A 55592-nucleotide genomic window follows, 5' to 3' on the forward strand; every position below is an offset into this window, starting at 1 on the left:
ACCCGGGAGTCGTCTTCAGAATCCGTCTTGCCTTACAATGCAATAGCTAGCGAAAACCCATATGCGATTCCCCTGCCCTGGAGGGGGAGGGTAAGAACGGCGCCGCTGCGTGTCGCATCCCGCAGGGTTAATGCAACCTGAATCGCTGCGAAGAATCCCTAAAATGCGCATGCTGCGGTTAGGGGCGCTGGAATGACCTCCGTACCATTATTTCCCGCACGTGCCTTAAGCGAAGCGGAGGAGACGCGACAATGTTTCAGCGCAGGTTTGCCCGGGTGAAGCCGGCCGGACTGGTGTCGCGCCAGGCCAAGATCATCCTTGATGCGAAGAAGCCGGCGATCAACTGCACGCTGATCGACTATTCGCCGGGCGGCGCCTGCGTCGATCTCGGCGGCCAGGTCGCGCTGCCCGACCGCTTCGAGCTGCTGCACGTCAACACCCGAAAACGCTGCCGCATCGCGTGGAAGCGGGGGTCGAGGATCGGGGTGGTGTTTTAGGGTGGCTGTTTGAGGGGATGCCGGCGCCACTTTGTCCGCCATCGTCCCGGCCTAGTGCTACTTCTTCCGCCACCTTGCCTTGGTGCCGGCGGTGATCTGCATCGCGACGCCGGCGATCCAGCCGGCGAGCACCAGCCAGGTCCACACCGCGTGTGGATCGAGCCGCAGCACGATGACGGCGACGGAGGCAAACGCCGTGAGCGTGGCGCAGAAGGTGCCGACCGCACTCAGGAACTCCGCGGCGTCGACCTCCTCGTCGCCGGGATCGAAATGCAGCTGCGGCGCGTCGATGCCGAGATAGAAGCCGACCGCGCCCAGCATCATCATCAGCAGCAAAAATCCCTGCGTGGTGAGATGCGCGATCGACGAGCCGACATAGGCGCCGACGAACAGGCCGCACGCAGCACCCGCGAGCGCGAGCCCGACGCGCTCCAGAACGTGGGCCGCCTTCCTGACGCGGAACCGCATGGCAAGTCTCCGGCGTTTTGACCGAGGGCGAGGTTAGGCCTTTTCGGGAGAGGGTGGAAGGTAAGGAGAGTCACGGAGGGGTGAGACGGGGTGGCGCGGTGTTATGGGCGGCGAAATCTTGCACCACATTCCACCGTCGTCCGGGCGAACGCCAGGACGACGTGGAGGTTGGCGCCGCCGTCGCGCCTCGCGAACAGTACTACCTCGCCCCAAACGTCGTCTGCCCGAACAGCGCCTTCTGCGTCGAAGGCTGCGAGCGCCAGTATTGCGGGGGTGCGTCGACGGTGCCGCCGAGCTCGGCGGCGGCGTGCCAGCCCCAGCGGGGGTCGTAGAGCATGCCGCGCGCGAGGGCGACCATGTCGGCCTTGCCGCTCGCGACGATCTCCTCGGCGTGCCTGGCTTCGGTGATCAGGCCGACCGCCACTGTGGTGACGCCGACCTCACGCTTGATGACCTCCGCAAACTGCACCTGGTAGCCGGGGCCGAGCGGTATCTTCTGCTTCGGCGACACGCCGCCGGAGGAGGCATCGATCCAGTCGACGCCGCGCGCTTTCAGCGCCTTGCAAAACTCAATGGTCTGCGCCAGATCCCAGCCGCCCTCGACCCAGTCGGTGGAGGAGACGCGGATGCCGATCGGCTTGTCGTGCGGGAACGCCGCGCGCACCGCGTCGAAGATCTCGAGCGGATAGCGCATGCGGTTTTGCAAGCTACCGCCATACTCGTCGGTGCGGTGGTTCGAGATCGGCGACAAAAACTGATGCATGAGATAGCCGTGCGCGCCGTGCAGCTCGATGGCGTCGATGCCGAGCCGCGTCGCGCGTTTTGTGCAATCGACGAAGGCGTCGCGGATGCGCTTCAACCCCGCGGCATCAAGCGCGATCGGCGCGGCCTCCTCCTCCTTGTGCGGCACGGCGCTCGGCGCCACCGGCCGCCAGCCGCCTTTATCGGCCGGCATGAGCTGCCCGCCGTCCCAGGGCCGCGCGCTGGAGGCTTTGCGGCCGGCATGGGCGAGCTGCATCGCGACCGCCGTGGTGGAACGCTTGCGCACCGAGGCGAGGATGGGAACGAGCGCGGCTTCGCAGGCGTCGTCGTAAAGGCCGAGGCAGCCCGGCGTGATGCGGCCGATCGCCTCGACATGGGTGGCCTCGATGCAAAACATCGAAGCGCCCGACAGCGCCAGCGAGTTGATGTGGGTAAAATGCCAGTCATTGGCGACGCCGTCCTCGGCCGAGTACTGGCACATCGGCGACACCATGATGCGGTTCTTCAACTTCAAACCGCGCAGCTCGATCGGGGCAAACAGGGCGCTCATGCGGAAAGTTCCGGAAATGGGGGCGATGAGCGGAGGAGTGTAGCGGGCGCGCGAAGATTGACCAGCGGCGCGGCAGGAATAGCCGCCCGCGGCGCCGCGCATTCCAGGCCGGAACGCACGGACACGGCTACTCCCGGAACGCCCCCTGCCGCAGCGGGCCCAGGCGATAGCGGTCGCCGCGCCCCAGCGTGACGTTGGCCTTGACGGCGAAATGGATCTTGTAGCGGCCGTCCTTCATCCTGGTCAGCAAGCTGAAATCGCTGAACTTGTCGGCCAGCGCGGTGTCGTCCCGGATGAATGTGCGGGGGTCGTTGAGACGGAAGCGGCGCGGCGAGCGCCATTCCACCGTGGGGAAGTTGCTCTTCATGTCGCCGCCGGCCTTGAATTCGACGGTACGGCCCGTCAGCTCGCGAAACAGATCGGGCACGTCGATGCGGCGCGCGCGGCCAGCTTCGACGACATAGAGGTACAGCGACCAGATCTCGGTTCCGATCTCGCGCGCGTTGCGGAAGGAAACCGCGACGTAATGCGAGTCCGGCGACCAGGCTGCGTAAAAGACGTCGGGATCGGTGTCGAAATTATTGTCCGGGCCGATGCCGTCGAGCGTGGCGAGCGGGCGACGGCCCGGCTCGGCCAGCAGGTAGAGGTGGAGGTTGTCGTGACGACCCTGGCCCACGCCATGGGTGGCAATCGTCAACCTCTTGTTCGGCGCCCACCCGCCGATGATGATGGCGTATCCATCCTTCGGATAGGTGTGCTCCGCCGCTGCGCGGGCCTGCGGCAGCGCGGCGAGCACGGCGACGAGCGCGGCAAGGATGACGCAACGAAGCCGCACGAGGATCATTCCAGCTCCGGAAAGGTCCCCGGCCGCGGCTTGCCGACGCGGAGGCGGTCGCCGCGCACCAGCGTGACATCGGCGTCCGCCGAGAACTGGATGGTGTAGCGGCCGTCTTTCATCGTGGTGGTCTTGCCGAGCGCGCCGAGCTTGTCGGCGAGTTTGGTGTCCTCCAGGACGAAGAGGCGGTAGTCGTTGAAGCGGAAGCGGCGCGGCGCCCGCCATTCGACCGATGGCCCGTAGGTGCGCATGTCACCGTCGGTCTTGCGATCAATCGTCCGGCCGGTGATGTCGCGGAACAGGTCCGGCGTACCGATCAGCCGGGCGCGGCCACCCTCGACCCGGTAGATGTTCATCGTCATGATGTGGCGCTCGCTGCGGAAAGAGACCGCGACGTAGCGCGAATCCGGCGACCAGCGGGCGTAGTAGGCGTCGGGCTTGGTATCGAGATTGTTGTTCTCGGAGATGTCGTCCAGCACGGCCAATCGGCGGTGGCCGGGCTCGGCCATCAGGTAGGCGTGGAATTTGTTGCGACCGCCCTCCCCCTCGCCGTGAACGGCTATCGACAGCCTGCCGCTCGGCGCCCGCCCGCCGTCGACGATGCCGTATTCGCCCTTGGCAAAGGTGTACTCGGCCGTGGCATGCGCCGGCGACAGCGCCGATACGGCGAGGACGAGAGCGAGGATGGCCGAGCGAAGCTGCATGCCACTTTGTCGCAGCGGCGGGTGAGTGCGTTCAAGTCCGATGTCGTGCTGCCGGAAGGAGAGCTACTCCACCAGCGTGAACTGCAGCAGGATCGTGCGCTGGAGCATGGAAAAATTGTCGTCGGAGACCAGCGTCAGCACGGTCTCGCCGTCCGCCGTGACGTGGGCGTCGATGCCTTCCATGTTGTCGATCTCGTGGCCGAGATCGGCTGCGAACAGCGCGGGACCGTCGACCAGCGCGTTCGGCGCGATCGATTTCAGGGGGATCGCGCGGATCCGGATGTTGACGCCGGTGAACCAGGAGAATTTTCGCTCGAGCACCAACAGCTCGCCCGAAGGCAGCAGCACGGCGTCGCTGACGTCAAAATTCTCGGTGCGGCGGATCGAGAACTGGCCGGGCGACGGACCGCCGATCAGGAAGGCGATCAGGTTGCCGGCAGGGTCCAGCCCGCGCTCGGACAGCGCGATCAGCGTGCCCGCCAGCGGCTGTCCCTTCGGCACCACGACGAGCGCCTCGAGGCCCTTGTTGGAGGGCAGCTTCCTCGCGGCAGGTGGCAGCGGCAGCACCTCGCCGCGCGACCGCGTAAACCCTTTTGAGAAATCGTAGCGCAACAGCTGGTTGACGCGCTCGAGCCCGACATAGACGAACGTGCCGTCGAGCGCGAGCGATTCCGAATCGTACCAGTAGCGCTTTTCGGTGATGGGACGGCCGTCGGCATTGAGCATTGGCGAGGCCTCGACATCGTCGAGCCCGACCATCTCGCGGCCGGCATAGCGGATGCGGCCGGTGAACCAGGTGGCCTGATCGGAGATCGCGATGAAGCGCTCGCCCTTGGCATCGAGCCGGATGCCGGAGAGGCCGCCAAAGCCGCGATGCGGCGAGGTCAGCACCAGGCCGCTGCGATAGTCGAGCGAGCCGAAGCGCGTGCGCGTGCGGTCACGCGGCTCGAAGGCAGGGATCGGCCGCGCGTTGACCTCGATGGCGACGGGCTCGGTGACGGCATGCTCGGCGATGCCGGCCGCCGATTTCGGCGGCGCAGATTTGGGCGGCGACTCGGTTGCGAGCTGGGCCTGCGCAAAGTTCGGCAGGGAAAGAACGGAAACTCCCGCCGCCGCGCGGCTGAGGAACTGGCGGCGGGAGGTGCGTGTGCTCACGAATGCAGTTTGCGGCGCGGGCGGCTCGTCGTGGTCGGCTGCGGCGCGGTGTTGGTCTCGCTGAAGAGCTCGGCGAGCTTGTCGGTGATGGCGCCGCCGAGTTCTTCCGCGTCCACGATCGTCACCGCGCGGCGATAATAGCGGGTGACGTCATGGCCGATGCCGATCGCGATCAGCTCCACCGGCGAGCGCGTCTCGATCTCCTCGATGATGTGACGCAGATGCCGCTCGAGATAATTGCCGGGATTGACCGACAGCGTGGAGTCATCGACCGGCGCGCCGTCCGAGATCATCATCAGGATCTTGCGCTGTTCGGTGCGGCCCAACAGGCGCTTGTGCGCCCAGTCCAGCGCCTCGCCGTCGATGTTCTCCTTCAACAGCCCCTCGCGCATCATCAGGCCGAGATTCTTTCGCGCCCGGCGCCAGGGGGCGTCGGCGGACTTGTAGATGATGTGGCGGAGGTCGTTGAGGCGGCCGGGATTGGCCGGCTTACCCGCGGCAAGCCAGGCTTCGCGGGACTGCCCGCCCTTCCAGGCGCGCGTGGTGAAGCCGAGGATCTCGACCTTGACGCCGCAACGCTCGAGCGTGCGCGCCAAAATGTCGGCGCAGGTTGCCGCGACCGTGATGGGACGGCCGCGCATCGAACCGGAATTGTCCAGAAGCAGCGTCACCACGGTGTCGCGGAAGGTCGCCTCCTTCTCGCGCATGAAGGACAGCGGATGATAGGGATCGGTGACGACGCGCGACAGGCGCGCGGGATCCAGAATGCCCTCTTCGAGGTCGAATTCCCAGGCACGGTTCTGCTGCGCCATCAGCCGGCGCTGCAGCCGGTTGGCGAGACGTGCGACGATGCCCTGCAAATGCGCGAGCTGCTTGTCGAGATAGGAGCGCAGGCGTTCGAGCTCGTCATGGTCGCAGAGGTCTTCGGCGGCGATCACCTCGTCGAACTTTGGCGCGAAGGCGTGGTATTCGGGACCGCGCGGCTCGTTGCTGCCGCGCGCATTCGGCCGCGTCGCCTCGCCCGGCGTCTCGTCGTCGCCGAGCTCGCCATCGTCAAACGTGTCAGAGGTCGAGGCCTGCGCGCTTTCCATCGCGCTGTCGCTCATCTCCTCGGTCGTCGCCTGCGCCTGGTCGGCGCTCATCTCCTGCGCGGCGTCGGAATCGGGTGAGCCTTCGGCGCCGGACTGATCGTTCTCGCCCTCGCCGTTGTCGTCCTGATCTTCGTCATCGTCGGAATCGGCGTTGCGTTCGTCGCCGATGTCGAGCGCCGTCAAGAGATCATGCACGGCATCGCCGAAGCGGGTCTGGTCCTCGACCAGCCGATCAAGGCGGTCGAGCCGCGCACCGATCTTGTCCTCGAGAATGGGACGCCAGAGATCGACCATCTTCTTGGCGGCCGCCGGCGGCGCCATGCCGGTCAGGCGTTCGCGCACCAGCATCGCCAGCGCATCCGACAGCGGCGCATCGGCGCGATCGGTGATCTCGTCGAACTTGCCGCGATGGAAATGGTCGTCGAGCATCGCAGTGAGGTTTTTCGCAACACCCGCCATGCGGCGCGCGCCGATCGCCTCGACGCGAGCCTGCTCGACCGCCTCGAACACGCCGCGCGCCTGCGGATTGCCCGGCATCAGCTTGCGGTGCACTTTTGGATCGTGGCAGGCGAGCTTCAGCGCGATGGAATCGGCGTGACCGCGGACGATCGCGGCATCGCGCTTGGTCATTTTCCGCGCGGGCTCCGGCAGCCGCGCCTTGCCGGGCGCAAGCCCCGGACGCTCGGCGGCGAAGCTGACGTCGAGCTCGGGCGCCTTCGCGATCGCCTTCAGGCAGGACGTCACCGCCCGCTTGAACGGCTCGGTCGGCGCTTCCTTGGTTCCACCGCGGAATTTGGAATTGGATGTGCTGCTCATAGCGACTTCGTAAACCAATGGCGCGTGACGCCGGCAGGATAGCCGTCGATGGCGCCGAACTCCTCGTAGCCGCAACCGCGGTAGAAGCCCGGCGCCTGGAAACTCATCGTGTCGAGATAGGAGCGGGTCGCCCCGATCCGTCTCGCCTCGTCCTCGATCGCCGCGATCAGCTTCGTGCCGTGATCCTTGCCGCGGTATTTCTGCTCGATCCAGAACAGCTGGATGAACAGCACCGTGGTCCAGACCTCACCGACGATCCCGCCGACGATCTTGCCGCGCTCTTTCAGGGAAATCGCGAGGCGCTTGTATTTCTGCTTCCCCATCTTCTCGGTGTTGTAACCGATGAGCCCGCCGAGCACGGCTTTCTTGGTTTTTCCAATGCTGCGCTCGACGGTGATGGAGGCCATGGGATCAGCTGAGCGCCACGTTGACTGCCGATTCCGGCAGCTCCGCGTTGAAGCAGCGCTGGTAGAACTCGGCGACCAGCGGACGCTCGAGCTCGTCGCACTTGTTGAGGAAGGTGACGCGGAAGGCGAAACCGATATCGCTGAAGATGTCGGCGTTCTCCGCCCAGGTGATCACCGTGCGCGGGCTCATCACCGTCGACAGATCGCCATTGGCGAAGGCGTTGCGGGTGAGATCAGCAAGGCGCACCATCTTGTTGACGATGTCGCGGCCTTCCTGGGTGCGATAGTGCCTGGCCTTCGCCAGCACGATCTCCACTTCCTCGTCATGGCCGAGATAGTTGAGCGTGGTGACGATCGACCAGCGGTCCATCTGGCCCTGGTTGATCTGCTGGGTGCCGTGATAGAGGCCCGAGGTGTCGCCGAGGCCGACCGTGTTGGCGGTCGAGAACAGGCGGAACGCCGGGTGCGGCTTGATCACCTTGTTCTGGTCGAGCAGCGTCAGGCGGCCGGAGACCTCGAGCACGCGCTGGATCACGAACATCACGTCGGGGCGGCCCGCGTCATATTCGTCGAACACCAGCGCGACGTTGTGCTGAAGCGCCCAGGGCAAAATGCCGTCGCGGAATTCGGTGACCTGCTTGCCGTCCTTGACCACGATCGAATCCTTGCCGACGAGGTCGATACGGCTGATGTGGCTGTCGAGGTTGACACGCACGCAGGGCCAGTTCAGCCGCGCGGCGACCTGCTCGATGTGGGTCGATTTACCGGTGCCGTGATAGCCGGTGACCATGACGCGGCGGTTCTTGGCAAAGCCTGCGAGAATGGCGAGCGTGGTAGCGCGGTCGAAGCGGTAATCGGCATCGACTTCGGGCACGTGAGGATCGACTTCGGAATAGGCCGGCACTTCGAGATCGCTGTCGATCCCGAACACCTGGCGCACCGACACCTTCATGTCGGGCAATCCGTTGACTTCCTCAACTTTGGACAGGGCGGCGGTCGTCATTCATCCTCCGAGGTCCCGGGCGGTCCCGAAACCGGTTATTCGCACGTTGGCTGCGGCTGGGTGCTGATGGTGAACCTATCAGAGACCACGGGCGGGCAGAAGCCCGCGCGCAAATCAAAGTTCCATTGTCTTATCATTGAGATAGGTAAGGAACGCGATTTTGGGAAGGTTGCCCTGCGAATCACGCCCAAATTTTGCCTCCGTCAGGCGCCCGGCCATCAGCGCCGGCACTTTTGCCCCCTCGCCCGACTTATGTAAGGTCCGGCGACCGTCATTCCGGGGCGATGCGAAGCATCGAACCCGGAATCTCGAGATTCCGGGTTCGCGCTGCGCGCGCCCCGGAATGACAGTGCATGTGGAGACAACGTGTCCTTCCTTGATCCCTTCATCGCGTTCGTCTCGGCCCATGCCTGGCTCGCCTACCTGACCCTGTTCCTGGCGGCCCTTTTGGAGGCCGTTCCGGTGGTCGGCTCGGTCGTTCCCGGCTCGACCATCATTCTGGCGCTGAGCGCGCTGGTTCCCGGTGGCGAGCTGAAGCTGCAATGGGTGCTGCTGGCGGCCGCGCTCGGCGCCGTGCTCGGCGACGGCTCGGCCTATTGGGTCGGGCACCGCCGGCAGCGCGAGATCCTCAACACCTGGCCTCTGACCAATTATCCGCGCGTGGTCGAGGAGAGCGAGACGTTCTTCCAGCGCTTTGGCACCTGGGCAGTGTTCTTCGCCCGCTTCGTGCCGCCGATCCGCGCCTTCGTGCCGGTGACCGCGGGCGCGCTCGGCATGCAGCCCACGCGCTTCTACGCGGTCAATATCCCCGCGATCCTGGTCTGGGCGCCCGCCCATGTGCTGCCAGGCGTGCTGGCGGTCTCGGCGCTGCACGAATATGCAGGGATGCCGCACCATGAGCATGTCGGCAAACATCTCTGGATGTACGCAGTGGTCGGCTGCGCCATCATCCTGGGCCTCGCGATCTGGACCATCCGCCGGCGGCACGGCAGCGGCAAGGCACCTGCGAAGACGACGGCTTAGGACAAGCTGACATCTGAAAGGGCGATGCGCTTTCTTACCCTCCCCTGGAGGGGGAGGGTCGCTACGCATGTAGCGCAGCGAAATGCGTAGCGGGGTGGGGTGACGGTCTCTCCGCACCGAACACTGCCCGAGGGGAGAGATCACCCCACCCCGCTCGCGCTGCGCGCGATCGACCCTCGAGCGAGCTACGCTCGTCTCGGACCCCTCCAGGGGAGGGTGCGCACCTTCGCAGCGGTTCTGATCTACTTAGTGTCTAGCTTTTCGAATCCGCAATCACCGTCCTCCGCCCCGGCGCCGGCCCCACATAGCGCGCGCGCGGGCGGATCAGCTTGCCGAGGGCCAGCTGCTCGCTGGCATGCGCGATCCAGCCGACGCTGCGTGACATCGCAAACAGCGCGAGCTCGCTGCCGGGCGGAAAGCGCAGCGCGTGCACGAGGACTGCGAGCGCGTAGTCGATATTGACGAGCTCGCCGGTCGCTTCCGCGATCCTTTCCGGCACTTCGCGGGTGAATTTGCGCGGCGCCCCAGTGCGGGCAAGCGCATTCAGCAGCGACTGCGCGCGCGGATCGCCGCGCTTGTAGACGCCGTGCCCAAAACCGGCAAAGCGCTCGCCGAGCGCGACGCGCTCGCGCACCATCGGCTCGACGTCGCGGTCCACCAGCGTCTTGACGAGCTGCGAGGCCAGCACGCCGGCGCCGCCATGCTTTGGTCCCTTCAGCGCGGCAAGGCCGGCAATCACCGCGTCGTACAGATTGAGGCCGGTCGAGGCCGCGCAGCGCGCGGTGAAGGTGGATGCGTTCAACTCGTGATCGGCGAGCAGCACCAGCGCGCGGCGGACGAGATCGGCGGCGTGCTTGTTGTCGGGCGCCCAGGCGCGCGCGACCAGCTGATGCAGCGGCTCAGCCGAGGGCTCGGCATTGAGCATGGTGGCGACCAGGAGGCGGACGATACGCGCGCCGACCAGCGCGCGGCCATCGGGCGCGCGGGTGAAGGCGCGGGGATCGGCGCTGGACGCGAGCGCGAGGACGGCGATGGCGCGGTCGATCGGCGCGGCACGGCGCGCGGCTTGCGCGATCGCGCGCATCTCGTCGGAGACGTGCGGGCAGTTGTCCGGCGCGAAGGGATCGACGCCGGAGACGTCCCAGAGCAGCGTTGCCGTGTGCTCCAGCGTGTCGCGTTCGGAGAGATCGACGCAGTTCACGCCGCGATAGATCGGGCCGTCCTCGGTGATGGTCGCGATCTCCGTGTCCAGCACAGGCAGATCGGCATCAAAGCTGCGCAATCCCCGCGGCTCCGGCGAGGGGCTGCGGCGATCCTTCAGGCTGCGGACGTCCTCGGCCCGGTAGCGGTTCTTGCGCGAATCGGCTGTCGGCTCGGAGCGGATCAGGCCGCGGCTGACATAGGCGTAGAGGGTCGCCGGCGAGATCGCGAGCTCGGCGGCGGCTTCCCGGGCGGAGAGGTAGAGTTCCTCGGAATTTTTCATGTTGATTTATGTAATCAAGATTGATCAATCTGTCGAGAGGCCCGACCTTTCCTGCATTGCGAAAGGAGAATGGGCCATGAACATCCACCTCACCAAAAGCCAAATCGGACTGGACGGCATTCCCGCGGCCGAAACCGTGCTGAGCCATGTCGACGGCGAGCGCGGCGAATTGATCATCGCGGGCGAGCATGTCGGCGCCCTCGCCGCCAAATCGAGCTTCGAGGGCGTGACCGCGCGCCTCTGGAACGGCGCGATGGGGAGCAAGCTCAGCGAAGCCAATGTGCGGGCAAGCCTGGGGGCTGCGCGCGAACGCGCTTTCGCCCGGCTGCCCGACCTGCTGCCGGCCACGCGCGGCATGGGGATCGTCGACGGGTTTCGCGCCGCGGTCGCCGGCCTGCGCGCCGAGCACGGGCTCGACCACGAAGCGACCGTCGTCGGCGCCTTCCCGGTGATCGCCGGCGCGCTGGTGCGCCGGGCCAAGGGCCTCGATCCCGTCGCGCCCGATCCGAGCGTCAGCCATGCCGCCGATACGCTGCGCATGCTGCACGGCCGCAGCCCCGCGACACGCGAGGTCACCGCACTCGACGCCTATCTGGTCACCGTCTGCGACCACGGCATGAACGCCTCGACCTTCGCCACGCGCGTCGTGGCATCGACCCATGCCGACCTGTTCGCGGCCGTGACCGCCGGCTATTGCGCACTGACCGGGCCGCTGCATGGCGGTGCACCGGAGCCGGTGCTGGAGATGCTCGATGCGATCGGGACGCGCGAGCGCATCAAGCCCTGGGTGGATGCGGCGCTCGCCCGCGGCGAACGGATGATGGGCTTTGGTCACCGCGTCTATCGCGTGCGCGACCCGCGCGCCGACGTGCTGAAGACCGCGATCGAGGCGCTCGCCTCCAACGGCGCCGACCTGCCCTTTGCCGGCGAGGTCGAGGCCTATATCCGCGACGCCTTGCGGAAGAAGAATCCGGAGCGGCCGCTGGAGACCAATGTCGAGTTCTTCACCGCGATCCTGCTCGACGCGCTCGCGATTCCCAGGCAGGCCTTTACGCCGATCTTCGCCGTCGCCCGCGTCGCCGGCTGGACCGCGCACGCGCTGGAGCATCGGCGCACCGGACGGCTGATCCGGCCGAGCTCGTCGTATGTCGGGGCGATGCCGAAGGCGTGACGGATGGATTTCGTAGGGTGGGTAAGCCCCGCGGATTGCGCGAAGCGCAAACCGCTCGGCGTAACCCACCACTTCTGTCACCGCGGAGATTAAAGAGGTGGGTTACGCCCGGCGAACTGCGCTTCGCGCAGTCGCAAGGCTAACCCACCCTACGAGGCTGTGACGCGAGGCCTACGCCTCCCGCACCACCGTCTTCAAATAATTATACGCCTTGATGATCTCGATCAGGCGGTCTTCCGTCGAGCGGTCGCCGCCATTGGCGTCGGGGTGGTGCTGCTTGACCAGCGCCTTGTACTTGGTCTTGACGTCGGCGAGCGTGACGTCGGGGCCGAGGCCCATCACCTGGAGCGCCTTGCGCTCGGCGTTCATCACCTTGCGCGTCTCGGCCTTCGGCGCCTCCGGGCCGCGGCGCCAGTTGGCGCGGCCATTGATCTCCGAGAACATGCTGAACGGGTCGAAGGCGCCGTCGATCTCGGCCTCCGTTCCCTTCTTGACGCCGCCATTGGCGCCCATCTTCCAGGTCGGACGATGGCCGGTGAGCGCGTCCTTCTGGTAGCGCGCCACGGCCTCCGCATTCATGCCGGAGAAGAAATTGTAGGACTGATTGTACTCGCGCACATGGTCGAGACAGAAATGCCAGTACTCGCGCGAATTCTCGCGCCCCTTCGGCGCACGGTGCGCGCCCTTGTTCTGACAGCCGGCCCACTCGCAATTGACCACGGTCTCGCGCGGCTTCGCGTCCTGCTTCGCCTTGGTCGGCTTGACGCGGATGGAGTCGAAGAACTTTGATGAATCGATCGGCATGGCTGACTTTGACTACGCAATGCGAAAACCTTCAAGTCTTGACATTGCGATTAGCTGTTTGGCGATTAGCTGATTGACGGATCTCTCACCCGCGCATTAATGGCTCTCATGGCTATGACCGATACTATCACCAACAAGTTGCGCGAAGCTTTCTCGCCGGAAAGCCTGCGGGTGGTCGACGAGTCACATTTGCATGAAGGCCATGCCGGCCACCGGCCGAGCGGCGAGACGCATTTCCGGGTTTATGTTGTGTCTGACGCCTTCAAAGGGAAGGGCCGGGTCGAGCGCCACCGCATGATAAATGCGGCGCTGGCTGCGGAACTCTTGGGCAGCGTGCACGCGCTGGCGATCCACGCGCAGGCGCCGGGCGAAGGGTGATCTTCGCTGACCCTCCCCTGGAGGTCAGAAAATCAAAACGCCGTCCCGGCCCGCCTCGGCTTGGCTTCCTCGACCTCGGCCTCGCGCGGCACCGGTGAAATACGGAGCGCGGTGATGCGGTTGCGCTCGCGGCGGAGCACGCGGAAACGGAAGCCGTGGAAGGTAAAGCTCTGGCCGCGGTCGGGGATCGAACGCGCCTCGTGAATGACGAGGCCCGCGACCGTCGTTGCCTCTTCGTCAGGCAGATTCCAGTCCATGGCGCGGTTGAGGTCGCGGATCGGCACCGAGCCGTCGACCACGACGGAGCCGTCGGGCTGGGCGCGGACGCCCGCGACCACCACGTCGTGCTCGTCGGAGATGTCGCCGACGATCTCCTCCAAGATGTCTTCCAGCGTCACAAGACCTTCAACTTCGCCATACTCGTCGACGACGAGCGCAAAGTGGGTCTTGCGGCGGCGGAACGCCTTGAGCTGCTCGGAGACGGGCCGCATCTCCGGCACGAACCAGGGCGGCAGCGCGATGGTCGAGGCATCGATGCGCGAGGTGTCGCCGTCGGAGGCGCGAATCGCGCGCAAAAGATCCTTGGCGTGCAGCACGCCGATGATGTTCTCCGGCTTCTCGCGCCACAGCGGAATGCGGGTGTATTCGGTGGCGAGCACCTCGCGCACCAGATCTTCCGCAGGCAAATCGGCATTGATCATGACCATCTCGGTGCGATGGATCATCACGTCGGAGACCTGGAGCTCGCGCAGGTCCAACAGACCGCCGAGCATGTCGCGGTCGTGCTTCTCGACCTTGCCCTCGTGGTGCAAGAGGTCGACCGCACCGCGCAGGCGCTCGGTCGGCGACAGGATCGCCTGGTGCTCGCCGGCGAAGCCGAACAGCCGCATCAAGAGCCGCACGACGACTTCGACCACATGCAGCAGCGGTCCGAGCACGTACATCGTGAGCCGCATCGGACGCGCCACGGCGAGCGCCATGCGGTCGGGTGCGTTGATCGCGATGGTCTTGGGCAGGACCTCGGCGAAGATCACCACGAGCGCGGTCATCACGCCGGTGGCGTAGAGCACGCCGACGTCGCCGAACCAGGCGGTGAAGATGGCGGTCGCGAGCGCGGAGGCGCCGATATTGGCGATGTTGTTACCGAGCAGCAGCGCGCCGATCAGGCGCTCGCGCATGTCGAGCAATTGCGAGACCACGTCGGCGTCGTGATTGCCCTGCTTGGAGAGCCGCAGCATGCTGGCGCGCGAGGCGCCGGTCAGCGCGGTCTCGCTCGCGGCGAAGAACGCCGAGACCAGGAGGCAGAAAACGACGATGGAAAGTCCGAGCCAGTCCATGCACCACTCTAGAGCCAGTTCCGTTCCGATGGGATCAGAACGGATCTTCTTGTTTTGACGCGTTTTCCTTACGCGAACCGGTACCCACTTCGCTCGAAAACGCTTTTGCGCCGGCTCAGCCGCGCATCACGCCTTGCGCGCAAGTTTCTCTTGCAGGAAATCGCGCACCAGCGCCGGCTCGACATCCTTGGCGATGACGGCGCGTCCGACCGCCTCGAGCAGGATGAAGGTGAGCTTGCCGCGCTTGACCTTCTTGTCCTGCGCCATCAGCGCCATCAGGCCGTCGGCGTCGCTGAGCCCCTCCTGCGCAAATCCCGCGATGTCCTGCAGGCGCGTGGGCAGGCCGACCTCGGCCAGATGCCGCTCGACTCGTGCCGCATCGGCGGCACCAATCATGCCGAGCTTTGCCGAAAACTCAGCCGCCAGCACCATGCCGATCGACACGCCCTCGCCGTGGAACAGGCGGTCGGAGAAGCCGGTGGCGGCTTCCAGCGCGTGGCCGAAGGTGTGGCCGAGATTGAGCAGCGCCCGCTCGCTGGTCTCGCGTTCGTCGCGCGAGACGACGCCGGCCTTGGCGCGGCAGGAGGTGGCGATCGCGTGCTCGCGCGCCGAGCTTCCCTTGAAAATGTCGGCCTGGTTCTTCTCGAGCCAGGCGAAGAAGGCCTCATCGCCAAGAACGCCATATTTCGCGACCTCGGCATAGCCGGCGCGGAACTGGCGCGGCGACAGCGTGTCGAGCACGGCGGTGTCGGCGATGACCAGCACCGGCTGGTGGAAGGCGCCGAGCAGATTCTTGCCCTGCGGCGAGTTGATGCCGGTCTTGCCGCCGACGCTCGAATCGACCTGCGCCAGCAGCGAGGTCGGCACCTGCACGAAATCGACGCCGCGGCGCAGGATCGCGGCCGCAAAGCCGGCGAGATCGCCGACCACGCCGCCGCCGAGCGCGATCACCAGATCGTTGCGCTCGATTTTTGCCGCGATCAGGGCTTCGCTGACCTTTTCCAGGCCGGCATAGGTCTTGGAGATCTCGCCTTCCTCGACGATGACACGCGAGGTCGGGATGCCGGCGTCGCTGAGCGAAGCCTCGGTCGGCTCCAGCCAGTGCCTTGCCACGGTGCGATCGGTCACGATCGCCGTACGCACGCCGGGACGCAAGGCCGCGATCCGCGCGCCCAGCGTCTGCAGCACGTCGCGGCCGATGATGATGTCATAGGCGCGCTCGCCGAGCGCGACGTCGACGACGATGGGATCAGAATGCTTCAACGGCGCAGTCATCGTGCGGCACTCGCGACATCGGAAGGTTGTTCGGAAACGGCAGCGCCGCAGAGATGCGCCCGCAGCATCTCGATGCATTCGTCGACGATGCGGTCATGTGGCACGTCGCGCGAGGCGATGGTGAGGTCGGCATTGCGGTAGACCGGTTCGCGCTCGCCGAGCAGGCGGGTGACGGTCGCCTCGGGATCGGCGGTCTGGAGCAGCGGGCGGTCGGCCCGGCGCCGCACCCGCCGCATGATCACGTCAGGATCGGCCTTGAGCCAGATCGAGACCGCTTTGGCCGCGATCCGTCGGCGCGTCTCCTCGCGCATGAAGGCGCCGCCGCCGGTGGCCAGCACCCCCGGCCCGCCGTCCAGCAGCCGCGCGATCACCCGCGCCTCGCCGTCCCTGAAATAGGGCTCGCCATGGCGCTCGAAAATCTCCGGTATGGTCATGCCCGCGGCCGCCTCGATCTCGCTATCGGCATCGACGAAGGGCAGCCGCAGCCGCGCCGCCATGCGGCGGCCGATGGTGGATTTGCCGACGCCCATCATGCCGACCAGCACGATCGAGCGCGATCCGAGGGCCGACAGGATGTCGGCCTCGGACGAGGCGGGTGCTGGCACTACGGCGTCGGACATGTTCCTCGCTCAACCTGCCGCCAAATGCGGCATTCCCTGCCACCTATACTACCCCCCAAGAGGCCCTCGCCAGAGGACTCTTGCCACGAAACGGCGAACATGTTGGATGATTTCATTGGTTAATTTGCGCGTCCGAGACCCAGATCCATGCCGAGCCTGTTCCGCTTCCTGACGGTCGTCGCCGTGATCGCCGGCATCGTCTATGGCGTGATCTTCGCGCTGGCGAACTTCGTCAATCCCAAGCCGCGGGAAATGACGGTGACGATCCCGCCTGACAAATTTCTAAAGAAGTAGACGCTGGTTGCGAGCGTCAGCCGGCTTGCGAATTCCGCGTTAGTGCTTGGCGCAGCAGACGCAGAAACAGCCGCGTATCTTCGACGAGATTTTGACCTGCGACTTGCGCATCCTTGATACCTTCCATCGCCGCGACGATGATGGCAGCAAGGTCCGCGGGCGTGGAATTCAGGGCATCCAGGGTGATCGCACTCGTTGCTTGCGCCTCCGCCAGTGCGCGAGCAAGCAGTGCCACCAATCGGGCGCGCGCCGCCACTGCGATGTCCTTGGCCAGTGCCATATTGGTGTCGAACAGTTCCGCAGCGTCGGCGCTGCTGGCGAACGGCACGATCAAGTCGCGCTGGAAGGCCGCAATCGCCAACTCGATTCGACTGAGAACGTCGCCATCGCTATCGAGCGCGGCTTCGACGCTTCGCATCGTTTTGGCATGCGCCCGTGCCGAACCCGCCCGGAACAATTCCTCCTTGCTGCTGAAGCTCAGATAGAGGGACGCGCGCGAGATGCCTGCGGCGCGGGCGATGTCGGCCATCGATGTCTTGCGAAAGCCGTGGCGCACGAAGACCGGAAGTGCCGCGTCGAGTATCGCCTCTGATTTTTGATCGCTCGGGCTCATTTGAGACACATTGACAATCTTCGTCCAATCCGTCAAAAACAAATTAGACAATATATGTCTAGATGTCTAAGTGGGCTGAGCCGCCCGATCAGTGGATTGAAATCACGTGCATTATCAACAGAACACCCCAGCGGCCGCCGCCACGGTGCTGGTGACCGGCATCGGCGGGTTTCTCGGCGGACATGTCGCAATGCAATTGCTGGCGAGCGGCTATCGCGTTCGCGGCACGGTCCGCAGCCTTGCCGCCTGCGACCGCATCCGGAGCCAGCTTTGCGCCGCTGCGCCGACCGGCGCCGGGACGCTCAGTTTTGCTCAGGCTAATCTTTGCTCCGACACGGGATGGGATGACGCACTCGAGGGATGCCGCTACGTCATTCACACCGCCTCACCATTTCCGGCAGGACTATCGAGCGACGCGAACGACCTGATCCGGACCGCGAAAGACGGCGCGCTACGGGTGCTGCGCGCGGCCCATCACGCCGGTGTCGCACGGGTGGTGCTTACATCTTCGATCGCCGCCACCAATCACGGCAGCGGCCAGGCTCCCTATACCGAGAGCGACTGGACCGATCCCACCAGCGCGCGGGCGACGCCATATTACAGATCGAAAACGCTGGCCGAGCAGGCCGCGTGGACCTTTGCCAGCAAGAGCGGACTCGATCTGACGGTCATCAATCCGGGCATGATCTTCGGACCGCTGCTCGGCCCGCAATACGGCACGTCGGTCGGGCTGATCCAGCAAATGATGAGCGGCAAGCTGAAACGTGTGCCGCGCTTTGGATTTGCGGTCGTGGACGTGCGCGATGCCGCCGACGCTCATATCCGCGCAATGACATGTCCAGACGCTTCCGGAGAGCGTTTCATCGTCGGCGGAGGTTTTCTCTGGTTGAGAGAGTTGGCCGCGGTGCTGGCGAAATCGTTCCCGGCCTATGCGGCCCATTTGCCCCGCGGCGACGTGCCAAGCTGGATGGTGCGAGTTATGGCTCCGTTCAGCGGACGTTCGCGCATGATCGTCCACGAGCTCGATCGGGACCTCAGTGTCAGTGCCGCCAAGGCGCATCGCGTGCTGAACTGGCGAGCGCGGCCTGACCAGGACTGCATCCGCGCCAGCGCACAAAGCCTGATCGACTATCGTTTGATCGAGCCGGCGTAGACCGGCTGGGCCGGTCCTGCGCAATCCGTGTCACCCACGGATCGCGCCGCCACAATGCAATCTCAACTTCCCTTCCAAAATTGGACGACCCTGATGCCAACGCACACAACACACTCTTCACCGGAAGCCGAGCAGATCCGCAACATCGAACGGTCCCGGCTTCGCGCCTTGGTCGCGGGCGATATGGACGCGGCAAGGCCGCTCCACGCGCCGGAGTTCCAGTTGATCACGCCGATCGGGATGCCTCTCTCCAAGGACGAATATTTGGGTGCGATTGTGAGTGGCCAGATCAAATATCTCATGTGGGAACCCGGACCTATCGCGGTACGGCAGCAAAATGGTCATGCGGTGATCCGCTATCGCGCCAGACTCGAGATCGTGTTCGGTGGCCATCGGGTTGCCCCCGGCGACTACTGGCACACCGACACCTATGAATATCGCGACGGGCGATGGATGGTCGTCTGGTCGCAGGCCACTGCGATCAGTCAAATGTCTTAGTCGTGGGCGGGCCTTCAGCACGTATCTGAAGTGCCGCTCCGGGAAATGAGGGTGACAATTCCTACAAATTTCTCAAGAAATAGGCGTTAGGGTCGGAGGCGATGCCAGCAAAACCCTCCGATACGAGACTGATCGGCCTGTTCCTCGACATGCTCGCGGCGGAACAAGGCGCAGGTACCAACACGCTCGACGCCTACCGGCGCGACCTCACCGATTTCTCGGAATTTTTGGGCCGCCTCGGCCACAGCTTCGTGGATGCCGAGACGCAGATCCTGCGCGACTATCTCGCCGATCTCGACACGCGCGGTTTCAAATCCACCAGCGTCGCCCGGCGGCTGTCGGCGATGCGGCACCTGTACCGCTTCCTCCTCAACGAGAAGCTGCGCGCCGACGATCCGGCCGCGATCCTGTCCGGGCCGAAGCGCGGCCGCAGCCTGCCAAAGGTGCTGTCGATCGCGGATGTCGACAAAATGCTTGGGCGAGCGAAGGAGTTGAGCGAGGCCGCCGACGCTTCGCCGTCGCAACGGTTGCGGAATTTGCGGCTCTATTGCCTGTTGGAAGTGCTATACGCGACGGGCCTGCGCGTCTCCGAGCTGGTGGCGCTGCCGCGCTCGGCGGCGAAGCGCGACGCCCGCATGATCGTGGTACGCGGCAAGGGCAACAAGGAACGCTTGGTGCCGCTCAACGAGGCCTCGCGCCAGGCGATGGTGGATTACCTCGGCGCGACCGACGCAACGACCAAAGGTGACGACAAGCCGAACAAAAAGGGCAGCCTCGCAGCGTCAAAATGGCTGTTTCCCTCCTTCGGCGAGAGCGGACATTTGACGCGACAGCACTTTGCCCGCGACCTCAAGGAGCTCGCGGTCGCCTCCGGCCTGCAGGCCCGCCTGGTCTCGCCGCACGTGCTGCGCCACGCCTTTGCCAGCCACCTGCTGCACAACGGCGCTGACTTGCGCATCGTGCAGACCCTGCTCGGCCACACCGACATCTCGACCACCCAGATTTACACCCACGTCGTGGAGGAGCGGCTGAAGAGCCTGGTGCGCGACCTGCACCCGCTGGCGGAGAAGTAGCCGTTGGAGAAAGCCGTCGTCCCGGCGCAGGCCGGGACGACCAATAGAACCGCCTTGACTTCGGCCCTTTCTCCGCAGAAAGAGCCGTCGTCCTCCCAGTGATTTGGCGCGCGCCGCGGCGCGCACAAGCCAAACCATTGAAGAAGCTACACTTCTTATCCCTGAGCCAAATCCCGTTTCACCTCCCCGCCCCGTCCTCCCTATATTGAGTTGATGCCGGATCACATGCGCAGCTATCTCGATTTCGAAAAGCCCGTCGCCGAGCTCGACTCCAAGGTCGATGAATTGCGCGCATTGGCAGCCACCGGCACCGACATCACCGACGAGATCGGCCGTATCGAGGACAAGGCGGCGCAGGCGCTCGCCGACCTCTACACCAACCTCTCGCCCTGGCAAAAAACGCTGGTCGCGCGCCATCCGCAGCGGCCGCACTTCTCCGACTTCATCAAGGGGCTGGTCACCGAATTCACCCCGCTCGCCGGCGACCGCAAGTTCGGCGAGGACGAGGCGCTGGTCGGCGGCTTCGGCCGTTTCCGCGGCGAGAGCATCTGCGTGATGGGCCAGGAAAAAGGCGATTCCACCGAGAGCCGCATCAAGCACAATTTTGGCATGGCGCGCCCCGAGGGCTATCGCAAGGCGGTGCGGCTGATGGAGATGGCCGAGCGCTTCGGCATTCCCGTGCTGTCGATCGTCGATTCCGCCGGCGCCTATCCCGGCATCGGCGCCGAGGAGCGTGGCCAGGCGGAAGCCATCGCGCGCTCGACCGATGCCTGCCTGGCGCTGGGCGTGCCGAACGTCGCGATCGTCACCGGCGAGGGCATGTCGGGCGGCGCGATCGCGATCACCACCGCCAACAAGGTCCTGATGTTCGAGCATGCGATCTACAGCGTGATCTCGCCAGAGGCCGCCTCCTCGATTCTGTGGCGCGACGGCACCAAGGCCCAGGAAGCCGCCAACAGCATGAAGATCACGGCCCAGGACATGCTGCGCTTCGGCGTCATCGACACCATCCTGAAGGAGCCGGTCGGCGGCGCCCACAGGGACCCCGCCGCCATGATCGCCACCACCGGCGAGGCGATTGAGCAGGCCTTCAACGAGCTGCGCAACCTGGACGCGGACGCGATCCGCCGGCAGCGGCGGCAGAAATTTCTCGAAATCGGCCGGAAACTGGCCTGATTCCAGTTATTTGCCTCGTCATTCGGGGGCGATGCGCAGCATCGAACCCGGAATCTCGAGATTCCGGGTCTGGTCCTTCGGACCATCCCGGAATGACGGGGGTAATGGCCCGTTAACCCTTTTTTCGCCCAAATCAGCGAAGACGGCCCCAATTAGGCCCCAGGCCACGGTTTAGTCTCTGTTGACCATGCATATGGGGCAACAAGCTCGTGATCCCCGTTCGGGTTGCGAGCCCAGGACCCAAAGGGTAAGATTTTAATCAATGACTTCAGGGCAAAACGCTGGAGTTTGGTCTCTCAAGTCCCGCTGTCGCGGGGATCGGATCGCCGGTCGGGCCAGGCGCCAAAATTTGGGGTTTTGCGAACTTGCCCGGTGAGTGTGGGGTCTGTCTTGATTTCTAGCTCGCTCGCACGCGCGCTTATGACGTCCGTCGCGCTGACCGCCAGCGTGCTGCTGGCTGGCTGCGATTCCGACCAGGTCTCGCTCGCGACCAACGCCAAGGCCAACCAGCCGGTCCCGCCGAAGCTCCTTGCCGCAATGACCGAGAAGGACATGGATCTGCAATCGCCGATCCTGGTCCGTCTGTTCAAGCAGGAAGCCGAGCTCGAGGTCTGGAAGCAGACGCGAAACGGCCAGTTCGCGCTGCTCAAGACCTACCCGATCTGCCGCTGGTCGGGCGATCTCGGCCCAAAGGTTCGCGAGGGCGACCGCCAGGCGCCGGAGGGGTTCTATTCGATCAACCCCAGCCAGATGAACCCGCAGTCGGCCTACTACCTCTCCTTCAACACGGGCTATCCCAATGCCTTCGACCGTGCGCTGGGACGCACCGGCTCGCAGCTGATGGTGCATGGCGACTGCTCCTCGCGCGGCTGCTACGCGATGACCGACGAGCAGATCGCGGAAATCTATTCGCTGGGACGCGAGTCCTTCTTCGGCGGCCAGAAGGCGTTCCAGCTCCAGGCGTATCCGTTCAAGATGACGCCGGTGAACATGGCCAAGCACCGCAACAATCCGAACATGGCCTTCTGGAAGATGATCAAGGAAGGCTATGATCATTTCGAGGTGACGCGGCAGGAGCCGAAGGTCGATTTCTGCGAGCGGAAATACGTCTTCGACGCCACCAAGACAGCCGACGCCAAGCGCGACCCGGTGTTCGACGCGAACGCCAAGTGCCCGGCCTATGCGATCCCCGATGACATCCAGCAGGCCGTGCGCGAGAAGCAGCAGCGCGACGAGACCGAATACGCCAAGCTGGTGTCGCGCGGCACGCCGGTTGCGCGCATGAACACCGGCATCGACGGCGGCATGAACAAGGTCTTTGCCGTGCGCGTTCCCGAGGGCAGCACCGGCCTGTCGGAGGCGCCCGACACCAACAGCCTGTCGCTGCTCGCGATGTCGAAGGCGCCGGGCACGATCCCCTCGACCGTCAATCCGCCGAAGCCGAACCTGGCCGTCGCGGACGCCGCACCGCAGAACGAGCCGGTCGTCGCCGCTCCGGCACAGACCAACACGCGCGTCGCCGCCGCCGCGCCCGCCGAACAGCAATCGTCGTCCTCGGGCGGCGGCTGGTTCTCAGGCCTGGCGCGCAAGATGGGCATGGGCAGCTCTGAGACGACCGCGACCGCCACGCCGACGCAGACCGCCGCCGCTCCGGCCGCGCCCACGACGGCCGCATCCAGGCTGAAGGCCGCGGTGGGCCGGATCGTACCGGGCCGCGACGCGTCGAAGGACGCATCGAAATCAACCGCGGCAGCGAAGCCGCCGGAGCCCAAGGCGGTTGAAGCCAAGCCCGTCGAGACAAAACTCGCCCAGTCGCGTCCGCCGCTCAAGCCGTCCGTGGCCGAGACCGCGCCGGCCGCAGCGAGCAAGGACTCGCAGCTCGCGGGCGCAGCACCGGTGGTGTCGTCGAACTCGTTCGACAGCCGGTTCGGAGCGATGAAGTAGGGCCATCGCTTTCGGCGCGAATTCTCTCCGTTTCATCCAGGCTTGACGCCGCCATTCTCCGCCACGACGCCGCAGCCTTCCGGCTCGGCTCTGATCGCAGGTTCCTTCGAACCGTCACCCCGCGCAACGGCGAAGCCGTTGTCGCTGGAGGTGGCCGCTTCTTCAGCGACCCTCGAAGGGCGACGGCCCGATTCCCGGCCGTTCATCCTTCGAGGCTCCCCCTACGACGCTTTGCGTCGCACGGCTCGCACCTCAGGATGACGGGACTTCCAATCGGTCCTCGTGGCCGGAAGAGAATCGCAAGAGTGGACTCGCGGAGTCCCCCTCACCCGAAATTCGTACGTGAATTTCGGTCTCTCCCCGCAAGCGGGCAGAGGCGAAAGAGCCCTTACGCGTACCGCCCGTGGCAGTGCTTGTACTTCTTGCCACTTCCGCAGGGGCAGTCCTCGTTGCGGCCGACCTTGCCCCAAGATGCCGGATTTTTGGGATCGCGCAGGGCGGCATCGGAGGCGTTTGCCTGCGGGGCGAGGGAGACGTTGGCGAACGCCATCTCGTCCTCGCCAGTGTCCGGATTTAGCTTGTGCGCTTCCATCGCCGGCAGCATGGGGGCTTCCTGCTCCGGCGGCACGATCTCGACCCGCATCAACTGCGCGGTGACGGCCTCGCGCAGATGCGCGCTCATCTCCTGGAAGAGGTTGAACGCCTCGGTCTTGTACTCCTGCAACGGATCGCGCTGGCCGTAGCCGCGCAGGCCGATCACCTGCCGCAGATGGTCCAGCATGATCAGATGCTCGCGCCAGAGATGGTCGAGCGTCTGCAGCAAAATGGTCTTCTCGACGTAACGCATCACGTCGGGGCCCCATTGCGCCACCTTGGCCGCCATGTGCTCGTCGGCGCGCGTTTCGATGCGCGTGAGCAGCTCCTCGTCGGCGATGCCCTCTTCCTTGGCCCATTCGTCGACGGGCAGATCGAGGTCGAGCACGCGCTTCAGCTCTTCCTTCAGTCCTGCAACGTCCCACTGCTCGGCATAGGCATGCTCGGGCACATGCTTGGCGACGAGGTCGTCGACGAAGGCGTGACGCATGTCGGCGATGGTCTCGGCGACGCTCTCGTCCTTCATCAGGTCGACGCGCTGGTCGAAGATCACCTTGCGCTGGTCGTTCTGGACGTTGTCGAACTTGAGCAGGTTCTTGCGGATGTCGAAGTTGCGCGCCTCGACCTTCTGCTGCGCCTTCTCCAGCGCCTTGTTGATCCAGGGATGGATGATCGCCTCGCCCTCCTGCAGGCCGAGCCGCTGCAGCATGCTGTCCAGGCGATCCGAGCCGAAGATGCGCATCAGGTCGTCTTCCAGCGACAGGAAGAATTTTGAGCGTCCGGGGTCGCCCTGACGGCCGGAACGGCCGCGGAGCTGGTTGTCGATGCGGCGGGACTCGTGACGCTCGGAGCCGATGATGTAGAGGCCGCCCGGCTTCTTCACGGTCTTGGCGGGCTTCGAGCCCTTGGCCGGCTCGATCTCGACGGTCTCCTCGGCCTTCAGCACGATGTCGCGGAAATGTTCGATGTCGGCCTTGATCTGTTCGATCTTTTTGGCCTTCTCGGCCTCGTCCTCGATGCCGGCAGTTTCCTGCTTGAGGCGCATCTCGAGCGAGCCGCCGAGCTTGATGTCGGTACCGCGTCCGGCCATGTTGGTGGCGATCGTGATGGCGCCGGGCACGCCGGCCTCAGCGACGATATAGGCTTCCTGCTCGTGGAAGCGCGCGTTCAAGACCGCGAACAGCTTTGCCGGCTTGCCGGCGCGGGCCGCAGCGTAAAGCTTTTCAAGCGCGCTCTCCTTGCCGAAGTCGATCTGCTTGTAGCCGTTGGCTTTCAAAAATTCGGCGAGCACTTCCGACTTCTCGATCGACGCGGTGCCGACCAGCACCGGCTGCAGCCGCGAGTTGGCGCGCTCGATCTCGGCGAGGATGGCGGCGTATTTTTCCTTCTGCGTGCGGTAGACCTCGTCGTCCTCGTCGAGACGCGCGACAGGCAGATTGGTCGGGATCTCCACGACCTCGAGCTTGTAGATGTCGAACAGTTCGTCGGCTTCGGTCGCCGCCGTACCGGTCATGCCCGCCAGCTTCTCGTACATGCGGAAGTAGTTCTGGAAGGTGATGGAGGCGAGCGTCTGGTTCTCCGGCTGGACCGCGACGTGCTCCTTGGCTTCCAGCGCCTGGTGCAGGCCTTCCGAATAGCGCCGGCCGGGCATCATGCGTCCGGTGAACTCGTCGATGATCACGACCTCGCCGTCGCGGACGATGTAGTCCTTGTCGCGGGTGAACAGCGTGTGCGCGCGCAGCGCCTGGTTGACGTGGTGCACGACCGAGACGTTCTCGACGTCGTAGAGCGACTCGCCCTTGAGCTGGCCGGCGTCGCGCAGCAGCGTCTCCAGCCTCTCCATGCCGCCTTCGGTCAGCGTCACCGTGCGCTGCTTCTCGTCGACCTCGAAGTCGGTCACCTTCGTAAGCTTCGGCATGAAGGTGTCGATGGTGTTGTAGAAATCCGAACGGTCGTCGAGCGGGCCGGAGATGATCAGCGGCGTGCGCGCCTCGTCGATCAGGATCGAGTCGACTTCGTCGACGATCGCGTAGTAGTGCGGCCGCTGGACCATGTCCTCGAGCCGGTACTTCATGTTGTCGCGCAGGTAGTCGAAGCCGTATTCGTTGTTGGTGCCGTAGGTGATGTCGCAGGCATAGGCCGCCTTGCGCTCGGCATCGTCGAGCCCGTGGACGATCACGCCCGTGGTCATGCCGAGGAAGCCGTAGATCTGGCCCATCCAGCCGGAGTCGCGTCGGGCGAGGTAGTCGTTGACGGTGACGACGTGGACGCCCTTGCCGGCGAGCGCGTTGAGATAGACCGCAAGCGTCGCAACCAGCGTCTTGCCTTCGCCGGTCTTCATCTCGGCGATGTCGCCCTCGTGCAGCACCATGCCGCCGATGAGCTGGACGTCGAAATGGCGCTGGCCGAGGGTGCGCTTGGCCGCCTCGCGGACGGTTGCGAAGGCCGGGACCAGGATGTCGTCCAGCGTCTTGCCGGAGGCGAGAAGCTGCTTGAACTCCTCGGTGCGGGCCTTCAGCGCGTCGTCGGAGAGTCTTGCAAGCTCGGGTTCCAGCGCATTGATGGCGTTGACGCGGGACTGGTACCCCTTGATCCGCCTGTCATTTGCGGAGCCGAAAAACTTGCGGGCGAGCGCGCCGATCATACCGGATTCCTTGCCAAATTCCTGTGTTCGCGATTACCGCGTTGCAGCCAAGAGGTTGTCACCAACTTGCCTATCAACTCACCGTGACGCCTCGCGGTGCCAGCCCCGGATTGCGGGGTCATCCGCCATATGGGTGGGAATTAAGCAAATCTGGGTTCAACGGCCGAAAACGCAGCAAAATAAACGCCATCGCCATTGACGCGACCGGCCAGAGATATGGCCCGGTCGGGGCCTTGTCAACGGCGGCCGGATTGCCGCCAATTCATCATTTTGACAGACTTTTCGCGTTGCCAAGGCCCTGTGATTGGGCGAGTGTCCGCCCCGCCCGAACGACCCCCGTAACATAAGGATTTTCCATGACCACCTCGTTCCCGGTATCCACCGGCCAGCGCGTTCGCCTTGCCTCTGCCCTGGCGGGATGCCTTGCACTGGCGCTGACCCTGGGAAGCCCCGTCCGGGCGGCCGACGATCCGGTGCTGGCCAAGGTCAATGGCGCTGACATCAAGAAGAGCGACGTGACCATGGCCGAGGAAGAGCTCGGGCCGAGCCTCTCGCAGATGGACCCGGCCACCAAGGACGAGAACGTCCTCGCCTTCCTGATCGACATGAAGATCGTCGCCAAGGCCGCCGAGGACAAGAAGATCGCCGACGGCGAGGAGTTCAAGAAGCGCCTGGCGTTTGCCCGCAACCGCCTGCTGATGGACAGCCTGCTCGCCCAGGAGGGCAAGGCGGCGACCACCGACGACGCCATGAAGAAGGTCTATGAGGAGGCCTCCAAGCAGATCACCGGCGAGCAGGAGGTGCGCGCGCGGCACATCCTGGTCGAGACCGAGGACGAGGCCAAGGCGGTGAAGGCGGAGCTCGACAAGGGCGCCGATTTCGCCGAGCTCGCGAAGAAGAAGTCCAAGGATCCGGGCTCCGCCGACGGCGGCGACCTCGGCTTCTTCACCAAGGAGCAGATGGTGCCGGAATTCTCGGCCGTGGCGTTCACGCTCGAGCCGGGCAAGATCTCCGACCCCGTGAAGTCGCAGTTCGGCTGGCACATCATCAAGGTCGAGGAGAAGCGCGCCCGCAAGGCGCCGGACTTCGAGCAGGTCAAGGCCCAGATCGAGAATTACGTGACCCGCAAGGCCCAGGCCGACTACGTCGCCAAGCTGCGCACCGAGGCCAAGGTCGAGCGGCTGGACAAGCCGGCCGCGGATGCGGCCAAGCCGGACGCCGCCAAGCCGCCGGCCGACAACAAGATGGCGCCGCCGGCGAAGAAGTAAGAATTCGCTGTCACTTCGCTGACGCCAAGAGTATCTAAGCATCGTGATGCCCGGCCCCCGCGCCGGGCATCTTCATATTCAGACCTCACCAAGGCGCCCCGCGATGTCCTCCACCGTTTCCCCGCTCGCCCCCACCGACGTTCCCGACATGCCCGAAATCGCGGGCATCAGGCTGGCCACGGCCGAAGCCGGCATCCGCTACAAGAACCGCACCGACGTGCTGCTCGCGGTCATGGACAAGGGCACCGCGGTCGCCGGCGTCTTCACCAAGTCGAAATGCCCCTCCGCACCGGTCGAATGGTGCCGCGCCAAATTGAAGGGCGGCAAGGCGCGCGCGCTCGTCGTCAATTCCGGCAACGCCAATGCCTTCACCGGCAAGACCGGGCGCCAATCCACGGCGCTCACCGCCGCGATCGCAGCCAAGGCCGTCGGCTGCAGCGCGAACGAGATTTTTCTCGCCTCGACCGGCGTGATCGGCGAGCCGCTGGACGCGACCAAGTTCGACGGCGTGCTCGGCCGCCTCGCTGACAAGGCCGTATCAGGCGATTACCTTTCCGCGGCCAAGGCGATCATGACCACCGACACCTTCCCCAAGGTCGCGACCGCGACGGTGAAGCTCGGCAAGGCCAAGGTCACCATCAACGGCATGGCCAAGGGCGCGGGCATGATCGCGCCCGACATGGCGACCATGCTGTCGTTCGTCTTCACCGACGCGCCGATTGCGCCCGCCGCGCTTCAGGCACTGCTCAAGAGCGGCGTCGAGGACACGTTTAACGCCGTGACCATCGACGGCGACACCTCGACCTCGGATACGCTGCTGGCGTTCGCCACCGGCGCGGCGGCCGCGAACGGCGCGCCAAAGATCAGCCGCGCCAGCGATCCGCGCCTGAAGGCGTTTGCGAAGGCGTTCCGCGAGGTGCTGGCTGACCTCGCAGAACAGGTCGCACGCGACGGCGAAGGCGCGCGCAAGCTGGTCGAGATCACCGTGGAGGGCGCAAAGTCCAAGGCCTCCGCGCGAAAGATCGCGATGTCGATCGCGAATTCACCGCTGGTGAAGACCGCGATCGCCGGCGAAGACGCCAATTGGGGCCGCGTGGTGATGGCGGTGGGCAAGGCCGGCGAACCCGCCGATCGCGACAAGCTGTCGATCGCCTTCAACGGCATCCGCGTCGCCAAGAGCGGCGCGCGCGATCCGGCTTACGACGAGGCGCAGGTGTCCGAAGCGATGAAGGCGCCGAAGATCGCGATCAAGGTCTCGCTGGGCCTCGGCAAGGGCCGCGACCGCGTGCTGACCTGCGACCTCACCAAGGAATACGTCGCGATCAACGGCGATTATCGGTCGTAACGAGATCTCCTCCCTCTCCCCGTTCTTACGGGGAGAGGGTTGGGGTGAAGGGTTGCATCCGCATTCACGGTGAGAACTGGACTCGCGGAGAGTCCCCCTCACCCGCGCCTTCGGCGCGACCTCTCCCCGCAAGCGGGGCGAGGTGAAGCGGCGTCAGCTCGAAATCCGGGCGTCGGCGACGGCCTTCTTGAACAGCGCATTCATCGCGTCCGAGATGCCCTGGGTCGGGCTCACCTCGAAATAGAAGCCCGGCGAGGCGCAGCTCTGCATGTTCTGCGCGACCTCGCTGTTCGGCGACGGACCGAACGGTCCCTGGTTGAACGGGTCGATCCAGCTCATGTACCAGCTATTGGTCGGCAACTGCAGATAGGTGGTGTAGAGCACCGCGATCTTGATGCCGCGATCCTTCAGCGCGGTGCAGAGCGCAGGATTGATCGGCGACTGACAGCGCGACATGCTGCCGACCTTCTTGATCGGCTTCAGGCATCCGGAATTGTTTTCGTCGGCCACGCCGTCGGAGACGAAGAATACGTATTTCAGTGGCGCGGACGATGTCCCTGCACCGGGCGTAGCGATGATGTTGTTGAGCGCGGGCAGGACCGTGCTGAACGGGGTGTCCATGTCCTTGGTGTAGCTGTCATTGTTGCCGTAGACGCCCATCAGGTCGATGTTGCCGGCCGCCGTCTTGGCGCTCGACAGGCTGGAGGACAGCGAGAACAGCGCGCGCAAGCCGATTGTCGCTGATGCCGCGCCAAAATCGTAGATCGCCATCCGGAACTGGTTCGAATAGGTCTGGGTGGCCGCCGCCGTGTCCATGAGGGATTGCGTGGCCGTGCGCAGAACGTCGATCCGCGTCGTCACGCCGAGCGTCTTGGCGAGATTGTAGTAGTTGTTGGAGTCGTTGTAGTCGTGACAGGCGAAGGCGCACTTGTCGGACGTGTTGTTGACCATCGTGGTCACGTCGGCCGGCGTCGCGGCCACGCCCATCGACGGCGAATTGTCGAGCAGCAGGTAGAAATCGATATAGAGCGGCATGTTGGCCGTCGACGTCGAGGTGCCCGACATCGTCAGCGTGCTCTTGCCGATCACGCCGAGGAACATCGTGTTGATGCTGGCGGAGTAGGTGACCGTGGACGTGATCGTCGAACCCTTCTTGTCCACGGTCGGGGTGACGCTGACGAGCGTGTAGCCGGTCTGGTTGTCGCGGTTGCCGTCGAAGATCTTGGTGGCGTCGGTGACGCCGACCGCGATCGGGCCGTCCGAGGTCATCGAGCCTGCCGCGATGAAAGCGGGCGAGGCTTTGGCGATCGCCCCGACGCTCGCGGCGTCCGCGGCGGCCTGAAGCTTGGCCCGGATCTGCGTCGCGCGGGAATAATCGACTGCACAGCCCACCGTCGTGATCAGCGGCACGCAGGCGAGCGCGAAAATGACCGAGATATTGCCGCGCCGGTCACGGATGAACCGGCTGAAGGTGCTTCGCACAGGGCGCATGAAATCAGGTCCAGAGTGATAAAAGGCGTTTTCACTCTAGGAGCTGTCGATTAAATATGACTTATGGCAAAGGCGATCCAATCGTTTAGGTCGGGTTAACGGATCGCTTGCTGCCATCCCGCACCCAACGGCATTCTCCAAAAGGCATATTCTCCAAAAGGTATGGCAGATCTCAAACTGACACTGGTGGTGGCCTGCGCCCTGATCGATGCGGACAAGCGCGTCCTGATCGCGCAGCGGCCCGAGGGCAAGTCGATGGCCGGCCTCTGGGAGTTTCCCGGCGGCAAGGTCGAGCCGGGCGAGCGGCCGGAACAGACGTTGATTCGCGAGCTGCACGAGGAGCTCGGCATTTCCGTCGCCGAGCCCTGCCTCGCGCCGCTGACCTTCGCCAGCCACGGCTATGACAACTTCCACCTCCTGATGCCGCTCTATGTCTGTCGCCGCTGGGAGGGATTTGCGGTCGCCCGCGAAGGACAGGCGCTGGCATGGGTCCGCGCCAACAAGCTGCGCGACTATCCGATGCCGCCGGCGGACATCCCGCTGATTCCGCATTTGATCGATCTGTTGATGTGAGCAGCACTGTTATTCCGGGGCGATGCGGAGCATCGAACCCGGAGTGACGGAGCTAGTGGCTCAACTCTTCCCCGCCTTCTTCACCGCCTCAGCAAGACTCGCTTTTGCCGAGCCGGGCTTGAGCGGCTGCTGCTGGCTCGCATGCGGGGCCCAGCCGGAGAGCCAGACGAGATCGAAGGTGGCGCGGATGCGGCCGTCGGGGTCGGCGAAGCGCCCCGCATAGATCTCCGCCATGCGCAGCAGGGTCCGCCGCCGCGTCGGCGTGCGCCGGCGCTCGACCAGCACATTGGCCGCGCCCATGCGCCGCAGGTCCTGCATCAAGGCAAAGGCGTTGGCGTAGCGCACCACGACGCGGTCGACATCGGTGACCGGCAGCGCAAAGCCCGCCCGCTGCAGCAGCGCGCCGATGTCGCGCAGATCCGCGAACGGCGCCACGCGGGGCGACACGCCGCCCTCGCATTCGGCCTCGGCCGCGGCAAAGGCCTGCCGCAGCTCGTTAAGGCTGTCGCCGCCGATCATCGCGGCGAGCAGCAATCCGTCCGGCTTCAGCGCGCGCCTGATTTGCGCGAGCACGCCCGGCAGATCGTTGACGAATTGCAGCGCCAGCGCCGAGGCAATGAGATCGAGCGTCTCGGCTGCGAAGGGCAGCTTTTCCGCGCCGGTCGCATCGAGCTCGACGCGTTGCACCGACGGCAGCCGCGCGCACAGCGCTGTGAGGCCTTCGCCCGGCGTCCAGAGGTCGGCAGCGGCATGAAACTCGCGCATCACTGCGGCGAGCCGGTCCGCCATGTCCTCGTTCACCCGATCCAACAGGAAAGAGACCAGACCTAGCGCCTGCGCACGCCGCTGCCGCGCATGCAGCAGCGCGCGATCGAACAGGATGGGCGGAGTTTGCGGGTTTTGAACCATAGCGCTGGTTACGCCGATCCCCTTGGCTCTGGCAATCCGGTCCTTGAGCGCGGCATGCCACAGCGCTAGCCTTGCGCCCATGGAAGCCGACAGCGTCCCTTCCCGTTCCCCGTGGCGTGCGCCGTTTTCCGCCGGCCGCCACATGCTGGCGCGCATCGCACGGCTCGCGCTCGACATCGCGCTGCCGACGCTGTGCGTGTCCTGTCGCGAGCCGGTGGACGGCGAAGGCGTTTGCGCGGCGTGCTGGGCAAAGCTGTCGTTCATCGAGCCGCCCTATTGCCCGCGGCTCGGCATTCCCTTCGTCTACGATCCCGGCCCCGACATGCTGTCGATGGAGGCGATCGCCAGTCCGCCGGCCTATCACCGGGCCCGCGCGGCGGTGCGCTATGACGATGTCGCGCGCACCCTGGTGCATTCGCTGAAATACCAGGACCGCACCGACCTCGCGCCGGCCATGGGCCGCTGGATGGCGCGCGCCGGCCGGCCCCTGCTGACTGAGGCCGACATGCTGGTCCCGGTGCCCCTGCACTGGCGCAGGGCCTGGCGGCGCCGCTACAACCAGTCCGGGGCGCTCGCGAAGGTGATCGCGCGCCAGAGCGGGGTGACGGTGAACGCCGACGTGCTGCGCCGGGTCCGTGCCACCGAGCAGCAGATCGGGCTGTCGCGCGCCCAGCGCGCCGCCAATGTGCAGGGCGCATTCCAGGTATCTGCCGACCGCCAATCCGAGGTGCAGGGGCGCAAAATCGTGCTGATCGACGACGTCCTGACCTCGGGCGCGACGCTGGATGCCTGTGCGCGGGCCCTGCTGCGCGCCAAGGCGGCCCAGGTCGACGCGCTGGTGTTTGCCCGGGTTGTCGAGAGCGCCTCGCGTCCCATATAATTCAAATAATTCAGGAAATGAGAGCGCCAGACGACATGAGCACTGCCGTCGAGATCTACACGAGGCCGGGCTGCGGCTACTGTTCCGCGGCCAAATCGCTGCTGTCCCGGAAGAAGGCCGAGTTCACCGAGTTCGATATCGCCAAGGACCCGTCGTGGCGCCAGGAGATGTATGACCGGGCCGGCAGTGGCGCGACCTTTCCGCAGATCTGGATCGGCGAGACCCATGTCGGCGGTTGCGACGAGCTCTACGGGCTCGACCGCGAGGGCAAGCTCGACGGCATGCTCGCCAGTGTGAAGGCCATCTCATGAGCCAGGATTCAGCGCAGGACCGCAGCTTTACCGCAGCCATGGTGCAGATGCGGACCGGGCTTCTGCCCGAGCCGAGTTTCGAGCAGGCGAGCAAGCTGATCCGGCAGGCGGCGGCAGCCGGCGCTGACTATGTGCAGACGCCCGAAGTCAGCAACATGATGCAGTCGAACCGCAAGGCGCTGTTCGAGCATCTGGCGAGCGAACAGGACGACAAGTCGTTGAAGGCGTATCGCGCGCTGGCGGCGGAGCTCAAGATCCATCTCCATGTCGGCTCGCTGGCGCTGCGCTTCTCGCCGGAGAAGGCGGTCAACCGCTCCTTCCTGATCGGGCCCGACGGCGGCCTGCTCGCCAGCTACGACAAGATCCACATGTTCGACATCGAGCTGCCGGACGGCGAGAGCTATCGCGAATCCGCGAACTATCAGCCCGGCGAGACGGCCGTGATCTCCGACCTGCCTTGGGGCCGCGTCGGCCTGACCATCTGCTACGACGTGCGTTTCCCGGCGCTCTACCGCGCACTCGCCGAAAGCGGCGCCTCCTTCCTCACGGTGCCCTCGGCCTTCACCCGCAAGACCGGCGAAGCGCATTGGCACGTGCTGCTGCGCTCGCGCGCGATCGAGACCGGCTGCTTCGTTTTCGCCGCGGCCCAGGCCGGGCTGCACGAGAACAAGCGCGAGACCTATGGCCACTCGCTGATCATCGATCCCTGGGGCGAGATTCTTGCCGAGGGCGACGTCGAGCCCGGCATCATCATGGCCAAGATCGACCCGGCCAAGGTCGAGACGGCGCGGCGAGCGATTCCGTCGCTCCAGCACGGCCGCCGCTTCGGCGTCGCCGACCCGAAGGCCGGGCCGGACCATCTGCATCTGGTGCGGGGATCGGCATGATTCGCTACGCGCTCCATTGCGACCGCGGCCACAGTTTCGAAAGCTGGTTCCAGAGCTCGTCGGCCTACGAATCCCAGGTCAAGCGCAAGCTCGTGGCCTGCCCGATCTGCAACTCGACCAAGGTCGACAAGGCGATCATGGCGCCGCGCATCGTCGGCAAGAAGGGTCGCGGCCGTGCCGCGCCGCCGCCTGAGGCCGTCGCTGCCGCCACGCCTGAGGCCGCACCGTCCGGATCGACCTCGCTGATGATGGCGCAGGAGCGCGAGCTGCGCAGCAAGCTGAAGGAGCTGCGCGACCACATCGTCAAGAATGCCGACAATGTCGGCGAGCGCTTCCCCAACGAAGCCCGCGCGATGCATTACGGCGACAAGGAGCACCGCCCGATCTATGGCGAGGCCTCGCCCGACGAGGCCAAGGCGCTGATCGACGAGGGAATCGAAGTCTCCCCGCTGCCGACGCTGCCGGAAGACCGCAACTAAGCCCCGACAAGCACCGCGACGCCGATCACGATCAGCACGATGCCGATGAGCTCGCGTGGCGCGAGCGGCTGCTTGAAGGAGTAGTAGGCGACGCCCTGCGCGAACAGCACCTCGACCAGTGCCAAGGTGCGGACATTGGCGGCGGCCGTCAGCGCGAACGACAAAAACCAGAATTGCGAGGCGAAGGCGCCCATGAAGCCGGCGAGCATCGACGGCTTCCAGAGCCCGAAGATCGCCCGCAATATGTCCGGCGCGCGCCAGAGCAGATAGATCGTCAGCACCAGCGTCTGCACGAACAGCCCGAGCACCAGCGTGAACGACGAGGCCGTCACGAAGGAGACGCCGGGCACCGTGATGATGGCGCCGCGAAAACCGATCGCGGAGAGCGCAAACGCTGCGGCCGCAACCAGGCCGATGACGGTCGGCTTCAGCTCCGCAAAGCTTTTCTCGCCGCCCGGCCGCAACGCCGTGATGACGACGCCGATTGTCGCGATCACGATCGCCAGCACCCTTAGCCAGGTGAGATGATCGCCGAGGAAGACGAAGCCAAAGATCGCGGTCTGGATCGCTTCGGTCTTGAGATACGCCGTCGTCACCACGAAAGAGCGCTCGTTCATGGCGAGCAGCATCAAGCCGGTCGCGACGATCTGGCTGAGCGCACCGAGCAGCAGCCACGGCCAGAACATGGCCGGCGGCGCGCTGAGGTGATCGCCGGAAACGACCAGCACGACGCCAAGGAACAACACTGAAAACGGAAAGCCGAACAGGAAGCGGATATTGGTCGCGCCCCAGGTCCCCAGTGGCTTGGTCAGCGAGCGCTGCATCGCATTGCGCGCAACCTGGCCGAGCGCAGCAATGATGGTGAAGGGAATCCAGAGGCTGGTGACGGTGAGCATGGGTGGGATGAGCGAGGGCGGCGGGAGCGTGTGGTGCAACGTGCAGGGTGCGGCTCACTGGGTCAATCGGGCCGATGTCATAGGAGCGATGCTTTCGCCACAAACTCGGTGTCGTCCCGGATCTGCGCGCCCAAAAGCGCGCGCAGATCCGGGACCCATAGCCACAGGGAGTAGTTTGTCGAAGACTCGGGGTTATCAGCTTCGCGCCACAACCGCTCCCTGGGGGTATGGGTCCCGGCCTGCGCCGGGACGACAGCGGAGTTTGTTGCTACAGCTCGGCCCCTACGAACTACCCCTCACACCATCCCTTCCGCCACGACCATGTAGTTCACGTCCATGTCGGAGGAGAGCGTCCATTTGTCGGCGAAGGGGCTGTAGACCACGCCGGTCTGCTCGGTGATGACGAGACGGTTGTCGAGCAGATACTTGGTCAGCTCGTCGGGGGTGACGAACTTGTTCCACTCGTGGGTGCCGCGCGGCAGCCAGCGCAGCACGTATTCGGCGCCGACGATGGCGAGGGCAAAGCTCTTCCAGTTGCGGTTCAGGGTCGAGACGACCATCAACCCGTTCGGCTTCAGCATCGCGGCGCAGCGGCTCAGGAAAACGCCGACGTCGGTGACGTGCTCCACCACCTCCATCGCCAGCACGATGTCGAAGCGCTCGCGCGGATCGATCTCCTCCACCGTGGTGCAGCGGTAGTCGATCGAAAGATGTGCCTTGTCGGCATGAAGCTTTGCGGCGGCGATATTACTGGCGGAGGGATCGACGCCGATCACCTGCGCGCCGAGACGCGACAGCGGCTCGCACAGCAAGCCGGCGCCGCAGCCGATGTCCAGCAGGCGCAGGCCGCCGAGGCAGTTGAGGCTGCGCACATTGCGCTCGAACTTGCGGCAGGCGGCGTCGCGGATATAGCCAAGCCGCAGCGGATTGATCTTGTGAAGGGGCGCCATTTTGCCCTTCGGATCCCACCACTCGGCCGAGAGCTTTGAGAATTTTGCGATTTCGGCGGCATCGACGGTCGAGCCATGCGGGCCCATCGCCGTTGCGGAAGTATTTTGCTGCATGCTCATGACGAACGCGCCGTCCTACCGCGCGGTGATCGAATTTCGGAACGCGAGCGGCGAGGCGATGGTGGTGATGGTCTCACGCCCCTCGCCGACGCCGTTGATGGTCACGTCGCCGTAGTTGAGAATACGTCCAGGAATGGTCTGGTTGACGTCCACGCTCTCGACCTTGTCCAGCGCCATCTCGAAGGTCCGCCGCTTGATGAACCCGGTCTTGTGCACGACCCGCAGATTGGTCACGTCGGTCTCGGTGGTAAAACGATGGAACCAGCCCTTGATGGTCCAGTAGAGGGCGCCCAGCGCCGCCAGGCCGGCGCCCACGAGGCACAGCAGCACAACACCGTCGATGGAGGTCTGCCGGGACATGCCGAACAGGACCAGAGCCGCGATCCAGGCCAGAATCGCCGGGAAATAGAAGATCCAGTGCGCGTTGGTCGAATACAGCACCCGCTCGCCCGGCTGCAGGATCTCGTCGATATAACGCGCCATATCCTCGTAAAACCCATTCCCCGCACGGTCCCGGACCCGCAGGACCCGCTTGCCCCCGGCCCCGCCGCTATGTATACGCGCGGTCGGTGATCGTGGCTTCTGCCCGGGTCACCTTACTTATCCTTGTCAGGGAATGCACGCGTCGTCATGAGCCGCCTCGTGATGAAATTCGGCGGCACATCCGTCGCCAACATCGACCGTATCCGCAACGTCGCACGCCATGTGAAGCGTGAGGTCGACGCCGGGCACGAGGTTGCCGTGGTGGTGTCGGCGATGTCCGGCAAGACCAACGAGCTCGTAGCCTGGTGCACCGAAGCCTCCCCCATGCACGATGCGCGCGAATATGACGCCGTGGTCGCCTCCGGCGAGCAGGTGACGTCGGGCCTGTTGGCAATCGTGCTGCAGAGCATGGGCATCCAGGCCCGCTCCTGGCAGGGCTGGCAGATCCCGATCAAGACCAGCGACGCCCATGCCTCGGCCCGCATCGAGGCCATCGACGGCGGCGAGATCATCACCCGCTTCAAGGAGCGGAAGGAGGTCGCGGTCATCGCCGGCTTCCAGGGCATCAACCCCGAAACGGGCCGCATCACCACGCTCGGCCGCGGCGGCTCTGATACCTCGGCGGTCGCGGTCGCCGCCGCCGTCAAGGCCGACCGCTGCGACATCTACACCGACGTCGACGGCGTCTACACCACCGACCCGCGAATCGTCCCGAAGGCGCGCCGGCTCGACAAGATCGCGTTCGAGGACATGCTGGAACTGGCCTCGCAAGGCGCAAAAGTCCTGCAGGTTCGTTCGGTGGAACTCGGCATGGTCCACAACATGCCCATCTTCGTACGGTCCAGCTTCGACAAGCCCGAGGATATCGACCCGCACGCCAATCAGCCGCCGGGCACGCTGATCTGCAGCGAGGAGGAGATCATGGAAAATCACGTCGTCACCGGCATCGCCTTCTCCAAGGACGAGGCCCAGATCTCGGTGCGCCAGATCGAAGACAAGCCCGGCGTTGCCGCCTCGATCTTCGGCCCGCTCGCGGACGCCAACATCAACGTCGACATGATCGTCCAGAACGTGTCTGAGGACGGCAAGACCACCGACCTGACGTTCACCGTGCCGGCCGCCGATTATGCCCGCGCCAAGGACACGATTACCGCCGCCAAGGCCAAGATCGGCTACGCCCGGCTCGATAGCGCTACCGACGTCGCCAAAATCTCGGTGATCGGCAGCGGCATGCGCAGCCATGCCGGCGTCGCCGCCCAGGCGTTCTCGGCGCTCGCGGCGCGGAATATCAACATCCGCGCCATCACAACCTCCGAGATCAAATTCTCGGTTTTGATCGACACCGCCTATACCGAGCTTGCGGTGCGCACCCTGCATACGCTCTACGGTCTCGATCAGGTTTAGACAAATTTTCTCTTAGCGGTCGCAGCAAACGCGAAGGTGTACACACCTTCGCGTTCTGGCAGGCGTTTTGCTTGGCAAAACAAGCCTCAATTCGCTATAGGCGGACAGGGTGGGCTGCCGCAGACTGTGCCCAGTTCAGGCGGCGCCGATTCGGCATGGGTCACGACCCGTGCCGGCGCCGGACGAGCAAATTTGTTTGTTTTTCTGGAGTTTTGGCCAGCCGCCGGCCACCCGCCGGTCGGCACATGGAGGAGATTGACGGCACATGCGGAGCGCGTCGGGAGGTCCCCGCGTCTTGTTGAGACGGCTCCGCGAAACCATGGCGGAGCAGGTCTCGGCCCAGGAGCGGCTGGACAAGATCGTGGTGCTGATCGCCGCCAACATGGTGGCCGAGGTCTGCTCGGTCTACGTGCTGCGCGTCGACAATACCCTCGAGCTCTACGCCACCGAGGGCCTCAACCGCGAGGCGGTGCACCATACGGTGCTGAGCGCCCATGAGGGCCTGGTCGGCCTCGTCGCCAGCGAGGCGACCCCGCTCAATCTCAGCGACGCCCAGAGCCACCCGGCCTTCTCGTTCCGCCCGGAGACCGGTGAAGAGATCTACCACTCCTTCCTCGGCGTGCCGATCCTGCGCGCCGGCAACACGCTCGGCGTGCTCGTGGTGCAGAACCGCGCCAAGCGCACCTATGTCGAGGAGGAACTCGAGGCGCTCCAGACCACCGCGATGGTGCTGGCCGAGCTGATCGCCTCCGGTGAATTGTCGGCACTCGCCCAGCCGGGCCTCGAGCCGGCCGCGCGCCATTCCGTGCACAAGAGCGGCGCGATCCTGTCCGAGGGCATTGCGCTCGGCCATGTCGTGCTGCACGAGCCGCGCGTGGTCATCAAGGACTACATCGCCGAGGACCTGCCCAAGGAAATCAAACGGCTGGACACGGCGCTGGCAAAACTGCGCGCCGACCTCGACCGCATGCTGGAGCGCGGCGACGTCGCTGAAGGCGGCGAGCACCGCGACGTGCTGGAAGCCTACCGCATGTTCGCCAACGACCAGGGCTGGTCGCACAAGCTGCATGAGGCCGTGGCCACCGGCCTCACCGCCGAAGCCGCCGTCGAGCGCGTGCAGTCCGACACCCGCGCGCGCATGCTGCGCTCGACCGATCCATATCTGCGCGACCGGCTGCACGACCTCGAAGACCTCGGCTACCGGCTGATGCGGCAGCTCGTCGGCCAGGATCACGCGCCCTCGCGCGAGCAACTGCCCGACAACGCCATCGTGATCGCCCGCGCGATGGGTCCTGCGGCACTGCTCGACTACGACCGCAAGCGCCTGCGCGGCATCGTGCTGGAGGAAGGCACCGCCAACTCGCACGTCTCGATCGTCGCCCGCGCGCTCGGAATTCCCGCGGTCGGCGAGGTGCCGAACGCGCCCGGCATTGCCGACCCGGGCGATGCCATCATCGTCGACGGCACCTCCGGCTCGATTTATGTGCGGCCCTCGCAGGAGATCGAGGCCGCCTATGCCGAGCGCGTGCGCTTCCGCGCCCGCCGCCAGGCGCAATATCTCGCGTTGCGCGACCTGCCCTGCGTCACCAAGGACGGCCAGAAGGTCGAGCTGATGATCAATGCGGGTCTCGCCATCGACCTGCCGCATATCGACGACACCGGCAGCGCCGGCATCGGGCTGTTCCGCACCGAGCTGCAGTTCATGGTCGGTCAGAGCCTGCCGCGCACCAGCGACCAGCTTTCGCTCTACCGCACCGTGCTCGATGCCGCGGGCTCGAAACCCGTGACCTTCCGCACCCTCGACATCGGCGGCGACAAGGCGCTGCCCTACATGGAAGCGGTGATCGAGGAAAATCCCGCGCTCGGCTGGCGCGCGATCCGGCTCGGGCTCGATCGTCCCGGCCTGTTGCGCGGCCAGATCCGCGCACTGCTGCGCGCCGGCGGCGGTCGCGCGCTGCGCGTGATGTTCCCGATGATCTCGGAGGTCGCCGAGTTCGACTCCGCCAAGGCGCTGGTCGAGCGCGAGCTGACCTATCTGCGTCAGCACGGCCATACGCTGCCCGAGCGCATCGACATCGGCACCATGGTCGAGGTGCCGGCGCTGCTCTACCAGCTCGACGAGCTCCTGAAGAAGGTCGACTTCATCTCGGTCGGGTCGAACGATCTGTTCCAGTTCCTGTTCGCGGTCGACCGCGGCAACGCAAAAGTCTCCGAGCGCTTCGACACCATGTCGGCGCCGATCCTGCGCGTGCTGCGCGAGATCGCGCGCAAGGCGAACGCAGCGAAGAAGTCGGTGTCGCTGTGCGGCGAGATGGCCTCGAAGCCGATCGGCGCGCTGGCGCTGATCGCGATGGGCTATCGCTCGCTATCGCTGTCGGCGACCGCGCTCGGTCCGGTGAAGGCGATGATCATCGACCTCGACGCCAAGAAGGCCGAGGCGATGCTCGGACCGCTCCTTGACGCGCCGAGCGGCACCGTCTCGATCCGGCAGAAGCTGACGGAGTTTGCCGAAGCCGAGGGGCTGTCGTTGTAGCGGGCCGGCTTCTGTCTCGCCCGCCTCGCCCCCTTTTCGCTATTGAGACCGAACCGATGTCGTCACTCCCCGAAGCCAAACTGGACGTTCTGCTCGCCCATCACGCCTCGCTCGAGGCCGAATCGCTCGGCCAGCTCTCCTCCGAGCGCTACGTGCAGATCACCCGCGAACTCGCCGAAATCACACCGCTGATCGACGCGGTGAAGGCTTATCGTTCTGCGGTGAAGGAACTTGCCGACACCGAGGCGCTGATCGCCGATCCCGCGACCGATGCCGAGATGCGCGGCATGGCGGAGGCCGAGCGCGACGAGCTCACGCCCAGGATCGAGGAGCTCGTGCAGAAGATCCGCGTCGCGCTGTTGCCCAAGGATGCCATGGACGACCGCAACGTGGTGCTGGAAATCCGCGCCGGCACCGGCGGCGACGAGGCCTCGCTGTTCGCAGGCGACCTGTTCCGCATGTATGAGCGTTTTGCGACTTTGCAGGGCTGGAAGGTCGATGTGATCTCGGCCAGCGATGGTACCGTCGGCGGCTACAAGGAAATCATCGCCGAGGTGCAGGGCCGCGGCGCGTTCTCCAAGCTGAAGTTCGAATCCGGCGTGCACCGCGTGCAACGCGTGCCCGACACCGAGACGCAAGGGCGCATCCACACCTCGGCCGCGACTGTCGCCGTGCTGCCGGAGGTCGAGGATGTCGACGTCGACATCAAGAACGAGGATCTGCGGATCGAGACCATGCGCGCACAGGGCGCCGGCGGTCAGCACGTCAACAAGACGGAATCGGCGATCCGCATCACCCACATCCCGACCGGCATCGTGGTGATGATGCAGGACAGCCGCTCGCAGCATAAGAACCGCGCCTCGGCCATGAACATCCTGCGCTCGCGCATCTACGACGCCGAGCGCCAGCGCGTCGAAGCCGCGCGCTCCGCCGACCGCAAGGAGAAGGTCGGCTCCGGCGACCGCAGCGAACGCATCCGCACCTATAATTTCCCGCAAGGGCGCGTCACCGACCACCGCATCAATCTCACGCTCTACAAGCTGCCGCAGGTGGTCGCCGGCGAGGCGCTGGGCGAGGTGATCGACGCGCTGACCACCGAGCACCAGGCCGCCCAGCTCGCCGCGCAGGGCGCGGCGGCGTGACGGCGGCGTGAGCAGTCTCTTCACCGGACGGACCGCCGAGAGCGCACGACGCGCGCTGAGCGCGACACTGAAGTCTGCCGGCATCGACGAGGCCGCGCTCGATGCGCGAATGCTCGTCGGCGCCGCGCTCGGCCTCGACCTCACCGGCCTCGTCGCGCAGGCAGATCGGGAGATCACCGCAGACGAAGCAGAGCGGCTGGAGCACTTGGTGCAGCGACGGCTGGCGGGCGAGCCGGTCGCGCGCATTCTCGGCGTGCGGGAGTTTTGGGGCCTGCCCTTTCAACTCTCGCAAGCGACGCTGGTGCCGCGGCCTGACACCGAGACCGTGGTCGAGCTCGCGCTCGAGATCTTGCGGGAGCGCCCCGCCTCGATGCCGCCGCCGCGCATCGTCGACATCGGCGTGGGGTCGGGCGCAATCCTGCTCGCGCTGCTGCACGAGATTCCCGGCGCCTTCGGTGTCGGCACCGACCTCAACCTGGACGCGCTTCGCACGGCGAAGCGCAATGCAGCCGTGCTCGGACTTTCCGACCGCGCCGCCTTCGTCGCCTGCTCCTATCTCGACGCGCTCGCCGATACCTTCGATCTCATCGTGTCGAACCCGCCCTATATCCGCTCCGACGACATCGCGACCCTGAGTCGCGAGGTCCGCGAGCATGATCCGCATCTCGCGCTCGACGGCGGCCGCGACGGCCTTGACGCCTACCGCGCTCTGATCCCGCAGGCGGCCGCGCGTCTTGCCCCCGGCGGAGCCCTGATCGTGGAGGCCGGCCAGGGCCAGGCGGGCGAGATTGAAACCTTGATGCGGGCTGCTGCGTTAGGGGTCGAGAGGCCGCCCAAAGCCGATCTGGCGGGCATCCCAAGGGCCGTGTCGGCCCGAAAAATGCCCCCATAAAAGCCCGATTGGGCTGCAAAAACCTCTTGGAATATCCCGTGGGAACGACTACGTTCCGGTCAAACATCGGTGCCGGCCCCGTAGACCCACGGGCGAAAGCCGGGCTCTCGGGCGAGAGCTGCACTGTATTGAAGGTTCCAAGCCGCAGGTCCTGTTAAGCGCGATGGCCCATTGAGCTGCGCTGCTTCCCGACCGCAAAGTGAACGAAAGCCTGATATTGCGCTTGAAGACTTACGCAAGAAAGCAGGGCTTGTTTCGGCAGGCAACATGAATGGGTTCGCTGGCGATGAGCGCTAGCGGGTGGGGAACGCGTCTTTGTTGAACGCGACGATTGACGGCATTGGCAGGCTATTGGGCAGGCACCTGAGCCGCATCCCGCGCGCGGTGCGCGTGCGAAGCTTGCGCCGCGGAAATCACGGTCTCTCTCAACGGGAAGTAGTGCGTCTAATTTTTCAGGGCTGGAATTAAAGGCAGGACATGAGAAACGGTCAAAACAAGCAGCGCATGCGCAACCGGAACAACAACAACAATAACAACCGGCGCGGCCAGAACCCGATGACCCGGGTCTACGAGTCCAACGGACCCGACATCAAGATTCGCGGCACCGCCTCGCACGTCGCCGAGAAATATCTCCAGCTTGCGCGCGATGCGCGCTCCTCCGGCGACCCGGTCGCAGCCGAGAACTACTACCAGCATGCCGAGCACTATTTCCGCCTGATCGCGGCGGCCCAGGAGCAGTTCCGCCAGAACCAGCAGCAGCCGCGCGGCGACGAGCCCGTCAGCAGCGGCAGCAGCGACGACGGCGAGGACGACGGCGAGAATTTCTCCAACTTCGGCCAGGAGCCGGGCTTCGTCCCGCAGCCGCAGCAGCAGCCCTATATGCGCGACAACCAGCAGCGCGATCACCAGCGCGACCATCAACGCGACCGCGACAACCAGCCCTACCAGCGCGACAATCAGCAGCCCCGCGAGCATCGCGAGCGCGACCACCGCCAGCAGCAGCAGCCGCAATATCAGCCGCAACCGCAGAACCAGCCGCAGCCGGTGATCGCCGATGCCGGCAGCGTCGACCGGCTGCCCTCCTTCATCACCGGCGCGCAGCCGCAGGTGAATGGCGGCTTCGAAGGCGGCGGTGGTGGCGGTGGCGAGCGCTATCCGCGGCGGCGGCGCCGGCCGCACGGCCCGCGCCCCGAGCGCGAGGCGGCGCCGGCCGGACAGGGCGACGATCACGCCGCCGGCGAGTAAGCCAAACCGTTTTCGAATTGCGAACTGCAAACGTCCCGGCCCCGCCGGGACGTTTTGTTTTTCGGATTTGCTTTTCAGCGGCGCGTCGCTGCGGGCGAGGACGGCACCAGCACCGGCTTCAGCGACGGAATGAGCCGCGCGCGTTCGCGCGTGGCGGGGATGACGCGATAGACCTGCTTGGTCGCTTCGACAATGTGCACGCCGGCGAAGGGCAGCGACAGCGCGGCACCCGCCCGCTCCCACACCAGCGCAGACTTCAACAGCCAGCGGCCGGCATAGGGCGGCATGAACAGCGCCTCACCCCAGGCCGCCGGCGTGAACCAGGTCTGGCGCAGGAGGTCGGTGATCTGCGAACGCGAATAGGGCCGTCCGTGACCGAACGGCGTGCTCTCGGTGCGGGTCCAGACGCCACGCCGGTTCGGGATCACGGCGATGACGCGGCCGGACGGCGCCAGCACCCGCCACACCTCGCGCAGCAGCGCCGCCGGATCGTCGCAGATCTCCAGCGCATGGACGAGCAGGATGCGATCGACCGCGGCATCCGGCAGCGGCAGCGAGAATTCGTCGACGAGCGAGGCCAGCGCGGGCCGCCCTGTCGGCCATTTCAGCACGCCCTGGGCCGCTGGCATGAAGGCAATGCAGCGCTCGGCGTCCTCGCGGAACAGGCCGAGATAGGGCGTCGGATAGCCGATGCCGAGCACGCGCTGCCCCTCGGCACCAGGCCAGCGCTCCCTGATGCCGCGATTGATCAACTGCCGCGCCACGATGCCGAGGCGGCGCGAGTAGAAGTCGCGGAGATCGATGACGTCGATGGTCATGACGGCAATGTAACATGCGAGCGGAGGATGCCGCGCGCGGAATATTGCATTGCCTGCGCAGCGTTAACGCCATATTTGTCTGACGGGGCTGAGCGCGATGGAGATGTCATGGCCGCCGAAATTCGTACTTTCACCTGTTTAAACGACAATTTCGGTTATCTCATCCACGATGTGGAAACCAAGGCGACCGCCTCGGTCGACGCCCCGGAAGCCGGCCCGATCCTGAAGGCGCTGGAGCGGGAGGGCTGGACGCTCACCGACATCCTGATCACCCATCATCACGGCGACCATGTCGGCGGCGTTGCCGAGTTGAAGCAGAAATATAACTGCCGCGTCGTCGCCCCGCATGACAAGACCACCAAGATCGCCAATGTCGACCTGCGGGTCGTCAACGGCGACGTCATCAAGATCGGCAATCTGCTCGCGCGCGTGCTGGAAACGCCCGGTCATACGCTCGACCATATTTCCTATGTCTTCGATGCGGAGAAAACGGTGTTCGCCGCCGACACGCTGTTCTCGATCGGCTGCGGCCGCGTGTTCGAGGGCACCTACCCGATGATGTGGGATTCGCTTCTGAAGCTGCGCGCGCTGCCTGACGACTTCAATCTCTACTGCGGCCACGAATACACCGCCTCCAACGTCAAATTCGCTCTGACCGTCGAGCCGGACAATCCGGCGCTGCAGGCCCGCGCGGCGGAGGTGACGAAGCTCCGTGCCGAGAACAAGCCGACCATTCCCTCACTGCTTGGTGATGAGAAGCGAGCAAATGTGTTCCTGCGCGCTGATGAACCCTCGGTTGCAACCAAGCTACACATGAAGGGCGCGGATGCCGCCATCGTGTTCGGCGAATTGCGCGAACGCAAGAACAAGTCCTGACGGGGATCAATGCCGACAGCAGCCGAGATCATCGCGCGCCTCGAGCTCCGACCGCACCCCGAGGGCGGGCATTACCGCGAGACCTTTCGCGACCAGACCACGGACGCCAACGGACGGTCGCGCTCGACTTCGATCTATTTCCTGCTCGCGCGCGGCGAGCGCTCGCACTGGCATCGCATCGATGCGGTCGAGGTCTGGCACTACTATGCCGGCAGCCCGCTGACGCTGCGCATCGCCCATGACGGCTGCTCGCAGCACGTGGTGCGGCTCGGCACGGATCTGTTGGGCGGCGATCGGCCGCAGGCGATCGTGCCCGCGCAGGCGTGGCAGGCCGCCGAGAGCACCGGCGAATGGACGCTGGTCGGCTGCACCGTGGCACCGGCCTTCGAATTCGCGAAATTCGAGCTCGCGCCGCAGGGCTGGGAGCCGTAAGCCGCGAGCTACCTCTTCTTCAACACCATGTCTTTCGCCGCGATCAAGCCGCCGCCGGCGATGAGAATGGCGGCGATGGCGATATTGGCGCTGGCTTTCGCGTAGCCGACGGCGATCAGAAATCCGGTCGAGAGCAGCGGCGTCGCGTAGGAGGCCGCACCCAGCACGCGGATGTCGCCGCGTTTCATGCCGATGTCCCAGGCGTAGAACGCGGCGCCCACCGGGCCGATGCCGAGCGCGAGCACGGCGAGCCATTGCAATGTGGTCTGCGGCCACACCGTCGTCTCCAACAGGGCGTGCATCACTGCGGCGAGCACGGCGGTTGCCAGGCAGAAGCCGGCGACGGCATCGGTCGGCACTGCCTTGAGCCGGCGCGACAGCACCGAATAGGTTGCCCAGACAAAGGCCGCGATGAAAGCCGCGATCAACCCCGGCACCGCCCCTGGATCAAAACCGCTCGTGTTACCGGCAAACAGCGTCACCGTGCCAATCAGCCCGAGCAAAGCACCGATGACGTGATGAATGGCGAGCCGCTCGTCCGGCAGGAACGAGGAGAACAGCACGATCAACAGCGGCCAGAGATAGTTGAGCAGGCCCGCTTCCGCCGGCGGAGCGAAGCGCAGCGCGAGGAAATACAGCGCGTGATAGCCGAACAAGCCGCCGATGCCGACCGCCCACACCACCGGCGGCTGGCGCAAGCTCGCCGCCGCTTCGCTGCGCCCGATCCAGGTGAGAAGGCCGACGAGACCGCCGATCGCAAAGGTCATCGCGGCGAGTTGGAACGCCGGAACCGTGCCGGTCGCGACCGTCATCACCGCGAGCAGCGACCACAGCAATACTGCGGTCAATCCGATCAGCGTCGCGGTGCGGGAAGTCATCGGCCAGATACTTTCGTCATGGCCGGGCTTGACCCGGCCATCCACGTGTTCGATGGCCGATGGTTTTAAGGCCGTGGATGCCCGGGACAAGCCCGGGCATGACGACGTCTGCGTTACGCGCGCCCGTGATGCGAACGCATCACACCATGTACTGGCCGCCGTTGACCGACAGGGTCGAGCCGGTGATGGCGCCGGCCTCGTCGGCGGCGAGGAACACGACCGCGCGCGCGATCTCCTCGGGCTCGCCGAGACGGCCGATCGGGATCAGCGGCAGGATCGATTTTTCCAGCACGTCCTTCGGCACCGCCTGCACCATCTCGGTGTTGATGTAGCCCGGGCAGATCGCATTCACGGTGACGCCGCCCTTGGCGTTCTCCAGCGCGAGCGCCTTGGTGAAGCCGATCTCGCCGGCCTTCGCCGCAGAATAGTTCACCTGGCCGAACTGGCCCTTCTGGCCGTTGATCGAGGAGATGTTGATGATGCGCCCGAACTTGCGTCCGCGCATCCCTTCGATGACCTGGCGCGACATGTTGAACAGCGAGCCGAGATTGGTGCCGATCACGGCGTTCCATTGCTCCAGGCTCATCTTGTGGAAGGCACCGTCCTTGGTGATGCCGGCATTGTTGACGAGCACGTCGACCGGGCCGACCTCGGCCTCGACCTGCTTCACGCCCGCGGCGCAGGCGTCGAAGGAGCTGACGTCCCACTTGTAGACGGCAATGCCTGTCTCGGCCTTGAACTTCTCCGCCGCCGCGTCATTGCCGGCGTAGCTCGCCGCGACCTTGTAGCCCGCAGCCTTAAGCGCCTTGCTGATTGCAGCACCGATGCCCCGCGTACCACCCGTGACCAATGCGACACGTGCCATATTGTATTCCTTCCCTCGACTTAGACGTTTCCTTGGACACTTCCGAAGATTTCAGCGATCGTTTTAATGACGGATTATGCGGGTCGTTTGACGGACATCAAGAACAAAACGCCCGGCGGTGAGCCGGGCGTTTGTCTTTAGTCGAGGCCTACGCGGTTGCGAAGAATATTTGAGATGCAACCGCCGCCTTTTTAGCCGCGTGCAGCGCACGCGTTACGTTTTAGTCGCGCGCCAGGCACATCGCGATACCCATGCCGCCGCCGATGCAGAGCGTGGCGAGGCCCTTCTTGGCATCGCGCTTCTGCATCTCGTGCAACAGCGTCACCAGCACGCGCGCGCCGGAAGCGCCGATGGGATGACCGATCGCGATCGCGCCGCCATTGACGTTGACCTTGGACGTATCCCAGCCGAGGTCCTTGTTGACCGCGCAGGCCTGCGCCGCAAAGGCTTCGTTGGCCTCGATCAGGTCGAGATCGCCGACGCTCCAGCCGGCCTTCTTGAGCGCCAAACGCGAGGCGGGAATTGGGCCCGTACCCATGATCTTCGGATCGACGCCGGCATGGGCCCAGGAAACGATGCGCGCGAGCGGCTTCTTGCCTTCCTTGGCGGCCTGCTTTGCGGTCATCAGCACGACAGCAGCAGCGCCGTCATTGATGCCGGATGCGTTGCCGGCCGTCACCGTGCCGTCCTTTTCGAAGGCCGGCCGCAGCTTGCCCATCGAATCGAGAGTTGCCCCGTGGCGCGGATATTCGTCGTCGCCGACGACCACGTCGCCCTTGCGGGTCTTGATGGTGACCGGAACGATCTCATCCTTGAACTTGCCGGCCTTCTGCGCGGCCTCCGCCTTGTTCTGCGAAGCGACCGCGAACTCGTCCTGCTGGGCGCGGGTGATCTGAAATTGCTTGGCCACGTTCTCGGCGGTGTTGCCCATGTGGTAGCCGTTGAAGGCGTCCCACAGGCCGTCCTTGATCATGGTGTCGACGAATTCGAGCGCACCCATCTTGACGCCGCCGCGCAGGTGCTGGGCGTGCTGCGCCATGCTCATCGATTCCTGGCCGCCGGCGACCACGATGTCGGAATCACCGTTGACCAGCGCCTGGTAGCCGAGTGCGACGGAGCGCAAGCCTGAGCCGCAAAGCTGGTTGACGCCCCAGGCCGGGCTCTCCACCGGAATACCGGCCGCGATCGCGGCCTGGCGGGCCGGGTTCTGGCCCTGACCGGCGGTCAGGATCTGCCCCATGATGACTTCGGAGACCCGGCCGGGCTCGATGCCACCACGCTCCAGCGCGGCCTTGATGGCAATCGCGCCGAGATCATGGGCGGGAAGGGTCGCGAAGGCTCCGTTGAAGCTTCCGACCGGGGTGCGGGCGGCGCTGACGATGACGACATCGTCTGACATGGGCATCTCCTGGGGCTTGAGGTTCTTTGTCGAAGGGGCAGGCGGGCGATCGAAACGGGCTCGCCAGTCTCGAATGTCATCCTGTTAACGTCGTTGCGGCATGTCAATTGGCCGGGGGCCGGTTTTACGCCGCACCGCATTCAAAATAGCGTTCTTGGCTGTTTCGCAAGCAACTTTTTGCTCCCCGATTAACCGTGGCGCACAAAACGGTAGCGTGAGGCCGTTGAAAATGCTTATTTTGTTGCGTTGCGTACTCTTCCCCGCGCCTTGCGGCACTGCCGCAGGTTCCGTTCTCAGCGTCGTTCAAGTGAGAGCCCATGGCGAAATCAGACCAACCCACCACCATCAAGAAATACGCGAACCGCCGGCTCTACAACACCGGAACGAGCACCTATGTGACGCTCGAAGACCTCGCCGCCATGGTGAAGGAAGGCGAGGATTTCCTGGTCTATGACGCCAAGACCGGCGACGACATCACCCGCTCGGTGCTCGCACAGATCATCTTCGAGCAGGAGAACAAGGCCGGCCAGAACCTGCTTCCCACCACCTTCCTGCGCCAGCTCATCCGCTTCTACGGCGACAGCATGCAGATGGTGGTGCCGAAATATCTGGAGCAGTCGATCGCAACGCTGACCCAGGAGCAGGAGAAGTTCCGCAAGCAGATCGCGAGCACGCTGTCCGGCACGCCGTTTGCCCCGCTGGAAGAGCAGGTCCGCCGTAACATGGAGCTGTTCCAGCAGACCTTCTCGATGTTCAAGCCGTTCGCGCCGCGCACCACCTCGCCGGAGCCCGAGCCCGATGCCGGCACCGAGCCGCCCAAGGATGCCAACATCGACGAGCTGCGCCAGCAGATGAAGGAGATGCAGGAGCGGCTGGAGCGCATGTCGAAGAAGGACGAGTAGGTCCTTTCTTTCGTACGCCGCGGCTGTCTGCAAGCCATCTCACAAGACTGCCCTACGATGTCGTCCTGGCGAAAGCCAGGATCCATACCGCGTGATCCCTCGATCGCACACGGTGCGCGTACCGAACGAGATCCACGACTCCCAATCTTCGCCAAATCTCTCCCTGGGGTAATGGGTCCTGGCTTTCGCCAGGACGACCGTGGGGAGGCATTTGCAGACGCGGCAATCATGCTCGCGGCGCTGACGGCGCGCGTGGGAATCACACCCCGCAGTCACCCTCCGTAAACTACCGCGCTTAAGGGAATTTTCCCGGATCATCGCTACGCTCAGCGCCTCAGTTACGTTGCGTTAAGTGTGTTGGCCCGCCCGAGAAGCTCCCCACCGATGACGACGAACCGCAAGACCAGGCCGGAGGCCGCCAGCGCGGAAGCGCTGCTCGCGCTGAGCCAGCTTGCGCTCGACCGCATGGAGCAGGGCGTCTGCGTCTACGACGCCGACAGCCGGGTCGTGTTGTTCAACCGGCGCTATCTCGAGCTGTTCAACATGTCGGCCGACGTGGTGCGGCTCGGAACGGGCTATCGCGACGTGCTCGCGCACTCTGCTTCGCTCGGCAACTTTCCCGTGAGTGAGGTCGACAATCTCTTTCGCGCGCGCATCGCGCAGCTTTCGGCAGGCAAGCCGTTTCGCGCCGAGCAGAGGCTGTCAAACGGCCTGGTGCTGGCGCTCGACCTGAAGCCGCTGCCCGAGGGCGGCTGGATGACGATCTGCGACGACGTCAGCCGCCTCGCCCGGCTCGAGGCACAATTGCGGTTGCAAACCGAGCGCAGTCAGCATGCGCTTGCCAACATGTCGCACGGCCTCGTGATGTACGACGCCGAGGGCAATCTGATCGTCTGCAACAACCAGTATATCGCTCTCTATGGTCTCGACCCTGACATCATCAAGCCCGGCGTGTCGCATCGCGATCTGGTAGACCACTGGTTCTCGCGCGGCAATTCGGCCGAAATGCCGACGGAAACGTTCCACGACAACCGGATGAAAGAGGTTCGCCGGCAAAGCCCGAACATGGTGTTTCTCAAGCGCTTCGACGGACGGATCATGCAAGCCGTCTCGCGCTTCCTGCCCGAAGGCGGCTGGGTGACCTCGCATGAAGACGTCACCGAGCGGCGGCAACAGGAACAGGCCCTGAAGCAACAGAACCGGCTGCTCGACGGCGCACTCGAGAACATGGCGCACGGCCTCTGCTTCTACGACAGCGACATGCGCCTCAAGATCTGCAACAACCGCTACCGTGAGATCTACCGGCTGTCGCCGGACGAGGCCAAACCCGGCACGCACCTCGCCGAGCTCATCGAGCGCTCGATCGCCAACGGCGCCTTCGCCTCAGAATATTCGCCGCAGCAAATTCTCGAAGCTGCCCGCGCCCGGATCGCGAGCCGCGACCACTCCGCGATGCGCCGGCGCATGGCTGATAACACCGTGGTCTCGGTCCGCTATTGCACCTTGCCCGAGGGCGGCTTCGTCGCGACCTATGAGGACATCACCGAGCGCGAACGCGCGATCGAGGAGTTGAGCGAGCAGTATCGCCGGTTCGACGCCGCGCTCAACAACATGAGCCAGGGGCTGTGCATGCTCGACAGCCATCTGCGCGTGATCGTCTGCAACACCCGCTACATCGAGATGTACGGCCTCTCGCCTGACGTCGTGAAGCCCGGCATCTCCATGCGGGAAATCATGGAGCATAGTTGCTCGCTCGGCATCCACCCGAACACGACCGCGGCGCAGCTCTATGCCGACTATATCGAGCGGCTGCGTGAGGGCGAGCACACGCTGCATCGCCATCTCGCCGACGGCCGCATCATCAAGCTCAACCACACGAGGATGGCGCATGGCGGCTGGGTCGTCACCTACGAGGACGTCACCGAACGCCACAAGGCGCAGGCGCGTGTCGCCCATATGGCGCGGCACGATTCATTGACCGACCTGCCCAACCGCACGCTGTTCCGCGACCAGATGAATGAGGGCCTGGCCGAGATCGCCGTGGCGGGCGGCGAGATGGCGGTGCTGTGCCTCGATCTCGACAACTTCAAGACCGTCAACGATCGCCTCGGCCACGCGGCCGGCGACCGCCTGCTGCGCTGGGTGGCCGCGCAACTCAAGGAGCATGCCGGCGAGCACGCCACGGTGGCGCGGCTCGGCGGCGACGAATTCGCGCTGCTGCAACGCGGACCACAGCCGGAATCGGCCGAGCGGCTGGCACGCCGCCTGGTCGAGATCATCGGCCGGCCGCCGCCGCTGGAGAACCAGTCGATCCATGTCGGCGTCAGCATCGGCATTGCGCTCGCGCCCGAGCACGGGCTCGACACCGACGAGCTGATGAAATGCGCCGACCTCGCGCTGTACCAGGCCAAGGCGAAGGGCCGCGGCGCCTACCAGCTGTTCCAGCCCGAGATGGAGGAGCACGCGCGCTCCCGGCACGCGCTGGAGCACGATCTGCGCGGCGCGCTTGAAGCGCGCGAATTCCATCTCGTCTTCCAGCCGCAGGTCCGCCTCGATACGTCCGAGCTGACCGGCTTCGAGGCGCTGCTGCGCTGGAAGCACCCGGTGCGCGGCATGGTGTCACCGGCCGAGTTCATTCCGATCGCGGAGGAGACCGGTCTCATCATTCCGATCGGCGAGTGGGTGCTGCGCGCGGCCTGCGCCACCGCGGCCGGCTGGCCCGACTCCATGACGATCGCGGTGAACCTGTCGCCGGTGCAGTTCCGCTCGCGCGGTCTGGTCGCCATGGTCACGAACGCGCTGGCCGAAGCCGGCCTGCCGCCGCAACGGCTCGAGCTCGAGGTCACCGAGACCGCGCTGCTCGACGACAACGAGACCACCATCGAGACGCTGCACCAGCTCCGCGCGCTCGGCGTGCGCATCAGCCTCGACGATTTCGGCGTCGGCTATTCCTCGCTCAGCTATTTGCGCAAATTCCCGTTCGACCGGATCAAGATCGACCGCTCCTTCGTCGGCACGCTCGGCGAGAGCCCCGAGAGCATCGCGATCGTCCGCACCATCGCAAGCCTCGGCTCGGTGCTCGGCGTCGAGACCACGGCCGAAGGCGTCGAGACGTCTGACCAACTCGAATTCGTCCGCGCCTCCGGCTGCACCGCCGTGCAGGGTTTCTACTTCGGCCGTCCCTGCCCGGCCGCGGAGATCGATCGCACGATCGAGCGGCTGAGCGCGATCCGCCGCGTGGCGTGATCCATCTTCACCTCGCCCCGCTTGCGGGGAGAGGGAGCGCAGCGAATCGCGCTGTAAGAGCTCGCCGCCTCATTCCTCCCCGTTGCCTTCCAGCCGATCGCGCAGTGCCGTCACCACGCGATGCGCGGTTTCGATGTCCTTGACCGATAGCCCGTCCGCGAGACTGTTGACCCATGGCGCCTGCAAGCGGAGCGCAGCGTCGAAGGTCTGCTGCCCCTTGCCGGTGAGAACGACGAGCTGGGCGCGGCGGTGATGCGGATTGACCTCGAATGCGACGAGCCCGTCGCGTTCGAGATCGTTGACGATGCGCTGCACGTTCTGGCGGTTGGCCCCGAGGTTGCGGGCAAGCCAGGCGACCGGCTCCGGCCGCTCTGCACTGACGATGGCCCCCAGGATCTGCCAGCGGGCACTGGTCAGGCCGAGCTGCGCCACCAGCCGGTCGCCGGCCGTGAGCAGCAGGCTGTTGGCGCGGAACAGGTCGAGAATGAAATCAGTCAAGGCATCGCCCGACGGCGTCCGCTTGGCTTTGGTCATTTGTCACCATATTTCTATCTTGACATCATCATGTCAATTATTTATAACCCATCATACCAAATTGACATCATATACCCAAATTGACGGAGCCTAAGCATGCCCCTGCGTCCTCTCGACCCCGCCTTCCCGATCGACCGCCAGATCGCGATCGACACCGGCCCCGTCGTGCTGGTCAACGTGTTCACGCTCGACAAGGCCGACGAGCAGGAGTTCCTGAAGACCTGGCAGGACGACGCCAGCTTCATGAAGCGGCAGCCCGGCTTCATCTCCACCCAGCTTCACCGCGCGCTCGGCGACAGCCCGACCTATCTGAACTACGCGGTGTGGGAATCGACCGCCGCCTTCCGCGCCGCGTTCACCCATCCGGAATTCCGCGCAAAGATTTCGGCCTACCCGGCTTCGGCCGTGGCGAGCCCGCACCTGTTCCAGAAGGTCGCGATTTCAGACATCTGCGTCGCATAGGCGTCGCGCGCCAAGGACAACACGACATGATCAAGAGCATCCATCCCGTCGCCGGCACTGTCGCGATCGTTACGATTGCGGCGTTCTGGCTGTCGACGGCGCTGACCGAGCTGTTTGCCCCCCACGCGGTCATCGCGCTGGTCAAGACGGCGATACCATGGGGCTTCCTGCTGCTCATTCCGGCGCTGGCCGCAGCGGGAGGCTCGGGATTCAGCCTCGCCAAAGGGCGGCGGGCCGGATTGGTCGGGGCGAAGATCAAGCGCATGCCGTTCATCGCCGCGAACGGCATTTTGGTTCTCATCCCCTCGGCGCTGTTCCTCGCGTCCAAGGCGGGCGCCGGCGAGTTCGATACGACCTTCTATGCAGTGCAGGCGCTCGAACTGGCCGCAGGCGCAACAAACATGGCGCTGCTCGGTTTGAACATGAGGGACGGCCTCAGAATGAAGGGCCGGCTACGCCGCCAACCGGCGTGACGCGCGCCTTCGGCTAACCCACCCTGCGATCTCTACGAATTCTTAGCCCGCCACGGGCAGCGCGCTGTCCGGCGGCACGCCCCATGGACGCTCGGCCGACGCAAGGCCGATGAAGCGGCCCTGGATGAAATCACAGCCCCAGTCGCGCAGGAGGTTCGCGGCCTCCTCGTCCTGCACCCATTCGGCCGCCGTCTTGATGTCGAGGCGGCGGGCGAGGTCGATGAGCGTCTGCACGAAGGCGCGATCGTCGGCGGAACGGGTGATGTTCTGCACGAAGGCGCCGTCGATCTTGACGATGTCCACCCCGAGCTTGCGCAGGTTACGGAACGACGTGTAGCCGGCGCCAAAGTCGTCGATGGCGATGCGGCTGCCAAAGTGCTTGAGCCGGCCGACGAAGGCACGGACGTCGTCGATGTCCTGGATCGCGACCGTCTCGGTGATCTCGACGATCAGCCGCTCGGCAACGCCCGGATGGGCGCGCATCAGCGATTCGATGGACGCCCACCAGTCCGGATCCATGGTCGTATCCGG

54 protein-coding genes (1 of these 54 running past the window's edge) are annotated in these 55592 nt (G+C 65.2%); 28 read left to right on the plus strand and 26 right to left on the minus strand.

The window, feature by feature from the left end:
* Positions 1-251: 251 nt before the first annotated feature.
* Positions 252-497, plus strand: coding sequence for a PilZ domain-containing protein (locus JQ632_RS25850; protein ID WP_212405411.1), 246 nt, complete (start codon positions 252-254; stop codon positions 495-497).
* A 57-nt stretch (positions 498-554) separates the two neighbouring features.
* Here JQ632_RS25850 and JQ632_RS25855 read toward each other — a convergent pair whose 3' ends face one another.
* From JQ632_RS25855 to cobS, 8 genes are all read right to left on the minus strand, one after another.
* On the minus strand, positions 555-965 hold the full coding sequence (locus JQ632_RS25855) for a hypothetical protein (protein ID WP_212405412.1): 411 nt from the start codon (positions 963-965) through the stop codon (positions 555-557).
* A 199-nt stretch (positions 966-1164) separates the two neighbouring features.
* A complete protein-coding gene (locus JQ632_RS25860) occupies positions 1165-2277 on the minus strand; it encodes an NADH:flavin oxidoreductase/NADH oxidase (RefSeq protein ID WP_212405413.1) in 1113 nt (370 codons plus the stop codon).
* A gap of 127 nt (positions 2278-2404) precedes the next feature.
* Complete coding sequence (locus JQ632_RS25865) at positions 2405-3121, minus strand: hypothetical protein (protein ID WP_249152540.1); 717 nt, start codon at positions 3119-3121, stop codon at positions 2405-2407.
* Complete coding sequence (locus JQ632_RS25870; protein ID WP_212405414.1) at positions 3118-3816, minus strand: hypothetical protein; 699 nt, start codon at positions 3814-3816, stop codon at positions 3118-3120. The genes JQ632_RS25865 and JQ632_RS25870 overlap by 4 nt, the downstream gene beginning before the upstream one ends.
* 63 nt (positions 3817-3879) lie before the next feature.
* Positions 3880-4971, minus strand: a complete 1092-nt coding sequence (locus JQ632_RS25875; RefSeq protein ID WP_212405415.1) for an esterase-like activity of phytase family protein — start codon at positions 4969-4971, stop codon at positions 3880-3882.
* The gene (cobT, locus tag JQ632_RS25880) at positions 4968-6878 is read right to left on the minus strand and encodes a cobaltochelatase subunit CobT (RefSeq protein ID WP_212405416.1); all 1911 of its coding nucleotides are present in this window, start codon (positions 6876-6878) and stop codon (positions 4968-4970) included. Before cobT ends, JQ632_RS25875 begins: the two co-directional genes overlap by 4 nt.
* A complete protein-coding gene (locus tag JQ632_RS25885; protein WP_212405417.1) occupies positions 6875-7285 on the minus strand; it encodes a GNAT family N-acetyltransferase in 411 nt (136 codons plus the stop codon). Before JQ632_RS25885 ends, cobT begins: the two co-directional genes overlap by 4 nt.
* Before the next feature lie 4 nt (positions 7286-7289).
* Positions 7290-8288 carry a cobaltochelatase subunit CobS gene (gene cobS, locus JQ632_RS25890; protein ID WP_212405418.1) on the minus strand — a complete coding sequence of 333 codons (999 nt, stop codon included), beginning with the start codon at positions 8286-8288 and terminating at the stop codon, positions 7290-7292.
* 366 nt (positions 8289-8654) lie between these two features.
* On the opposite strand from cobS, the gene JQ632_RS25895 reads away from it, so the two are divergent.
* Positions 8655-9311: a DedA family protein gene (locus tag JQ632_RS25895; RefSeq protein WP_212405419.1), complete on the plus strand. Its 657-nt coding sequence runs from the start codon at positions 8655-8657 to the stop codon at positions 9309-9311.
* Between the two features lie 253 nt (positions 9312-9564).
* Here JQ632_RS25895 and JQ632_RS25900 read toward each other — a convergent pair whose 3' ends face one another.
* Entirely contained in the window at positions 9565-10794 is a 1230-nt protein-coding gene (locus JQ632_RS25900; RefSeq protein ID WP_212405420.1) for a citrate synthase family protein, read from the minus strand.
* A gap of 76 nt (positions 10795-10870) precedes the next feature.
* On the opposite strand from JQ632_RS25900, the gene JQ632_RS25905 reads away from it, so the two are divergent.
* Positions 10871-11965 (plus strand): citrate synthase/methylcitrate synthase, encoded by a 1095-nt coding sequence (locus JQ632_RS25905; protein ID WP_212405421.1) that lies wholly within the window; start codon positions 10871-10873, stop codon positions 11963-11965.
* A 171-nt stretch (positions 11966-12136) separates the two neighbouring features.
* On the opposite strand, the gene JQ632_RS25910 is transcribed toward JQ632_RS25905, so the two are convergent.
* A complete protein-coding gene (locus tag JQ632_RS25910) occupies positions 12137-12769 on the minus strand; it encodes a J domain-containing protein (RefSeq protein WP_212405422.1) in 633 nt (210 codons plus the stop codon).
* 99 nt (positions 12770-12868) lie between these two features.
* Here JQ632_RS25910 and JQ632_RS25915 point away from each other — a divergent pair, with 99 nt between their 5' ends.
* Positions 12869-13147: a BolA family transcriptional regulator gene (locus JQ632_RS25915; protein WP_212405424.1), complete on the plus strand. Its 279-nt coding sequence runs from the start codon at positions 12869-12871 to the stop codon at positions 13145-13147.
* Positions 13148-13179: 32 nt separating this feature from the next.
* On the opposite strand, the gene JQ632_RS25920 is transcribed toward JQ632_RS25915, so the two are convergent.
* From JQ632_RS25920 to JQ632_RS25930, 3 genes are all read right to left on the minus strand, one after another.
* The gene (locus JQ632_RS25920; RefSeq protein ID WP_212405425.1) at positions 13180-14484 is read right to left on the minus strand and encodes an HlyC/CorC family transporter; all 1305 of its coding nucleotides are present in this window, start codon (positions 14482-14484) and stop codon (positions 13180-13182) included.
* Positions 14485-14610: 126 nt separating this feature from the next.
* A complete protein-coding gene (gene aroB, locus JQ632_RS25925; RefSeq protein WP_212405427.1) occupies positions 14611-15759 on the minus strand; it encodes a 3-dehydroquinate synthase in 1149 nt (382 codons plus the stop codon).
* Positions 15756-16379, minus strand: a complete 624-nt coding sequence (locus JQ632_RS25930; RefSeq protein ID WP_212405429.1) for a shikimate kinase — start codon at positions 16377-16379, stop codon at positions 15756-15758. The genes aroB and JQ632_RS25930 overlap by 4 nt, the downstream gene beginning before the upstream one ends.
* A 147-nt stretch (positions 16380-16526) precedes the next feature.
* On the opposite strand from JQ632_RS25930, the gene JQ632_RS25935 reads away from it, so the two are divergent.
* Positions 16527-16673, plus strand: coding sequence for a hypothetical protein (locus tag JQ632_RS25935; protein WP_018643497.1), 147 nt, complete (start codon positions 16527-16529; stop codon positions 16671-16673).
* 16 nt (positions 16674-16689) lie between these two features.
* On the opposite strand, the gene JQ632_RS25940 is transcribed toward JQ632_RS25935, so the two are convergent.
* Positions 16690-17286, minus strand: a complete 597-nt coding sequence (locus JQ632_RS25940; RefSeq protein ID WP_212405431.1) for a helix-turn-helix domain-containing protein — start codon at positions 17284-17286, stop codon at positions 16690-16692.
* A 106-nt stretch (positions 17287-17392) separates the two neighbouring features.
* Here JQ632_RS25940 and JQ632_RS25945 point away from each other — a divergent pair, with 106 nt between their 5' ends.
* The 5 genes from JQ632_RS25945 (at position 17393) to JQ632_RS25965 (ending at position 23130) form a co-directional block, all read left to right on the plus strand.
* Positions 17393-18439: an aldehyde reductase gene (locus JQ632_RS25945; RefSeq protein WP_312015666.1), complete on the plus strand. Its 1047-nt coding sequence runs from the start codon at positions 17393-17395 to the stop codon at positions 18437-18439.
* 93 nt (positions 18440-18532) lie between these two features.
* Positions 18533-18937 carry a nuclear transport factor 2 family protein gene (locus JQ632_RS25950; RefSeq protein WP_212405432.1) on the plus strand — a complete coding sequence of 135 codons (405 nt, stop codon included), beginning with the start codon at positions 18533-18535 and terminating at the stop codon, positions 18935-18937.
* 101 nt (positions 18938-19038) lie between these two features.
* Positions 19039-20010 carry a site-specific tyrosine recombinase XerD gene (xerD, locus tag JQ632_RS25955; protein WP_212405434.1) on the plus strand — a complete coding sequence of 324 codons (972 nt, stop codon included), beginning with the start codon at positions 19039-19041 and terminating at the stop codon, positions 20008-20010.
* Positions 20011-20223: 213 nt separating this feature from the next.
* Positions 20224-21186 carry an acetyl-CoA carboxylase carboxyltransferase subunit alpha gene (locus JQ632_RS25960; RefSeq protein WP_212405436.1) on the plus strand — a complete coding sequence of 321 codons (963 nt, stop codon included), beginning with the start codon at positions 20224-20226 and terminating at the stop codon, positions 21184-21186.
* Between the two features lie 420 nt (positions 21187-21606).
* On the plus strand, positions 21607-23130 hold the full coding sequence (locus tag JQ632_RS25965) for a murein L,D-transpeptidase family protein (protein WP_212405437.1): 1524 nt from the start codon (positions 21607-21609) through the stop codon (positions 23128-23130).
* A gap of 388 nt (positions 23131-23518) precedes the next feature.
* On the opposite strand, the gene secA is transcribed toward JQ632_RS25965, so the two are convergent.
* Entirely contained in the window at positions 23519-26368 is a 2850-nt protein-coding gene (gene secA / locus JQ632_RS25970; protein ID WP_212405439.1) for a preprotein translocase subunit SecA, read from the minus strand.
* Positions 26369-26724: 356 nt separating this feature from the next.
* Here secA and JQ632_RS25975 point away from each other — a divergent pair, with 356 nt between their 5' ends.
* Together JQ632_RS25975 and argJ are read left to right on the plus strand one after the other, a co-directional pair.
* A complete protein-coding gene (locus tag JQ632_RS25975) occupies positions 26725-27636 on the plus strand; it encodes a peptidylprolyl isomerase (RefSeq protein WP_212405441.1) in 912 nt (303 codons plus the stop codon).
* 103 nt (positions 27637-27739) lie between these two features.
* Entirely contained in the window at positions 27740-28981 is a 1242-nt protein-coding gene (gene argJ / locus JQ632_RS25980) for a bifunctional glutamate N-acetyltransferase/amino-acid acetyltransferase ArgJ (protein ID WP_212405443.1), read from the plus strand.
* 153 nt (positions 28982-29134) lie between these two features.
* Here argJ and JQ632_RS25985 read toward each other — a convergent pair whose 3' ends face one another.
* The gene (locus JQ632_RS25985) at positions 29135-30472 is read right to left on the minus strand and encodes a TadE/TadG family type IV pilus assembly protein (protein ID WP_212405445.1); all 1338 of its coding nucleotides are present in this window, start codon (positions 30470-30472) and stop codon (positions 29135-29137) included.
* Positions 30473-30634: 162 nt separating this feature from the next.
* Here JQ632_RS25985 and JQ632_RS25990 point away from each other — a divergent pair, with 162 nt between their 5' ends.
* The gene (locus tag JQ632_RS25990; protein WP_212405446.1) at positions 30635-31045 is read left to right on the plus strand and encodes a (deoxy)nucleoside triphosphate pyrophosphohydrolase; all 411 of its coding nucleotides are present in this window, start codon (positions 30635-30637) and stop codon (positions 31043-31045) included.
* Positions 31046-31105: 60 nt separating this feature from the next.
* Here the strand turns inward: JQ632_RS25990 and JQ632_RS25995 are convergent, their stop codons facing one another.
* Complete coding sequence (locus JQ632_RS25995; RefSeq protein WP_212405519.1) at positions 31106-31954, minus strand: methyltransferase domain-containing protein; 849 nt, start codon at positions 31952-31954, stop codon at positions 31106-31108.
* A 79-nt stretch (positions 31955-32033) separates the two neighbouring features.
* Here JQ632_RS25995 and JQ632_RS26000 point away from each other — a divergent pair, with 79 nt between their 5' ends.
* From JQ632_RS26000 to JQ632_RS26015, 4 genes are read left to right on the plus strand one after another with little or no spacing between them, the layout of a single operon-like run.
* Entirely contained in the window at positions 32034-32834 is an 801-nt protein-coding gene (locus JQ632_RS26000; RefSeq protein WP_212405447.1) for a ComF family protein, read from the plus strand.
* 35 nt (positions 32835-32869) lie between these two features.
* Positions 32870-33145 carry a glutaredoxin 3 gene (gene grxC / locus JQ632_RS26005; protein WP_212405454.1) on the plus strand — a complete coding sequence of 92 codons (276 nt, stop codon included), beginning with the start codon at positions 32870-32872 and terminating at the stop codon, positions 33143-33145.
* Positions 33142-34032: a carbon-nitrogen hydrolase family protein gene (locus JQ632_RS26010; protein ID WP_212405455.1), complete on the plus strand. Its 891-nt coding sequence runs from the start codon at positions 33142-33144 to the stop codon at positions 34030-34032. The genes grxC and JQ632_RS26010 overlap by 4 nt, the downstream gene beginning before the upstream one ends.
* Positions 34029-34511 carry a DUF1178 family protein gene (locus JQ632_RS26015; protein WP_212405457.1) on the plus strand — a complete coding sequence of 161 codons (483 nt, stop codon included), beginning with the start codon at positions 34029-34031 and terminating at the stop codon, positions 34509-34511. The genes JQ632_RS26010 and JQ632_RS26015 overlap by 4 nt, the downstream gene beginning before the upstream one ends.
* Here JQ632_RS26015 and JQ632_RS26020 read toward each other — a convergent pair.
* From JQ632_RS26020 to JQ632_RS26030, 3 genes are all read right to left on the minus strand, one after another.
* Positions 34508-35407, minus strand: a complete 900-nt coding sequence (locus JQ632_RS26020; RefSeq protein WP_212405459.1) for an EamA family transporter — start codon at positions 35405-35407, stop codon at positions 34508-34510. The two genes, JQ632_RS26015 and JQ632_RS26020, sit on opposite strands and share 4 nt — an antisense overlap.
* A 296-nt stretch (positions 35408-35703) precedes the next feature.
* Positions 35704-36477 (minus strand): bifunctional 2-polyprenyl-6-hydroxyphenol methylase/3-demethylubiquinol 3-O-methyltransferase UbiG, encoded by a 774-nt coding sequence (ubiG, locus tag JQ632_RS26025; RefSeq protein WP_212405460.1) that lies wholly within the window; start codon positions 36475-36477, stop codon positions 35704-35706.
* A 15-nt stretch (positions 36478-36492) separates the two neighbouring features.
* Positions 36493-36960 carry a PH domain-containing protein gene (locus JQ632_RS26030; RefSeq protein ID WP_212405462.1) on the minus strand — a complete coding sequence of 156 codons (468 nt, stop codon included), beginning with the start codon at positions 36958-36960 and terminating at the stop codon, positions 36493-36495.
* 147 nt (positions 36961-37107) lie between these two features.
* Between JQ632_RS26030 and JQ632_RS26035 the strand changes: the two genes are divergently transcribed.
* From JQ632_RS26035 to JQ632_RS26055, 5 genes are all read left to right on the plus strand, one after another.
* A complete protein-coding gene (locus tag JQ632_RS26035) occupies positions 37108-38364 on the plus strand; it encodes an aspartate kinase (RefSeq protein WP_212405464.1) in 1257 nt (418 codons plus the stop codon).
* 265 nt (positions 38365-38629) lie between these two features.
* The gene (gene ptsP / locus JQ632_RS26040; RefSeq protein ID WP_212405466.1) at positions 38630-40897 is read left to right on the plus strand and encodes a phosphoenolpyruvate--protein phosphotransferase; all 2268 of its coding nucleotides are present in this window, start codon (positions 38630-38632) and stop codon (positions 40895-40897) included.
* 56 nt (positions 40898-40953) lie between these two features.
* Complete coding sequence (gene prfA / locus JQ632_RS26045) at positions 40954-42039, plus strand: peptide chain release factor 1 (RefSeq protein ID WP_212405467.1); 1086 nt, start codon at positions 40954-40956, stop codon at positions 42037-42039.
* A 7-nt stretch (positions 42040-42046) separates the two neighbouring features.
* On the plus strand, positions 42047-42931 hold the full coding sequence (gene prmC, locus JQ632_RS26050; RefSeq protein WP_212405469.1) for a peptide chain release factor N(5)-glutamine methyltransferase: 885 nt from the start codon (positions 42047-42049) through the stop codon (positions 42929-42931).
* Positions 42932-43408: 477 nt separating this feature from the next.
* The gene (locus JQ632_RS26055) at positions 43409-44176 is read left to right on the plus strand and encodes a DUF4167 domain-containing protein (protein ID WP_212405471.1); all 768 of its coding nucleotides are present in this window, start codon (positions 43409-43411) and stop codon (positions 44174-44176) included.
* A gap of 74 nt (positions 44177-44250) precedes the next feature.
* Here the strand turns inward: JQ632_RS26055 and JQ632_RS26060 are convergent, their stop codons facing one another.
* Positions 44251-44994, minus strand: a complete 744-nt coding sequence (locus tag JQ632_RS26060; protein ID WP_212405473.1) for a methyltransferase domain-containing protein — start codon at positions 44992-44994, stop codon at positions 44251-44253.
* Between the two features lie 108 nt (positions 44995-45102).
* Between JQ632_RS26060 and gloB the strand changes: the two genes are divergently transcribed.
* Both gloB and JQ632_RS26070 read left to right on the plus strand, forming a co-directional pair.
* Positions 45103-45870: a hydroxyacylglutathione hydrolase gene (gloB, locus tag JQ632_RS26065; protein ID WP_212405475.1), complete on the plus strand. Its 768-nt coding sequence runs from the start codon at positions 45103-45105 to the stop codon at positions 45868-45870.
* 9 nt (positions 45871-45879) lie between these two features.
* Positions 45880-46302 (plus strand): cupin domain-containing protein, encoded by a 423-nt coding sequence (locus JQ632_RS26070; protein ID WP_212405476.1) that lies wholly within the window; start codon positions 45880-45882, stop codon positions 46300-46302.
* 8 nt (positions 46303-46310) lie between these two features.
* On the opposite strand, the gene JQ632_RS26075 is transcribed toward JQ632_RS26070, so the two are convergent.
* The 3 genes from JQ632_RS26075 to JQ632_RS26085 all read right to left on the minus strand — a co-directional run bounded on the left by JQ632_RS26075 (position 46311) and on the right by JQ632_RS26085 (position 49444).
* Positions 46311-47180: a DMT family transporter gene (locus JQ632_RS26075; RefSeq protein ID WP_212405477.1), complete on the minus strand. Its 870-nt coding sequence runs from the start codon at positions 47178-47180 to the stop codon at positions 46311-46313.
* Positions 47181-47319: 139 nt separating this feature from the next.
* Positions 47320-48045 (minus strand): acetoacetyl-CoA reductase, encoded by a 726-nt coding sequence (gene phbB, locus JQ632_RS26080; protein ID WP_140976760.1) that lies wholly within the window; start codon positions 48043-48045, stop codon positions 47320-47322.
* A gap of 220 nt (positions 48046-48265) precedes the next feature.
* Positions 48266-49444 carry an acetyl-CoA C-acetyltransferase gene (locus JQ632_RS26085; RefSeq protein WP_212405479.1) on the minus strand — a complete coding sequence of 393 codons (1179 nt, stop codon included), beginning with the start codon at positions 49442-49444 and terminating at the stop codon, positions 48266-48268.
* Between the two features lie 317 nt (positions 49445-49761).
* Here JQ632_RS26085 and phaR point away from each other — a divergent pair, with 317 nt between their 5' ends.
* Together phaR and JQ632_RS26095 are read left to right on the plus strand one after the other, a co-directional pair.
* Positions 49762-50346, plus strand: coding sequence for a polyhydroxyalkanoate synthesis repressor PhaR (gene phaR / locus JQ632_RS26090; RefSeq protein WP_212405480.1), 585 nt, complete (start codon positions 49762-49764; stop codon positions 50344-50346).
* A gap of 384 nt (positions 50347-50730) precedes the next feature.
* Complete coding sequence (locus JQ632_RS26095) at positions 50731-53592, plus strand: PAS-domain containing protein (protein ID WP_212405482.1); 2862 nt, start codon at positions 50731-50733, stop codon at positions 53590-53592.
* Between the two features lie 69 nt (positions 53593-53661).
* Here the strand turns inward: JQ632_RS26095 and JQ632_RS26100 are convergent, their stop codons facing one another.
* A complete protein-coding gene (locus tag JQ632_RS26100; protein ID WP_212405484.1) occupies positions 53662-54126 on the minus strand; it encodes a MarR family winged helix-turn-helix transcriptional regulator in 465 nt (154 codons plus the stop codon).
* A gap of 96 nt (positions 54127-54222) precedes the next feature.
* On the opposite strand from JQ632_RS26100, the gene JQ632_RS26105 reads away from it, so the two are divergent.
* Positions 54223-54588: an antibiotic biosynthesis monooxygenase gene (locus tag JQ632_RS26105; protein ID WP_212405485.1), complete on the plus strand. Its 366-nt coding sequence runs from the start codon at positions 54223-54225 to the stop codon at positions 54586-54588.
* 26 nt (positions 54589-54614) lie between these two features.
* Positions 54615-55061, plus strand: a complete 447-nt coding sequence (locus tag JQ632_RS26110) for a hypothetical protein (protein WP_212405487.1) — start codon at positions 54615-54617, stop codon at positions 55059-55061.
* 42 nt (positions 55062-55103) lie between these two features.
* On the opposite strand, the gene JQ632_RS26115 is transcribed toward JQ632_RS26110, so the two are convergent.
* Positions 55104-55592, minus strand: partial view of a bifunctional diguanylate cyclase/phosphodiesterase gene (locus JQ632_RS26115; protein WP_212405521.1) — the 3' end only. 1194 nt of this gene lie beyond the right edge of the window; only the last 489 of its 1683 coding nucleotides appear in the window; the start codon falls outside the window, past its right edge — the gene reads right to left on this strand; it ends in the stop codon at positions 55104-55106.

This window comes from Bradyrhizobium liaoningense, assembly GCF_018130955.1.
GTDB lineage: Bacteria > Pseudomonadota > Alphaproteobacteria > Rhizobiales > Xanthobacteraceae > Bradyrhizobium > Bradyrhizobium liaoningense_C.

Bases quoted from the DNA above. Each gene is read 5' to 3' on its own strand.
- JQ632_RS25850 (WP_212405411.1), top strand. From the start codon at position 252: ATGTTTCAGCGCAGGTTTGCCCGGGTGAAGCCGGCCGGACTGGTGTCG.
- JQ632_RS25855 (WP_212405412.1), bottom strand. From the start codon at position 965: ATGCGGTTCCGCGTCAGGAAGGCGGCCCACGTTCTGGAGCGCGTCGGG.
- JQ632_RS25860 (WP_212405413.1), bottom strand. From the start codon at position 2,277: ATGAGCGCCCTGTTTGCCCCGATCGAGCTGCGCGGTTTGAAGTTGAAG.
- JQ632_RS25865 (WP_249152540.1), bottom strand. From the start codon at position 3,121: ATGATCCTCGTGCGGCTTCGTTGCGTCATCCTTGCCGCGCTCGTCGCC.
- JQ632_RS25870 (WP_212405414.1), bottom strand. From the start codon at position 3,816: ATGCAGCTTCGCTCGGCCATCCTCGCTCTCGTCCTCGCCGTATCGGCG.
- cobT (WP_212405416.1), bottom strand. From the start codon at position 6,878: ATGAGCAGCACATCCAATTCCAAATTCCGCGGTGGAACCAAGGAAGCG.
- JQ632_RS25885 (WP_212405417.1), bottom strand. From the start codon at position 7,285: ATGGCCTCCATCACCGTCGAGCGCAGCATTGGAAAAACCAAGAAAGCC.
- cobS (WP_212405418.1), bottom strand. From the start codon at position 8,288: ATGACGACCGCCGCCCTGTCCAAAGTTGAGGAAGTCAACGGATTGCCC.
- JQ632_RS25900 (WP_212405420.1), bottom strand. From the start codon at position 10,794: ATGAAAAATTCCGAGGAACTCTACCTCTCCGCCCGGGAAGCCGCCGCC.
- JQ632_RS25905 (WP_212405421.1), top strand. From the start codon at position 10,871: ATGAACATCCACCTCACCAAAAGCCAAATCGGACTGGACGGCATTCCC.
- JQ632_RS25910 (WP_212405422.1), bottom strand. From the start codon at position 12,769: ATGCCGATCGATTCATCAAAGTTCTTCGACTCCATCCGCGTCAAGCCG.
- JQ632_RS25915 (WP_212405424.1), top strand. From the start codon at position 12,869: ATGGCTCTCATGGCTATGACCGATACTATCACCAACAAGTTGCGCGAA.
- JQ632_RS25920 (WP_212405425.1), bottom strand. From the start codon at position 14,484: ATGGACTGGCTCGGACTTTCCATCGTCGTTTTCTGCCTCCTGGTCTCG.
- aroB (WP_212405427.1), bottom strand. From the start codon at position 15,759: ATGACTGCGCCGTTGAAGCATTCTGATCCCATCGTCGTCGACGTCGCG.
- JQ632_RS25930 (WP_212405429.1), bottom strand. From the start codon at position 16,379: ATGTCCGACGCCGTAGTGCCAGCACCCGCCTCGTCCGAGGCCGACATC.
- JQ632_RS25935 (WP_018643497.1), top strand. From the start codon at position 16,527: ATGCCGAGCCTGTTCCGCTTCCTGACGGTCGTCGCCGTGATCGCCGGC.
- JQ632_RS25940 (WP_212405431.1), bottom strand. From the start codon at position 17,286: ATGAGCCCGAGCGATCAAAAATCAGAGGCGATACTCGACGCGGCACTT.
- JQ632_RS25950 (WP_212405432.1), top strand. From the start codon at position 18,533: ATGCCAACGCACACAACACACTCTTCACCGGAAGCCGAGCAGATCCGC.
- xerD (WP_212405434.1), top strand. From the start codon at position 19,039: ATGCCAGCAAAACCCTCCGATACGAGACTGATCGGCCTGTTCCTCGAC.
- JQ632_RS25960 (WP_212405436.1), top strand. From the start codon at position 20,224: ATGCCGGATCACATGCGCAGCTATCTCGATTTCGAAAAGCCCGTCGCC.
- JQ632_RS25965 (WP_212405437.1), top strand. From the start codon at position 21,607: ATGACGTCCGTCGCGCTGACCGCCAGCGTGCTGCTGGCTGGCTGCGAT.
- secA (WP_212405439.1), bottom strand. From the start codon at position 26,368: ATGATCGGCGCGCTCGCCCGCAAGTTTTTCGGCTCCGCAAATGACAGG.
- JQ632_RS25975 (WP_212405441.1), top strand. From the start codon at position 26,725: ATGACCACCTCGTTCCCGGTATCCACCGGCCAGCGCGTTCGCCTTGCC.
- argJ (WP_212405443.1), top strand. From the start codon at position 27,740: ATGTCCTCCACCGTTTCCCCGCTCGCCCCCACCGACGTTCCCGACATG.
- JQ632_RS25985 (WP_212405445.1), bottom strand. From the start codon at position 30,472: ATGCGCCCTGTGCGAAGCACCTTCAGCCGGTTCATCCGTGACCGGCGC.
- JQ632_RS25990 (WP_212405446.1), top strand. From the start codon at position 30,635: ATGGCAGATCTCAAACTGACACTGGTGGTGGCCTGCGCCCTGATCGAT.
- JQ632_RS25995 (WP_212405519.1), bottom strand. From the start codon at position 31,954: ATGGTTCAAAACCCGCAAACTCCGCCCATCCTGTTCGATCGCGCGCTG.
- JQ632_RS26000 (WP_212405447.1), top strand. From the start codon at position 32,034: ATGGAAGCCGACAGCGTCCCTTCCCGTTCCCCGTGGCGTGCGCCGTTT.
- grxC (WP_212405454.1), top strand. From the start codon at position 32,870: ATGAGCACTGCCGTCGAGATCTACACGAGGCCGGGCTGCGGCTACTGT.
- JQ632_RS26010 (WP_212405455.1), top strand. From the start codon at position 33,142: ATGAGCCAGGATTCAGCGCAGGACCGCAGCTTTACCGCAGCCATGGTG.
- JQ632_RS26015 (WP_212405457.1), top strand. From the start codon at position 34,029: ATGATTCGCTACGCGCTCCATTGCGACCGCGGCCACAGTTTCGAAAGC.
- JQ632_RS26020 (WP_212405459.1), bottom strand. From the start codon at position 35,407: ATGCTCACCGTCACCAGCCTCTGGATTCCCTTCACCATCATTGCTGCG.
- ubiG (WP_212405460.1), bottom strand. From the start codon at position 36,477: ATGAGCATGCAGCAAAATACTTCCGCAACGGCGATGGGCCCGCATGGC.
- JQ632_RS26030 (WP_212405462.1), bottom strand. From the start codon at position 36,960: ATGGCGCGTTATATCGACGAGATCCTGCAGCCGGGCGAGCGGGTGCTG.
- JQ632_RS26035 (WP_212405464.1), top strand. From the start codon at position 37,108: ATGAGCCGCCTCGTGATGAAATTCGGCGGCACATCCGTCGCCAACATC.
- ptsP (WP_212405466.1), top strand. From the start codon at position 38,630: ATGCGGAGCGCGTCGGGAGGTCCCCGCGTCTTGTTGAGACGGCTCCGC.
- prfA (WP_212405467.1), top strand. From the start codon at position 40,954: ATGTCGTCACTCCCCGAAGCCAAACTGGACGTTCTGCTCGCCCATCAC.
- JQ632_RS26055 (WP_212405471.1), top strand. From the start codon at position 43,409: ATGAGAAACGGTCAAAACAAGCAGCGCATGCGCAACCGGAACAACAAC.
- JQ632_RS26060 (WP_212405473.1), bottom strand. From the start codon at position 44,994: ATGACCATCGACGTCATCGATCTCCGCGACTTCTACTCGCGCCGCCTC.
- gloB (WP_212405475.1), top strand. From the start codon at position 45,103: ATGGCCGCCGAAATTCGTACTTTCACCTGTTTAAACGACAATTTCGGT.
- JQ632_RS26070 (WP_212405476.1), top strand. From the start codon at position 45,880: ATGCCGACAGCAGCCGAGATCATCGCGCGCCTCGAGCTCCGACCGCAC.
- JQ632_RS26075 (WP_212405477.1), bottom strand. From the start codon at position 47,180: ATGACTTCCCGCACCGCGACGCTGATCGGATTGACCGCAGTATTGCTG.
- phbB (WP_140976760.1), bottom strand. From the start codon at position 48,045: ATGGCACGTGTCGCATTGGTCACGGGTGGTACGCGGGGCATCGGTGCT.
- JQ632_RS26085 (WP_212405479.1), bottom strand. From the start codon at position 49,444: ATGTCAGACGATGTCGTCATCGTCAGCGCCGCCCGCACCCCGGTCGGA.
- phaR (WP_212405480.1), top strand. From the start codon at position 49,762: ATGGCGAAATCAGACCAACCCACCACCATCAAGAAATACGCGAACCGC.
- JQ632_RS26095 (WP_212405482.1), top strand. From the start codon at position 50,731: ATGACGACGAACCGCAAGACCAGGCCGGAGGCCGCCAGCGCGGAAGCG.
- JQ632_RS26100 (WP_212405484.1), bottom strand. From the start codon at position 54,126: ATGACCAAAGCCAAGCGGACGCCGTCGGGCGATGCCTTGACTGATTTC.
- JQ632_RS26105 (WP_212405485.1), top strand. From the start codon at position 54,223: ATGCCCCTGCGTCCTCTCGACCCCGCCTTCCCGATCGACCGCCAGATC.
- JQ632_RS26110 (WP_212405487.1), top strand. From the start codon at position 54,615: ATGATCAAGAGCATCCATCCCGTCGCCGGCACTGTCGCGATCGTTACG.